Source organism: Xanthobacter sp. AM11 (assembly GCF_047444035.1).
Taxonomy (GTDB): domain Bacteria; phylum Pseudomonadota; class Alphaproteobacteria; order Rhizobiales; family Xanthobacteraceae; genus Xanthobacter.
In genome coordinates, this window is the sequence record NZ_JBLAOA010000001.1 from 1,329,453 (window position 1) to 1,385,565 (window position 56,113).

52 protein-coding genes, 1 tRNA gene and 1 pseudogene (2 of these 54 only partly in view) are annotated in these 56,113 nt (G+C 67.9%); 27 read left to right on the top strand and 27 right to left on the bottom strand.

Features of this window, described 5'->3' with window-relative positions; translation table 11 throughout:
- From ACI7BZ_RS06225 to ACI7BZ_RS06235, 3 genes are all read left to right on the top strand, one after another.
- On the top strand, positions 1–839 hold the 3' portion of the coding sequence (locus ACI7BZ_RS06225; RefSeq protein WP_414116318.1) for a putative bifunctional lysylphosphatidylglycerol flippase/synthetase. Its footprint begins 331 nt before the window's first position; only the last 839 of its 1,170 coding nucleotides appear in the window; its start codon lies off the left edge, out of view; it ends in the stop codon at positions 837–839.
- A 179-nt stretch (positions 840–1,018) separates the two neighbouring features.
- A complete protein-coding gene (locus tag ACI7BZ_RS06230) occupies positions 1,019–2,251 on the top strand; it encodes an acyl-CoA dehydrogenase family protein (RefSeq protein WP_414116319.1) in 1,233 nt (410 codons plus the stop codon).
- Positions 2,248–3,270: a phosphotransferase family protein gene (locus tag ACI7BZ_RS06235; protein WP_414116320.1), complete on the top strand. Its 1,023-nt coding sequence runs from the start codon at positions 2,248–2,250 to the stop codon at positions 3,268–3,270. Before ACI7BZ_RS06230 ends, ACI7BZ_RS06235 begins: the two co-directional genes overlap by 4 nt.
- On the opposite strand, the gene ACI7BZ_RS06240 is transcribed toward ACI7BZ_RS06235, so the two are convergent.
- The 4 genes from ACI7BZ_RS06240 to ACI7BZ_RS06255 form a co-directional block, all read right to left on the bottom strand.
- Complete coding sequence (locus ACI7BZ_RS06240; protein WP_414116321.1) at positions 3,260–4,000, bottom strand: TetR/AcrR family transcriptional regulator; 741 nt, start codon at positions 3,998–4,000, stop codon at positions 3,260–3,262. The genes ACI7BZ_RS06235 and ACI7BZ_RS06240 overlap by 11 nt on opposite strands.
- Positions 4,001–4,256: 256 nt before the next feature.
- Entirely contained in the window at positions 4,257–4,475 is a 219-nt protein-coding gene (locus ACI7BZ_RS06245; RefSeq protein WP_414116322.1) for a hypothetical protein, read from the bottom strand.
- An 86-nt stretch (positions 4,476–4,561) separates the two neighbouring features.
- Entirely contained in the window at positions 4,562–5,032 is a 471-nt protein-coding gene (locus tag ACI7BZ_RS06250; protein WP_414116323.1) for an SRPBCC family protein, read from the bottom strand.
- A gap of 73 nt (positions 5,033–5,105) precedes the next feature.
- A complete protein-coding gene (locus tag ACI7BZ_RS06255) occupies positions 5,106–5,561 on the bottom strand; it encodes a hypothetical protein (protein WP_414116324.1) in 456 nt (151 codons plus the stop codon).
- 71 nt (positions 5,562–5,632) lie between these two features.
- Here ACI7BZ_RS06255 and ACI7BZ_RS06260 point away from each other — a divergent pair, with 71 nt between their 5' ends.
- The gene (locus ACI7BZ_RS06260; RefSeq protein ID WP_414116325.1) at positions 5,633–5,971 is read left to right on the top strand and encodes a hypothetical protein; all 339 of its coding nucleotides are present in this window, start codon (positions 5,633–5,635) and stop codon (positions 5,969–5,971) included.
- 14 nt (positions 5,972–5,985) lie between these two features.
- On the opposite strand, the gene ACI7BZ_RS06265 is transcribed toward ACI7BZ_RS06260, so the two are convergent.
- Together ACI7BZ_RS06265 and ACI7BZ_RS06270 are read right to left on the bottom strand one after the other, a co-directional pair.
- Complete coding sequence (locus tag ACI7BZ_RS06265; RefSeq protein ID WP_414116326.1) at positions 5,986–6,219, bottom strand: type II toxin-antitoxin system HicB family antitoxin; 234 nt, start codon at positions 6,217–6,219, stop codon at positions 5,986–5,988.
- Positions 6,216–6,458, bottom strand: a complete 243-nt coding sequence (locus ACI7BZ_RS06270) for a hypothetical protein (protein ID WP_414116327.1) — start codon at positions 6,456–6,458, stop codon at positions 6,216–6,218. The genes ACI7BZ_RS06265 and ACI7BZ_RS06270 overlap by 4 nt, the downstream gene beginning before the upstream one ends.
- A 172-nt stretch (positions 6,459–6,630) precedes the next feature.
- Between ACI7BZ_RS06270 and ACI7BZ_RS06275 the strand changes: the two genes are divergently transcribed.
- Both ACI7BZ_RS06275 and ACI7BZ_RS06280 read left to right on the top strand, forming a co-directional pair.
- On the top strand, positions 6,631–7,785 hold the full coding sequence (locus ACI7BZ_RS06275; RefSeq protein ID WP_414116328.1) for a type I restriction endonuclease: 1,155 nt from the start codon (positions 6,631–6,633) through the stop codon (positions 7,783–7,785).
- 96 nt (positions 7,786–7,881) lie between these two features.
- Positions 7,882–8,703: an exodeoxyribonuclease III gene (locus ACI7BZ_RS06280; RefSeq protein WP_414116329.1), complete on the top strand. Its 822-nt coding sequence runs from the start codon at positions 7,882–7,884 to the stop codon at positions 8,701–8,703.
- Positions 8,704–8,730: 27 nt separating this feature from the next.
- On the opposite strand, the gene ACI7BZ_RS06285 is transcribed toward ACI7BZ_RS06280, so the two are convergent.
- Positions 8,731–9,438, bottom strand: coding sequence for a hypothetical protein (locus ACI7BZ_RS06285; protein ID WP_414116330.1), 708 nt, complete (start codon positions 9,436–9,438; stop codon positions 8,731–8,733).
- Between the two features lie 208 nt (positions 9,439–9,646).
- Between ACI7BZ_RS06285 and ACI7BZ_RS06290 the strand changes: the two genes are divergently transcribed.
- The 7 genes from ACI7BZ_RS06290 (at position 9,647) to phoB (ending at position 16,708) form a co-directional block, all read left to right on the top strand.
- The gene (locus ACI7BZ_RS06290) at positions 9,647–11,122 is read left to right on the top strand and encodes an ATP-binding protein (RefSeq protein ID WP_414116331.1); all 1,476 of its coding nucleotides are present in this window, start codon (positions 9,647–9,649) and stop codon (positions 11,120–11,122) included.
- Between the two features lie 141 nt (positions 11,123–11,263).
- Positions 11,264–12,304: a phosphate ABC transporter substrate-binding protein PstS gene (gene pstS / locus ACI7BZ_RS06295; protein WP_414116332.1), complete on the top strand. Its 1,041-nt coding sequence runs from the start codon at positions 11,264–11,266 to the stop codon at positions 12,302–12,304.
- 204 nt (positions 12,305–12,508) lie between these two features.
- The gene (gene pstC / locus ACI7BZ_RS06300) at positions 12,509–13,465 is read left to right on the top strand and encodes a phosphate ABC transporter permease subunit PstC (RefSeq protein ID WP_414116333.1); all 957 of its coding nucleotides are present in this window, start codon (positions 12,509–12,511) and stop codon (positions 13,463–13,465) included.
- Positions 13,466–13,483: 18 nt separating this feature from the next.
- A complete protein-coding gene (gene pstA, locus ACI7BZ_RS06305; RefSeq protein WP_414116335.1) occupies positions 13,484–14,317 on the top strand; it encodes a phosphate ABC transporter permease PstA in 834 nt (277 codons plus the stop codon).
- A gap of 78 nt (positions 14,318–14,395) precedes the next feature.
- Positions 14,396–15,220 (top strand): phosphate ABC transporter ATP-binding protein PstB, encoded by an 825-nt coding sequence (gene pstB, locus ACI7BZ_RS06310; protein WP_414116336.1) that lies wholly within the window; start codon positions 14,396–14,398, stop codon positions 15,218–15,220.
- A 19-nt stretch (positions 15,221–15,239) separates the two neighbouring features.
- Positions 15,240–15,968, top strand: a complete 729-nt coding sequence (gene phoU, locus ACI7BZ_RS06315) for a phosphate signaling complex protein PhoU (protein ID WP_414116337.1) — start codon at positions 15,240–15,242, stop codon at positions 15,966–15,968.
- 38 nt (positions 15,969–16,006) lie between these two features.
- Entirely contained in the window at positions 16,007–16,708 is a 702-nt protein-coding gene (gene phoB / locus ACI7BZ_RS06320; RefSeq protein ID WP_203194853.1) for a phosphate regulon transcriptional regulator PhoB, read from the top strand.
- 50 nt (positions 16,709–16,758) lie between these two features.
- On the opposite strand, the gene ACI7BZ_RS06325 is transcribed toward phoB, so the two are convergent.
- Together ACI7BZ_RS06325 and ACI7BZ_RS06330 are read right to left on the bottom strand one after the other, a co-directional pair.
- Positions 16,759–18,159, bottom strand: coding sequence for a flavin monoamine oxidase family protein (locus ACI7BZ_RS06325; RefSeq protein ID WP_414116338.1), 1,401 nt, complete (start codon positions 18,157–18,159; stop codon positions 16,759–16,761).
- Between the two features lie 43 nt (positions 18,160–18,202).
- Positions 18,203–19,129, bottom strand: coding sequence for a polyprenyl synthetase family protein (locus tag ACI7BZ_RS06330; protein ID WP_414116339.1), 927 nt, complete (start codon positions 19,127–19,129; stop codon positions 18,203–18,205).
- A gap of 141 nt (positions 19,130–19,270) precedes the next feature.
- Between ACI7BZ_RS06330 and ACI7BZ_RS06335 the strand changes: the two genes are divergently transcribed.
- From ACI7BZ_RS06335 to ACI7BZ_RS06345, 3 genes are all read left to right on the top strand, one after another.
- A complete protein-coding gene (locus ACI7BZ_RS06335; RefSeq protein WP_414116340.1) occupies positions 19,271–19,960 on the top strand; it encodes a biosynthetic peptidoglycan transglycosylase in 690 nt (229 codons plus the stop codon).
- Positions 19,961–20,045: 85 nt separating this feature from the next.
- Positions 20,046–20,627 (top strand): septation protein A, encoded by a 582-nt coding sequence (locus ACI7BZ_RS06340; RefSeq protein WP_414116341.1) that lies wholly within the window; start codon positions 20,046–20,048, stop codon positions 20,625–20,627.
- Between the two features lie 43 nt (positions 20,628–20,670).
- Complete coding sequence (locus tag ACI7BZ_RS06345; RefSeq protein ID WP_414116342.1) at positions 20,671–21,117, top strand: RrF2 family transcriptional regulator; 447 nt, start codon at positions 20,671–20,673, stop codon at positions 21,115–21,117.
- 19 nt (positions 21,118–21,136) lie between these two features.
- On the opposite strand, the gene ACI7BZ_RS06350 is transcribed toward ACI7BZ_RS06345, so the two are convergent.
- The 4 genes from ACI7BZ_RS06350 to ACI7BZ_RS06365 all read right to left on the bottom strand — a co-directional run bounded on the left by ACI7BZ_RS06350 (position 21,137) and on the right by ACI7BZ_RS06365 (position 26,660).
- Positions 21,137–22,312, bottom strand: a complete 1,176-nt coding sequence (locus tag ACI7BZ_RS06350; protein ID WP_414116343.1) for an ABC transporter permease — start codon at positions 22,310–22,312, stop codon at positions 21,137–21,139.
- Position 22,313: 1 nt separating this feature from the next.
- The gene (gene rbbA / locus ACI7BZ_RS06355) at positions 22,314–25,037 is read right to left on the bottom strand and encodes a ribosome-associated ATPase/putative transporter RbbA (RefSeq protein ID WP_414119101.1); all 2,724 of its coding nucleotides are present in this window, start codon (positions 25,035–25,037) and stop codon (positions 22,314–22,316) included.
- 2 nt (positions 25,038–25,039) lie between these two features.
- The gene (locus ACI7BZ_RS06360) at positions 25,040–26,035 is read right to left on the bottom strand and encodes an HlyD family secretion protein (protein ID WP_414116344.1); all 996 of its coding nucleotides are present in this window, start codon (positions 26,033–26,035) and stop codon (positions 25,040–25,042) included.
- 163 nt (positions 26,036–26,198) lie between these two features.
- Positions 26,199–26,660 (bottom strand): Lrp/AsnC family transcriptional regulator, encoded by a 462-nt coding sequence (locus ACI7BZ_RS06365; RefSeq protein ID WP_414116345.1) that lies wholly within the window; start codon positions 26,658–26,660, stop codon positions 26,199–26,201.
- A gap of 237 nt (positions 26,661–26,897) precedes the next feature.
- Here ACI7BZ_RS06365 and ACI7BZ_RS06370 point away from each other — a divergent pair, with 237 nt between their 5' ends.
- A complete protein-coding gene (locus ACI7BZ_RS06370; protein ID WP_414116346.1) occupies positions 26,898–29,342 on the top strand; it encodes a thiamine pyrophosphate-binding protein in 2,445 nt (814 codons plus the stop codon).
- A gap of 254 nt (positions 29,343–29,596) precedes the next feature.
- A tRNA-Ser gene (locus tag ACI7BZ_RS06375) sits at positions 29,597–29,686 on the top strand.
- 282 nt (positions 29,687–29,968) lie between these two features.
- Here ACI7BZ_RS06375 and ACI7BZ_RS06380 read toward each other — a convergent pair.
- From ACI7BZ_RS06380 to ACI7BZ_RS06390, 3 genes are read right to left on the bottom strand one after another with little or no spacing between them, the layout of a single operon-like run.
- Entirely contained in the window at positions 29,969–31,687 is a 1,719-nt protein-coding gene (locus ACI7BZ_RS06380) for a recombinase family protein (RefSeq protein WP_414116347.1), read from the bottom strand.
- A 43-nt stretch (positions 31,688–31,730) separates the two neighbouring features.
- Positions 31,731–32,300, bottom strand: coding sequence for a DUF2924 domain-containing protein (locus ACI7BZ_RS06385; RefSeq protein WP_414116348.1), 570 nt, complete (start codon positions 32,298–32,300; stop codon positions 31,731–31,733).
- A gap of 3 nt (positions 32,301–32,303) precedes the next feature.
- A complete protein-coding gene (locus ACI7BZ_RS06390) occupies positions 32,304–32,672 on the bottom strand; it encodes a DUF3489 domain-containing protein (protein WP_414116349.1) in 369 nt (122 codons plus the stop codon).
- Positions 32,673–32,968: 296 nt separating this feature from the next.
- Between ACI7BZ_RS06390 and ACI7BZ_RS06395 the strand changes: the two genes are divergently transcribed.
- Complete coding sequence (locus tag ACI7BZ_RS06395; RefSeq protein WP_414116350.1) at positions 32,969–34,345, top strand: transposase; 1,377 nt, start codon at positions 32,969–32,971, stop codon at positions 34,343–34,345.
- 544 nt (positions 34,346–34,889) lie between these two features.
- Here ACI7BZ_RS06395 and ACI7BZ_RS06400 read toward each other — a convergent pair.
- Positions 34,890–35,552 carry a hypothetical protein gene (locus ACI7BZ_RS06400; RefSeq protein WP_414116351.1) on the bottom strand — a complete coding sequence of 221 codons (663 nt, stop codon included), beginning with the start codon at positions 35,550–35,552 and terminating at the stop codon, positions 34,890–34,892.
- Between the two features lie 256 nt (positions 35,553–35,808).
- On the opposite strand from ACI7BZ_RS06400, the gene ACI7BZ_RS06405 reads away from it, so the two are divergent.
- Positions 35,809–36,222 carry a recombinase family protein gene (locus ACI7BZ_RS06405; protein ID WP_414116352.1) on the top strand — a complete coding sequence of 138 codons (414 nt, stop codon included), beginning with the start codon at positions 35,809–35,811 and terminating at the stop codon, positions 36,220–36,222.
- A gap of 63 nt (positions 36,223–36,285) precedes the next feature.
- Positions 36,286–37,421, top strand: a protein-coding gene (locus ACI7BZ_RS06410; protein WP_414116353.1) for an IS3 family transposase whose coding sequence is annotated in 2 segments (ribosomal slippage) — positions 36,286–36,541 and positions 36,541–37,421 — 1,137 coding nt in all. Because the reading frame shifts where the segments join, the coding sequence is not laid out codon by codon here.
- 1,439 nt (positions 37,422–38,860) lie between these two features.
- Here ACI7BZ_RS06410 and ACI7BZ_RS06415 read toward each other — a convergent pair.
- From ACI7BZ_RS06415 to ACI7BZ_RS06440, 6 genes and pseudogenes are all read right to left on the bottom strand, one after another.
- Positions 38,861–39,564: pseudogene (locus ACI7BZ_RS06415) on the bottom strand (IS630 family transposase); the annotation flags it as partial.
- Between the two features lie 160 nt (positions 39,565–39,724).
- Positions 39,725–41,323, bottom strand: coding sequence for an ATP-binding protein (locus ACI7BZ_RS06420; RefSeq protein WP_414119102.1), 1,599 nt, complete (start codon positions 41,321–41,323; stop codon positions 39,725–39,727).
- A gap of 264 nt (positions 41,324–41,587) precedes the next feature.
- A complete protein-coding gene (gene cydX / locus ACI7BZ_RS06425; RefSeq protein WP_414116354.1) occupies positions 41,588–41,725 on the bottom strand; it encodes a cytochrome bd-I oxidase subunit CydX in 138 nt (45 codons plus the stop codon).
- Positions 41,726–41,737: 12 nt separating this feature from the next.
- Positions 41,738–42,892, bottom strand: coding sequence for a cytochrome d ubiquinol oxidase subunit II (gene cydB, locus ACI7BZ_RS06430; RefSeq protein WP_414116355.1), 1,155 nt, complete (start codon positions 42,890–42,892; stop codon positions 41,738–41,740).
- A gap of 6 nt (positions 42,893–42,898) precedes the next feature.
- A complete protein-coding gene (locus ACI7BZ_RS06435) occupies positions 42,899–44,473 on the bottom strand; it encodes a cytochrome ubiquinol oxidase subunit I (RefSeq protein WP_414116356.1) in 1,575 nt (524 codons plus the stop codon).
- A gap of 119 nt (positions 44,474–44,592) precedes the next feature.
- Entirely contained in the window at positions 44,593–45,171 is a 579-nt protein-coding gene (locus ACI7BZ_RS06440) for a GbsR/MarR family transcriptional regulator (protein ID WP_414116357.1), read from the bottom strand.
- 447 nt (positions 45,172–45,618) lie between these two features.
- Here ACI7BZ_RS06440 and ACI7BZ_RS06445 point away from each other — a divergent pair, with 447 nt between their 5' ends.
- From ACI7BZ_RS06445 to pbfA, 6 genes are all read left to right on the top strand, one after another.
- Positions 45,619–46,638: a putative 2-aminoethylphosphonate ABC transporter substrate-binding protein gene (locus tag ACI7BZ_RS06445; RefSeq protein WP_414119103.1), complete on the top strand. Its 1,020-nt coding sequence runs from the start codon at positions 45,619–45,621 to the stop codon at positions 46,636–46,638.
- A 196-nt stretch (positions 46,639–46,834) separates the two neighbouring features.
- Positions 46,835–48,040: a putative 2-aminoethylphosphonate ABC transporter ATP-binding protein gene (locus ACI7BZ_RS06450; protein ID WP_414116358.1), complete on the top strand. Its 1,206-nt coding sequence runs from the start codon at positions 46,835–46,837 to the stop codon at positions 48,038–48,040.
- Positions 48,033–50,045: a putative 2-aminoethylphosphonate ABC transporter permease subunit gene (locus ACI7BZ_RS06455; RefSeq protein ID WP_414116359.1), complete on the top strand. Its 2,013-nt coding sequence runs from the start codon at positions 48,033–48,035 to the stop codon at positions 50,043–50,045. The genes ACI7BZ_RS06450 and ACI7BZ_RS06455 overlap by 8 nt, the downstream gene beginning before the upstream one ends.
- On the top strand, positions 50,042–51,181 hold the full coding sequence (locus tag ACI7BZ_RS06460) for a TIGR03364 family FAD-dependent oxidoreductase (RefSeq protein ID WP_414116360.1): 1,140 nt from the start codon (positions 50,042–50,044) through the stop codon (positions 51,179–51,181). Before ACI7BZ_RS06455 ends, ACI7BZ_RS06460 begins: the two co-directional genes overlap by 4 nt.
- Positions 51,178–51,987, top strand: coding sequence for a phosphonoacetaldehyde hydrolase (phnX, locus tag ACI7BZ_RS06465; protein WP_414116361.1), 810 nt, complete (start codon positions 51,178–51,180; stop codon positions 51,985–51,987). The genes ACI7BZ_RS06460 and phnX overlap by 4 nt, the downstream gene beginning before the upstream one ends.
- Positions 51,984–53,369, top strand: coding sequence for a (R)-1-hydroxy-2-aminoethylphosphonate ammonia-lyase (gene pbfA / locus ACI7BZ_RS06470; RefSeq protein ID WP_414116362.1), 1,386 nt, complete (start codon positions 51,984–51,986; stop codon positions 53,367–53,369). The genes phnX and pbfA overlap by 4 nt, the downstream gene beginning before the upstream one ends.
- A gap of 163 nt (positions 53,370–53,532) precedes the next feature.
- Here the strand turns inward: pbfA and ACI7BZ_RS06475 are convergent, their stop codons facing one another.
- From ACI7BZ_RS06475 to ACI7BZ_RS06490, 4 genes are all read right to left on the bottom strand, one after another.
- On the bottom strand, positions 53,533–54,807 hold the full coding sequence (locus ACI7BZ_RS06475) for an FCSD flavin-binding domain-containing protein (RefSeq protein ID WP_414116363.1): 1,275 nt from the start codon (positions 54,805–54,807) through the stop codon (positions 53,533–53,535).
- A 34-nt stretch (positions 54,808–54,841) separates the two neighbouring features.
- Positions 54,842–55,348 carry a DsrE family protein gene (locus tag ACI7BZ_RS06480; protein ID WP_414116364.1) on the bottom strand — a complete coding sequence of 169 codons (507 nt, stop codon included), beginning with the start codon at positions 55,346–55,348 and terminating at the stop codon, positions 54,842–54,844.
- An 85-nt stretch (positions 55,349–55,433) separates the two neighbouring features.
- Positions 55,434–55,772, bottom strand: a complete 339-nt coding sequence (locus tag ACI7BZ_RS06485; protein ID WP_414116365.1) for a c-type cytochrome — start codon at positions 55,770–55,772, stop codon at positions 55,434–55,436.
- Positions 55,769–56,113 carry the end of a c-type cytochrome gene (locus tag ACI7BZ_RS06490; protein ID WP_414116366.1) on the bottom strand. The gene runs 396 nt beyond the window's last position, so 345 of the gene's 741 nt are visible here — the last part of the coding sequence; the start codon falls outside the window, past its right edge — the gene reads right to left on this strand; its stop codon occupies positions 55,769–55,771. The genes ACI7BZ_RS06485 and ACI7BZ_RS06490 overlap by 4 nt, the downstream gene beginning before the upstream one ends.

Below are 56,113 nucleotides of genomic sequence, written 5' to 3' on the forward strand. Positions count from 1 at the left end.
GCTTCACGGTCTTTACCGGCGGTTCGGTGCGCTACCGCATCTATTCCGCATGGGGCCTGGGCGCCATCGACGTGGCCAAGATCTGCTTCGTGGCGGGCCTCACCTTCTGGCTCGGCAACATTGCGGTGCTGGGCCTCGGCATCACGCTGCATCCCGAGGCGGCAACGGCGGTGGACCAGCTTCCGCCGGCGGTGAACCGCATCATCGGCATTCTCGCCCTGTGCGTTCTGGCCGGCTATATCGCCTGGGTTTCGGCGGCGCCGCGGACCATCGGGCGGTCGTCCTGGTTCGTCCATCTGCCGCGGGGGCGCTCCACCCTGGTACAGGTGGGCATCGGCATTCTCGATCTCAGCCTGTGCGCCGCAGCCATGTACATGCTGATGCCGGCCTCGCCTTATATCGATCCGGTTTCGCTGGCGGTGATCTTCGTCACCGCCACCCTGCTCGGCTTCGCCAGCCATGCGCCCGGCGGGCTCGGCGTGTTCGACGCGGCGCTCCTGGTGGCGCTGCCGCAGTTCGATACCGGCGAGATGGTGGGCGCGCTGCTGCTGTTCCGGCTGTTCTATTACATCATCCCCTTTGCCCTCTCGCTCACCCTCCTGGGCGCGCGGGAACTGGGCCTGCGCGCGGGGCGCTTCAAGGGCGTGCCGCCGCCGGCAGGGGCGGATGCCGCGGAGCCGCCGGTGTCCGGCGTGAGTGCCGGCCGCCATGCCGCCGGCATGCACCCGGCGGCCAAGCATTCCGCCGCGGCCTCCGCCGCCAAGCCGGGCACTGGCCAGGGCGCCAAGCTGTCCGCCAAACCGGCGGCCAAGCCGGCGGCAAAGCGGGCGGCGGAATAGCCGGCGCCGCCCGCGCATCCTTCCAGCCCTTGAGCTGAGCTGAGCGCCGCTGACGGTGTGTCCCGGTTCGTGACCGTGCGCCGGGCGCGGGCCCGATCGGGTGCGCCTTGATGCCTGCTGCCGGATCATATAAAAAGCGAGCGCTCGCTCGTATCATCCCTCCCAGCCGCGAGGCCGCCATGGATTTCACCATCTCCCCCCAATTGGAGAACCTGCGGCGCCGCATTGCGGATTTCGTCGCCCGCGAGGTGATCCCCCACGAATCCGACCCCGCCGCCTATGACGCCCATGAGAATATCGCCGCCCCCCTCCTCGCCCGGCTGCGTGAGAAGGCGCGGGCGGAAGGGCTCTGGTGCCTGCAGCTCAAGCCGGAGAATGGCGGCCTCGGGGTCGGCCGGGTCGGCATGGCGGTCTGCTACGGCGAGATGAACCGCTCGATCTTCGGCCCGGCGGTGTTCAATTCCGCTGCGCCGGACGACGGCAACATGATGGTGCTGGAAGCCGTGGGCACGGCGGACCAGAAGGCCCGCTGGCTCGCCCCGGTGGCGCGCGGCGATGTGCGCTCCGCCTTCGTCATGACCGAGCCGCACCCCGGCGGCGGTTCCGATCCCGCAATGATGCTGACCCGGGCGGAGAAGCAGCCCAGCGGCAGCTATCGCATCTACGGCCGCAAATGGTTCATCACCGGCGCGGAGGAGGCGGCCCATTTCATCCTCATCGCCCGCACCTCGGATGATCCGCGCACCGGCCTGTCGGCCTTCGCCTTCCACCACGATGCCCCCGGCTGGCGCATCGTGCGGCGCATCCCCATCATGGGGCCGGAGGAGCATGGCGGGCATTGCGAGCTGGAGTTCGACGGGCTGGAAATCCCGCCCCAGGACGTGCTGCTGGCGGAAGGCGCGGGCCTGAAGGTCACCCAGATCCGCCTTGGCCCGGCGCGCCTGACCCATTGCATGCGCTGGCTGGGCCTTGCCATGCGGTGCGTGTCCATCGCCCGCGACTATGCCGCCGTGCGCGAGGGCTTCGGTGTGCGCCTGGCCGACCGCGAAAGCGTGCAGACCATGCTCGGGCGCATCGCCATGGAGATCGAGATCGGCCGCCTTCTCACCATGAAGGCGGCATGGGAGCTTGATCGCGGCGGGCTTGCCCGCAAGGAGGTGTCCATGGCGAAGGTGAAGGCCGCCAACACGCTGCACCTCGCCGCCGACACTGCCATCCAGATCAACGGCGCCCGCGGCTATTCCAAGGACACGGTGCTGGAATGGATCTACCGCTATGCCCGTCAGGCCCGCATCGTGGACGGGGCCGACGCGGTGCATGAAATGGTGCTGAACCGTTTCCTGGAGAAGGAGGCCGACGGCTTCTGGTCCTGGCCGGTGGCCGACGGAGCGGCCGGGGAGCCGCGCGCGTGAACGGCCGGGAGGACACGGCGCTCCCGTTCGATGCCGCCCGGCTCGATGCCTGGCTGAAGGCGCGGATGGACGGCCTTGCCGGGGCGCCGCACATCGTCCCCATCTCGGGCGGGCAGTCCAACCCCACCTTCTTCGTCACCTATGACGCGCGCGCCCTGGTGCTGCGCAAGCAGCCGCCGGGCGATCTCCTGCCCTCGGCCCATGCGGTGGACCGCGAATACCGCATCCTGCGGGCCCTGGCCGGCAGCGGCGTGCCGGTGCCCCCGGCGCTGCTCCTGTGCGAGGACCGCTCGGTCATCGGCACGCTCTTTTATGTCATGGAGCGGGTGGAAGGGCGCGTGTTCCACGACTGCACCCTGCCGGGCGTTCCCCCCGCGGAGCGCCGGCAGATGTACGCCGCCATGGCGACGACCCTGGCGGCTCTGCACAATGTGGACGTGACGGCGGCGGGGCTCTCGGATTTCGGGCGGCCCGGCAATTTCTACGGGCGGCAGATCGCCCGCTGGACGCGCCAGTGGGAGCTTTCCCGGACACGGGCGGACGCGAACATCGACCACCTCGTGCGCTGGCTGCCGGCGCACATTCCCGATGACGACACCACCGGCATCGTCCATGGCGACTATCGCATCGGCAATCTCATGTTCCACCCCACCCGGCCGCAGGTGGTGGCGGTGCTGGACTGGGAATTGTCCACCCTGGGCCACCCGCTGGCGGACCTCGCCCATTGCGCCATGGCGTGGGTGTCGCGACCGCAGGAATATGGCGGCATCGACGGGCTGGACCTCGACGCCATGGGCATTCCGGCCCGCGAGACCTTCGTTGCGGACTATGCGGCGGCGGCGCACCACGGCCTGGCCCTGGCCGATTTCCACATGGCCTTCGCCCTGTTCCGCTGGGCGGTGATCTTCGAGGGCATCGCCGCGCGCGCCCTCGCGGGCAATGCGGCGGCGGAAGGGGCGGCGCAGACCGGGCAGCTTGCCGAGGCCTTCGCCCGCCGCGCGGCCGCCTTCACGGCATGAGGCGGGGGCGGGGCGGATCGCGCATCAGCGCCGCCTCCACGAAAGCGGTGACGCCGGCGGCATAGGCGGCGGCATCCAGCCCGCGCTTGCGGTGCTTGCCGCGCTTCACATACCAGTCCTGGAGCAGGGGCTTGATGAGGCTGGCGACGAATGCGGGGTCCGGCGTGGAGAAGCAGCCGCGCGCCACGCCCTGCGCCAGCACCTCGGCGAAGATGCGCTCGGTGGCGAGCTCGCTTTCCACCGCCCGCCGCCGGCCGTCCGCCGGGAAGGCCTTGGCCTCCATATAGGCGAACACGAACCAGGGCTGCATGGCCTCCGACAGCGCCACATGGCGGGCGATGAGCCAGCGCAGATGGCGCGCCGGGTCCGCCCGCACGTCGGCAGGGGCGCAGCCGAGCGCTTCCTCCACGGCGGCGGAAACCTCCTCCAGGATCATCAGGAGCAGGGTGTCCTTGCCGTCGAAATAGGAATAGAGCCCGCCCATGCTGAGGCCGGAGGCCTGCGCCAGCTGGCGCAGGGTCATGGCATGGAAGCCGTGGCGGTTGGACAAGGTGAGGGCCGCCTCCACGATGCGGGCGAGGTTGGCCACCGCCACGTGGGGCTTCTGGACCCGGATGGTGTCACGGTGGCGGGCATGGATGCGCGCGCACAGGGCGGGCAGGGAATAATCCGCAGTCGTGCCGTCCTGCGGAACTGGTGCTTGCGCGCTCCCGCCCGATGGTGTCTTCACCCGTTTCCGCCTTCAGCCCGCGCCCGGCGCGTTCGCTTGTGCCAAATGTGGCGGCCCGCCGATCCGATGGAGTCCCGCGGCTCGGCGCCCGCTCTGCTGAAGCACAACGACCGAAGGGCGGAAAGTCAAGCGAGCGCTCGTTTGGGTCGCGTCGTCCTGAAGGCCGGGTGCAAGGTGAAATGTGCAGGGCGAAGTGTGCGTGCACGCATGCGCAACTCCCGGGGCGGGCACCCCGTTTTCACCGCGTCCTGCTGCGCTACACCATGGCGCAAAGGGCTTCCATGCGGGCGCAGAAGTCTCCGAGGGATGGCTGCTGCTCCCCCGGCGGCAGGGTGAGCAGCAGGTCGGCGAGGTCGCCGGCCTCTTGGCTCCGCAGGAAGCGGACCACGTCGTCGATGCTGGAGGCGCGAGTCTCCGCTTCGCCGATGACGATGCGCAGGCTGAACGGGTCGTCCGGGGGAAGGCTTCGGCCCATGTTGCTCTCCAATCCTGTCGCGCCGCGGCGCGACATCATGACCGGAAAATCAACGCGGGCGCGGCCGCCGGGTTCCCCCGCGGGCCTCAGGCGCCGTGCTGGATGAGGTCCGGCAGGCGGCGGGTGAGGGTGCGCAGCACGCTCTGCGACCCCTTGGTCATCACGTCGAACACGCCGTCGGAGGCCGCGTCGGTGCTGAAGCCGTCGTGCTGGAAGCGCAGGCGGGTGCCGCCGCCGGGCAGCTCGGTCAGGGTCCAGGTCACCACCGTGTCGATATAATGGCCGAAGCCCTTCAGCTCCTCGTGCCCGCCCTTCCAGCTGAAGGACAGCTCGCGCGGGGCGATGGCGGTCTTCACCTGGCACTGGAATTCGCCGTCCCAGCGCTCGATGGGCCGGCCCCAGATGGTGAAGCGGTGTCCCTCCAGCGGTTGGATGTCGTTGGGGAAGAACCACACGGCCAGCCATTCGGAATCGGTCATGGCGCGCCAGACGATATCCACGGGATGCTCGAAATCGGCTTCGCTGACAATGGAGCGGGTCTCGGTAACCTCGGTCATGGGGCAACTCCTGAAGGGACGATCCAAGAAAAAACCAACGATGGCGCCGGCGCGGCCGGGGCGCAATCCCGCCTCATGCGGGGGGCTGCCCGGCCAGCAGCGTCTGGAAATGCAAGCCGAAGGCCGCGCGGGCGCCGGCGTCGGGAAACAGGATGTCGGCGCTCCATTCGGTGCTGCGGGTGCCGTCCGCCCAGTCGCGGCCGCACTGGTGCCAGGCCAGCCGGGGCCAATGGGGATTGCGGATGGCCGGCGCCGCGCCCGCGCGGGTGCCGGGGCGGCCGAGGCGGGCGGCGAGCCAGTCCATGACCTGCGGCCGGAAGGCGAGGGCGAAGGCGAGGCCGTGGCGGATCTGCCGCGGCGGCGGGCGCAGCAGTGCCTGGTCGATCACCGCGAAGGCGCTCGGCCCGTCGCCCGATGCCAGTTCGCGCATCACCAGCACGCGGAAGCCGGCGGCAAGCTGCAGCGCCGGTACCGTGTGGACTGCCGTCGGCTCGGCATGCCCGCAGGGGCTGTCCCCCTCGGCGCTCACCGCCGCAGGCCCGCTGGCCCGCTTCCTGCTTTTCCCGCCGCGGACGGACGACGGGGAGGCGAGGGCGGACGGTGGTGGACTATATTCCCGAGTTGAGCGAAGTGCGCATGGTGCGACGGGCGCCGGAGGGGCCGTTCGTGCTGGAGGGCGAGGACCGGGCCTATGTGGAGGCAAGCCTGCGCGCCGTGGAGGCGGCGTTCGGGCTTACGGCCTTTCCCGGTGTCCCGTTCGGCCGCATTCCGGGGCGCGCGCTGATCGCACGCTTCATCGCGTGGTGGCGCAGCCTTGTGCCGGCTGACGCGGCGCAGCGCGACGCCCATGGCCAGCTGCCGGGCGCCATCCGGCTGCTGGATACCGTGTCCGCCTTCATGGAGGAGCGGGCCGGGCGCGACGGGGCGCCTCTGCGCTGAGCCGCGCACCGCGCTCACCCCTTGGCCGAGCCGGGCTCGGGCGGCACGCGATCGGACGCCTTCAGCGCGTCGATGCACGCGAACAGGGCCTGAAGCCCGTCGGCGCGGGCTTCCTCCTCGCTCGCGCCCACGCCGAGGCAGCCGGGGATATCGGAAAAGCGCGCCACATAGCCGCCCCCGTCCTCCGGCGGCAGCGGCGCGACGGTGCAGGGATAGGCGGCAAGGTCGATGGGGGTGGGGGCGTTCATCGGTCGAGCGCGTCCATGCGGTCCACCATGGCGACGAACGCCTTCACGTGGACGGGAAGGATCTTCTTCTTCAGCGGCACCGCCACGCAATCCGGCACGGAGGGGTGGGTGAACACCACATGGGTGCCGGTGACCTTACGGAATTTCATGGCGTATTGGGACGCGGTGATTTCGAGATCCGCTGGGATCCAGCCCTTGCCGGGATCGGCGCGCAAGGCTTCGAGCCGCTTATTGTGCATCAGAGTATCCGCAGAATGAAAACGTGAGCCTGGAAAGCCTTCAGTGTAGGAGCCGCGCGCCACGCATCAAGCGGAAATGCTGGGCAGATTGGGTGGAGGTATAAAACGGAGTGCTCGACTCAGGGTTGAGGATATCGGTAAATGGGGGGACAAGAAAACTGGGGGGCAGGAAATGGACGCGGGGCTACTTCCGGAATTTCGCGCCAGGTTTGTCGAGTTCGCCAAGCGCGCGGTGAACGCTGCGCCGCGCTGCGCGAATGAAGAGTCAACAAAGATGTTTCTTGTGGTTCCCATGATTTCGTTTCTGGGATACGACCACCTGGACCCCTCGGAAGTGTTTCCAGAGCACCATTGCGATTTTTCGGAGAAGTATAAAAATCGAGTCGATTTTGCGATATTCAAGGCCAATGAGCCGGTGATTGCGATCGAGTCCAAACCGGTGGGCGCCGCCAACCTGCGCGATGATCGAGGACAATTGCGCAGCTATTTCAATGCGGCGAAGACGGTCAAGATGGGCATTCTCACGGATGGCCTGATCTGGGAATTCTATGCGGATTCCGACGAGCCCAACATGATGGATGCCAACCCCTTCCTTCGCTTCGACCTGCGGGATGTCGCCAAGGGCAAGGTGGACGATTCGGCGCTGGAAGGTCTGCACAGTCTCGGCAAGAGCGTATTTGATCCCGAAAACATCGGCGCCGAAGCGAAGCGCAAGCACATCTACAATTCCGTGTTGGCGCAGGTGGCGACCATATTTTCGGACCCGCCGGAGGAGTTCGCTCGCCCGTTGCTGAAGCGCGCCGGGATCGGGCACCTTTCCCAGAAGGCCCTTGAAGAATATCGGCCAGTGATTCAGGGGGCGTTCCGTGAATTCATCAACCGCCAGATTCTTCACCGTCTCGACCTGCCAAAGCCGGAGCCGGTGATACCGGGCGGCGCGGGTGTGGCGGAACCCGCGCCGCCCCCAGGTCCTGATCCCATCGTGACGACCGAACGCGAGATCGAGGTGTTCAACTGGACATTGAAGCGCCTCGCCTTCCTGGTGCGGGACGATAGCCTGTTCTCTGAAATTTCGTCCATTGATTACAAGGACTACCAGGGAAAGTTCGTGGTCTTCTACAAGATGGAGCGCAAGGGCCGGCTGTTCGAATTCATGGAGGGCAAGGCCGGCAACGGCTACCGCTTCATCTTCCCTGAGGAAAGCGGTCTCACCCCAGCGGATGTGACCGTCAAGACCCTCGCGGACATTGACGCGCCCCTTTTGGCGACATTCCGGGCGCGGGTTGCGGCCATTGTCCGGTCGCCCGTGCCGCCAGATCCCGCCTGACACGACGGGTGGGGCAAGGGCACCCCCGCCGCTTGCCTGCGGCCCCTGCGGGGGTGTAAGGCTTGAGAAGTCTTTCCTTTTCAGCCTGCCATTGCCTTGCCCCTCACCATCTGCACCTGGAACATCAATTCCGTCCGCATCCGTCTCGACATCGTCCGTGCGGCGGTGGAGCGGCTGCGGCCCGACATCCTGTGCCTCCAGGAAACCAAGTGCCAGGACGACAAGTTTCCGCTCAACGCCATCCGCGACATGGGCTTTCCCCACATCGCCCTCAACGGGCAGAAGGGCTGGCACGGGGTGGCCACCTTCTCGCGCCATCCGTTCGTGCAGGTGCAGCGCGGCGAGTTCTGCGGCAAGGGCGACGCGCGCCATGTGGCGGTGACCCTCGCGCCCGAGGTGGCGCTGGGCAAGCCGCTGACGGTGCATAATTTCTATGTTCCCGCCGGCGGCGACGTGCCGGATGTGGAGCTGAACCCCAAGTTCGCCCACAAGCTCGCCTTCCTGGATGAGATGACGGCCTGGGAGCCCCTCTGCGCCGCCGGGGCCGATCCCGATCGCCATGCGGTGGTGGTGGGCGACCTCAACATCGCCCCGCTGGAGGCCGATGTCTGGAACCACAAGCAACTCCTCGGCGTGGTCAGCCACACTCCGGTGGAGGTGGAGCGGCTGAACCGGCTGCAGGCGGCCGGCCCCTGGGTGGATGTGATGCGCGCCTTCGTGCCGCCGCAGGAAAAGCTGTTCACCTGGTGGAGCTACCGCTCGCCCGACTACACCGTGAATGATCGCGGCCGCCGGCTCGACCATGTGTGGGCCAGCCGCAGCCTTGCCCCCGCGGCGCGGGCGATGACGGTGCTGAAGGAAGCGCGCGGCTGGGAAAAGCCCTCGGACCACGTGCCGGTGGCCCTCACCTTCGGGTGATCTTTGCGGGTGACGCTTTCGGGCGCGTCAGGGCTTGGGTGCGGGAGATGGCGGGGCGCCGGCGGGGGGCGGCCCCTCGGCGGGTGCGCCGCCGAAGCCCTGCAGGCCCAGCGCGGCGCCGATCTTGCCCTTGGGCACCTTCACCACCTGAACCCCGGGCGGCAGCTGGAACAGTTTGGGGTCCTGCGGCCCGCGGGTGAGCTGGGATGCCTCGAACAGCACCTGCTTCTTGCCCTTGATGTCCACCTCGGTGCGCAGGGCGATGCCGTCCGGCGTGATGCAGGCCACCGTGGCGCCCATGGCGATGCTGGCCTGGGCGGGGGTGGGGCCGTCCATCTTCCACAGGTCGCAGGCCTCGCCGGCAACCTGCGATTCCCCCACGCGCAGCCCGTTGCCGGAGAGCGCCCCGAGGGCGTATTCCGGCGGAAGCTCGATCTCTACCGCCATGTTGGGCAGGTTCGGCGTGCGCACCACCATGCGGCGCGCCTTCAGGTCGATGATGCCGATCATGCTGCCGGGCACGTTCGGCCGCGTCATCTCCACCCGCATCTTGCCCTGGCTGTGGGCGAGGTCCAGGGAGCCGCCGCGGCGCAGGCCGGCCTTCAGCGCGAAGTCCACCGACGGCAGCGGAATGGGGTCCGCCCTGGCCGCCTGGGGTGCGAGCGCCTGACAGGCGAGTGCCGCCACGAACAGGGGGCAGGCGCCAATGGTCACGCGCCTGTGGGACTGTCGCATGGTCACCTCCTCCTCGCCTCACTCTTAGCAGATGTGGCGGCCGGGCTGGCAAGGGTGCCGCGGGCCCGGGCTTGGAAACGCCGAACGCAGGCGCGCGCGGCGCACTTTTTGCGTTGCGATGTCGTAAAGTCTTCGTGCTGGCACGCCAGCATCGACAGAATGCGGGGGCAACCCGCGATTCGCGAAGAGCGGGAGGGAGGGACGGCGGATGGCGATGCCCGGGTTGGACCAGGGGTCGATCGCGCGGCCGCGCGAACTCCGCTCGCCGGAGGCCGGGACACCCGGAACGCCCGCGCAGCCGGCACCCGGCCTTCCGGCCGTAGCCGCCGCGGACGCCCGCCCCGGCGCCGCCCCGGCGGACGTGCCGCGCGCGCCCGTCGCCGCTGCGCTTCCCGCCGGCGGGCGCCGGCGGCTCATTCTCTGCCTGTGCGCCCTCGCCCTGGCCTGCGGCGTCGGCATGGCCTTCGAGGCGCTGCATCCGGTGCTCGGGGGGGTGATGCTGGCGTTGCTCCTGGCTGCCTATCTGGGCGTGCCGGCGGACCGCGCGGTGGAAGCCCTGCCCTCGGCGGCCCCGCCGGAGCCGGCCCTGGCCCCGCGGCCGGACCGCCGCGACGCCCAGGCGGCTGCCGTGGTGGCGGCGCTGCCCGAGCCGGCGCTGCTGCTGTCGCCCTCGGGCGAAATCGTGACCGCCAACGAGCGCGTCGCCCTCGCCATCGGCCCGACGCGGGTGGGCGACCCCCTGTCCTTCGTGGTGCGGGTGCCCGAGGTGCTGGATGCGGTGCGGGCCGCCGCCGCCGACGGCATTCCCCGCCGGGTGGAGTTTGCCGAGCGCGTGCCCCTGGACCGCTGGCTCGAAGCCCATGTGGTGCCGCTGCGGCTCGATGCCCCCGCCGGCGGGGGCCGCATGGCCGGCGAGGCGGCGCCCGATGCCGTGCTGCTGACGTTTCGCGATCTCACCCAGCAGCGCCGGGTGGAGCAGATGCGGGCCGACTTCGTGGCCAATGCCAGCCACGAGCTGCGCACACCTCTGGCCTCGCTTTCCGGCTTCATCGAGACCCTGCAGGGGCCGGCGCGCAACGATGCCCCGGCCCGCGAGCGCTTCCTGTCCATCATGGCGTCGCAGGCCAAGCGCATGTCGCGGCTGATCGACGACCTGCTCTCCCTGTCGCGCATCGAGCTCAACGCCCATGTCCGGCCGCAGACCAAGGTGGACCTGGGGGCCATCGTCGCCCATGTGTGCGACACCCTCTCGCCGCTGGCCCGCGATCGCGGCGTCACCATCGAGCAGGTGCGGGAGGCGGGGCGGCTGGAGGTGCTCGGCGACCGCGACGAGCTCATCCGCCTGTTCGAGAATTTGGTGGAGAATGCGCTGAAATATGCCGCCGTGGGCAAGACCATACGGGTCAGCGTGGTGCGCGAGGCGGGCAATGTGGACAGCGCGGTGGTGACGGTGCGCGACTTTGGCCCGGGGATCGCGCCGGAGCACCTGCCGCGCCTCACCGAGCGCTTCTACCGGGTGGACGTGGCGGCGAGCCGCGACCAGGGCGGTACGGGACTGGGCCTCGCCATTGTGAAGCACATCGTGGCCCGCCATCGCGGCCGGATGGCCATCGACAGCGTGCTGGGCGAGGGCGCGACCTTCGCCGTGCGCCTTGATGCCGTCCTGGAAGACAAAAAAAGCTGAATAAGCCAGCGGCCTGCGAAGTCATCTCAGTGTCATGTCCGCGTCATAGAACCTTGGCGCGCGGAGGCTATGAGTCCCGGGCCCAATGTCGTTCCGGCCCCAGGCTGTGGAGCGGCTCCGAAATTGGCAAGGAGAGATACCGTGAAGCTCACCACCGCACTCGGCGCAATCGCCGTGGCCGGCTCGCTGTTCGCTGGCAGCGCTCAAGCCGTTGATTTCACTGGTGCCGGGGCGTCTTTCCCCGCCCCCGTCTACCAGGCCTGGGGTGCGAAGTTCAAAGAAAAGACCGGCTCGACCCTGAACTACCAGTCCATCGGTTCGGGCGGCGGTCAGAACCAGATCATCAACCGCACGGTTGATTTCGGCGCCTCCGACGCCACCGTTCCCGGCGAGAAGCTCGCCGCCAACAAGCTGCTCCAGTTCCCGACCGTGATCGGCTCGGTGGTCGCCACCGTGAACCTGGAAGGCATCGCCACCAACCAGCTCAAGCTGACCGGCCCGGTGCTCGCCGACATCTATCTCGGCAAGATCACGAAGTGGGACGACAAGGCCATTGCCGAGCTGAACCCCGGCGTGAAGCTGCCGTCGCAGGCGATCGTTCCCGTGTATCGCTCGGACTCCTCGGGCACGACCTCCATCTTCACCTCCTACCTCAGCGCCGTGAGCCCTGAGTGGAAGTCCAAGGTCGGCTCCGCCACCTCGGTCCAGTGGCCGGCTGGCGCCGGCGCCAAGGGCAACGAGGGTGTCACCGGCACCGTGAAGAACACCAAGGGTGGCCTCGGCTACGTGGAGTTCATCTACGCCGCCGCCAACAATCTGGTGGTGACCCAGCTGAAGAACAAGGCCGGCCACTTCGTGAGCCCCGAGGTCAAGGGCTTCCAGGCTGCCGCCGCCTCCGCCGACTGGGCGGGCGCCAAGGACTTCGCCGCGTCCATGATCGACGCCCCCGCCGCCGAGGCGTGGCCGATCGTGAGCCCCACCTACATCCTTCTCCCGAAGGACCCGAAGAACATCGAGGCTTCTCGCGAGACCATGAAGTTCTTCTCCTGGGCCTACACCAAGGAAGGCGCCGAGATCGCCGAGAAGATGCACTACATCCCGCTTCCCGCGTCGGTCGTGAAGCAGGTTGAGGAAGCCTTCAAGAAGGAAGTTCTGGGTCCGGACGGCAAGCCCGTCCTCTGATCCTGGATTGCTACGCATCGCCCTCCCTACGGAGGGCGATGCTCTTCCGGGTGGAGCCGCCTCATTCCTGGAGGGGGTTGCGGCTCCAGCCGAAAGGGTGAACATCTCGCGCGGCGTCGATCCGCTGTGCGCAACGTCTTGCAGATCACGCCGCCTGTGCGGCTCGCGGGGGACAAGCATCCGATGGACGCTACGGTGGAGAGCATGCGGTCTGGCACGGTCCAGCCCATCAGCAAGGCGAAGGGAACCGGCGCGGTTTCCGACCCCATCTTCGTGGGCCTGCTCTGGGCCAGCGGCATCTTCGTTCTCGTGCTTCTCGGCCTCATCATCGCCGAGCTGTTCCAGGGCGGCCTGCCGGCCCTGCAGCATTTCGGCCTCGATTTCATCTGGACCGCCACGTGGAACCCGGTGACCGAGAATTTCGGCGCCCTCGTGATGATCTACGGCACGCTGTTCAGCGCCATCATCGCGGTGGTGGTGGCCCTGCCCTTGTCCTTCGGCATCGCCTTCTTCCTCACCGAGATCGCTCCGCCGCCGCTGAAGCGGCCCATCGGCGTGGCCATCCAGCTTCTCGCCGCCGTGCCGTCCATCATCTACGGCATGTGGGGCTTCTTCGTCATCGTCCCGCTCATGGCGGCCTATGTGCAGCCCCCGCTGATCGACACGCTGGGCAACCTGCCGATCATCGGCCTGCTCTTCGCCGGTCCGCCCCTGGGCTCGGGCATGCTCACCGCCGGCCTCATCCTGGCGGTGATGATCCTGCCCTTCATCACGGCCATGTTCGTGGAGACGCTGGAATCGGTGCCTCCCATGCTCAAGGAATCCGCCTACGGCGTCGGCGGCACCACCTATGAGGTCTACAAGAACGTCTCCATCCCCTACGGCCGCACGGCCATGGTGGGTGCGGTGATGCTGGGCCTCGGCCGCGCGCTGGGCGAGACCATGGCGGTGACCTTCGTGATCGGCAATGCCACGCGCCTTTCGGCCTCTTTGTTCGCGCCGGGCGCCACCATCGCCTCCACCATCGCCAACGAATTCCCCGAGGCGCCCATCGGCTCGCTGAAGCTGACCTCGCTGCTGCAGCTCGGCTTCATTCTCTTCGTCATCTCGTTCATCGTGCTGGCCCTGTCCCGGGCGCTCGTGCGCTCGCGCCTCGACTGATCCGGGGGGAAGGAAACCATGGCTTCTCTCGCTGCCCGCCGCGCCAAGGACACCACCATCAAGGCGGTTTCCGTCGGCTTCGCCGTCCTGGCCATCTTCCTGCTCGGCTGGATCCTGTGGACGCTCCTGTCCCGCGGGCTTCCGGCCCTGGGGCTCAATGTCTTCACCGAGGTCACCAAGCCGCCGGGCCAGAATGGCGGCCTGTTGAACGCCATCGTCGGCTCGCTGATCCAGATCGCCATCGCCATGGCCATCGGCGGTCCCATCGGCATCTTCTGCGGCACCTTCCTGGCCGAGAACGGCAAGGGTACGAAGATCGGCGCGGCCGCGCGCTTCGTGAACGACATCCTCTTGTCGGCGCCGTCCATCCTGGTGGGCCTGTTCATCTACACCCTGCTGGTGGTGCCGCTGGGCGGCTTCTCCGGCTGGGCGGGCTCCCTGGCGCTGGCGATCCTGGTGATCCCGGTGGTGGTGCGCACCACCGAGGACATGCTGAACCTGGTGCCGGTGGGCCTGCGCGAGGCGGCTTTCGCCCTCGGCGCCCCCCAGTGGAAGGTGGTGATGTTCATCACCTGGCGCGCCGCCCGGGCCGGCATCGTCACCGGCATCCTCTTGGCCATCGCCCGCGCGGCCGGCGAGACGGCGCCCCTGCTGTTCACCTCGCTCGGCAACAACGCCTTCTCGGTTGACCTGTCGAAGCCGATGGCGAGCCTGCCCATCGCCATCTACCAGTTCGCCGGAAGCCCGTTCGACGACTGGGTTTCCCTTGCCTGGGCCGGCGCGCTGCTCATCACCGTGGGCGTGCTTGTGCTCAACGTCGCCTCCCGCCTCTTCCTGGCGCGTAGCAACTAGGCGTTCCGACTGAATAAACCGCCGCCGGCGCGCCCGGCGGCCAACGCCCCGGAACTCAACCTCCCAAGTGAGGCTCAGATGACTTCAGCCGTCGATCCCACCTTCAACATCGCCTCGTCCGTGGCCGCGAAGCCGGATGCGGTGCAGGCTCCGTCCAAGATCAAGGTGGACAACCTCCAGTTCTATTACGGCACCAACCACGCGCTCCGGAACATCAATTTCGATATTCCGGAGAAGCGGGTCACCGCCATGATCGGCCCGTCGGGCTGCGGCAAGTCCACGCTGCTGCGCGTGTTCAACCGCATGTACGACCTCTACCCGGGCCAGCGCGCGGAAGGCGCGGTGCTGTTCGACGGCGTGAACATCGTCGGCAAGGAGCTGGACCCCACCATCGTGCGCACGCGCATCGGCATGGTGTTTCAGAAGCCCACCCCCTTCCCCATGACCATCTATGACAACATCGCCTTCGGCGTGAAGCTGCACGAGCGGCTTTCCAAGGCGCAGATGGACGAGCGGGTGGAATGGTGCCTGCGCAAGGCCGCCATCTGGGACGAGACCAAGGACCGCCTGCACACCTCCGCCCTCGGCATGTCCGGCGGCCAGCAGCAGCGCCTGTGCATCGCCCGCACCATCGCGGTGAAGCCGGAAGTGATCCTGCTGGACGAGCCCACCTCGGCCCTCGATCCCATCTCCACCTCGAAGATCGAAGACCTGATCGACGAGCTGAAGCAGGAATTCACCATCGTCATCGTGACCCACAACATGCAGCAGGCAGCACGCTGCGCCGACATCACCGCCTTCTTCTATCTGGGCGAGCTGATCGAAGTGGCCCCCTCGGACGTGATCTTCACCAATCCGAAGGAGATCAAGACCCGCGATTACATCACCGGCCGCTTCGGCTGAGCCCTGGAAGGATCCTGAGATGCCGGAGCATACCGTATCGTCCTTCGATGTGGAGCTGAAGGAAATCGGCCGCAAGGTGGTCGAAATGGGCGGCCAGGCCGAGCGCCTGGTCAGCGACTCGGTGACCGCCCTCATCCGCCGCGACGGCGCCCTTGCCCAGAAGGTGGTCCTTCTGGACGCCACCGTGGACCAGGCGCAGCGCGACATCGAGGAGCGCGCCATCCTCGTCATCGCCAAGCGCCAGCCGGTGGCCAACGACCTGCGCGAGATCGTGGCCGCCATCCGCGTGGCCAACGATTTGGAGCGCATCGGCGACCTCGCCAAGAATGTCGGCAAGCGGGTCATCGCCATCGAGGGCGAATACCACCCCCACAAGCTGGTGCGCGGCGTGGAGCATATCGCCGAGCTGGTGCTCGAGCAGATGAAGGAAGTGCTGGACGCCTATGCCGCCCGCAACGAGGCGAAGGCGCTGGAAGTGTGGGGGCGCGACGGCGCCATCGACACCATGTACACGTCCCTGTTCCGCGAGCTCCTCACCTACATGATGGAGGACCCGCGCAACATCTCCGTGTGCACGCACCTGCTGTTCTGTGCCAAGAACATCGAACGCATCGGCGACCACGCGACCAACATTGCGGAGATCGTCTATTACATGGTCACGGGTCAGGTGTTGCCGGAGAGCCGCCCCAAGGCGGATGCCTCCAGCGAGACCACCCTGGCATTTCCTGGGCGTACCGTTCAGGGCTGAGGCCCTGGCGGACAGCAGGCGAAAGCGGGTGAGGGACTGTGCCGGCGCGTATTCTGATCGTCGAGGATGAGGAGCCGCTCACCCTTCTGCTCCGTTACAATCTGGAGTCGGAAGGCTACGGCGTCGAAAGCGTCGGCCGCGGGGACGAGGCCGAGACCCGGTTGCGCGAAAGCGTGCCGGATCTCGTGATCCTCGACTGGATGCTGCCGGGCCTTTCAGGCATCGAGCTGTGCCGGCGCCTGCGCACACGCCCGGAGACCGAGCGCCTGCCGGTCATCATGCTCACCGCCCGTGGCGAGGAGACGGAGCGGGTGCGCGGTCTCGCCACCGGCGCGGACGATTATGTGGTGAAGCCCTTCTCCGTGCCCGAGCTGCTCGCCCGGGTGCGGGCCCTGCTGCGTCGGGCCAAGCCGGAGCATGTGGCCACCCTGCTGCGGGCCGGCGACATCGAGCTGGACCGCGAGACCCACCGCGTGCACCGCGCCGGCCGCGAGGTGCATCTGGGTCCCACCGAATTCCGCCTCCTGGAATTCCTCATGCAGAGCCCTGGCCGCGTCTTCTCCCGGGAACAGCTGCTGGACGGCGTGTGGGGCCAGGACGTCTATATCGACGAGCGCACCGTGGATGTGCATGTGGGCCGCCTGCGCAAGGCCATCAATCGCGGCCGCCAGTCCGATCCCATCCGCACCGTGCGCGGTGCCGGCTATTCCTTCAACGAGATGTTCGCCCGCGCCCATTGAGCGGGCGCGCCCGGGCGGCGTCGCCCGGTGGCGGGCTCCGGCGCGGCCGATCAGCCCGAGCGGCCGGCGAGGATGCCCAGCGCCTGCCGCGCCGCCCGCTCTCCGGCCACCCAGGCGCCGCCCACTGTTCCCCAGAGGGTTTCGTGGGCATGTTCGCCGGCGAACAGAAGCCGGCCACTCACCACCTCCGTGAACGCCCGGCGCATGTTGCCGAACCCCGGCAAAGCGCAGGAGAAGGCGCCCAGCGCGAACGGCTCCCGGGTCCAGCGAGTGGCGTGCACCCGGCCGATCCGGGCCGCCATGTCCGCCCCGAACTCGCGGGTCAGCGCTTCCTTGAGGAAGGCGGTTGCCGCCTCGGCCGGCGCTTCGGCAAGGCCTGCCGCCGTGTCGCCTGCCACTTCGAGCATATGCAGGTCGCCGCCGCCGATGCGCGCCCGCAGGGCATAGGCGTTGGTTCCCTCCAGCTTGAAATAGATCATTTCGTCCGGCGAAAGCCCGAGCGGGTTGCGCGGCAGCTGGAAGGCGATGTGATCATAGGCGCCGAGGGTGATCTTCTCGATGGCCGTGCGGTAGCGCTGGGGCAGGCCGGGGAGCACGCGCAGCTTGCCGGCCGCCAGCAGGCTCGGCGGCACGGCGAGGATGACCACCCGGCCCAGCACGGTGCCCCGGTTGGTCTGCACCGCCACCAGCCGTCCGCCCAGATCCACCGAGCGGGCCACCGTCTCCAGCCGGACGGTGAGGGGCCGGGCCAGCCGGGTCACCAGCGTTCCCACGCCCTGCCGGCACACCTCCTCGCCGTCGCGCTCCTCCGCCCGGGAGGCATCCACAGTGGACACCTGGCCGAGCCCCTTGGCGCAGGCGAGCGGACCCACCACGAAGCGCGCGCTCGCCGACCATGGTCCAAGATCCGGCAGCACCCGGGAGGCGGGCAGGTCCCGTCCCGCATCCCCGGCGGCGCCGATGGCCCGCTCCGCCCGGCGGACGGTGGCGATGAAGTCCTCATAGTCGCTGTCGCTGGCCTCTCGCCCGCTTTGATAGAGCCTGCCGCCCTGGGGCGCCCGATGAATGTCGAGCCCATCGGCCCGCCCGAACGCCGCCATGGGCCGCGCCGCCGGCAGGTAAAGGCGCGTGGCGCCCATGTCGAATGGAACGCCAAACACCGCGGTGTCGGTGACCGTGCGCCCGCCCACATGGGCGGAGGCTTCAAGCAGGGCATAGCTGCGCCCGGCCTCCGCCACCCGCCGCGCCGCGGAGATGCCCGCCGTTCCGGCGCCGATGATGATGACGTCGGCCTCGCTCTGCTGCCCCAGCGCAGCGGCGGCGCCGAAGGGCAGGGTGGCGAGGGCCGCGCCGCGCGCGAGCAGGCGGCGGCGGGTGAGGGGGGTATGGCGCGGGTCGGTCACGGGGGAACGGTAGTGCGGGATCGGCTCCGGCTCAATCGTCCGGGCCATGAATCCGCCCGTGCTGCACCGGGCCTGCGCCGCCGGCCGCCGTTCAGCTTCGCCGGTCCGCCACGAACCGGGCCGCCTGCGCCAGCAGGGCGCCGCGCGTGCCGAAGGGGGTGAGGGCGGCGGCGGCATCGTCCACCAGGCTCGCCAGGAGGGCCCGCGCGGCGTCGAGGCCCAGGCGGGACACCAGGGTCGCCTTGCCCGCCGCGGCGTCCTTCCCCACCTTCTTGCCCACCTCCTCGGCGGTGCCCTCCACGTCGAGGATGTCGTCGGCGATCTGGAAAGCGGCACCCAGCGCCCGGCCATAGGCGAAAAGCGCGGCCCGCGCCTGCGCGTCCGCGCCGCCGAGGATGGCGCCGGCCTCCACCGAAACGCTGAGCAGGGCGCCGGTCTTCATGGCCTGCAGGTCGCGGATGGCGGCCTCCCCCAGGGCCAGCGGGGCGCCGCCCGAAAACCGCCCTTCGGCGGCGAGGTCCAGCATCTGCCCGCCCACCATGCCGCCGATGCCCGCCGCGCGGGCCAGGGCCCGCACCAGGGCGATGCGCGCCGCCGGGTCCGCATGGGCATCGCTGCCGGCCAGGAGATCGAAGGCGAGGGTCAATAGCCCGTCCCCGGCCAGGATGGCGGTGGCCTCGTCGAACGCCTTGTGCACGGTGGGCCGGCCGCGGCGCAGGTCGTCATCGTCCATGGCCGGCAGGTCGTCATGGATCAGCGAATAGCAATGGATGCATTCAACGGCGGCGGCGGCCGTCACCGCGGCCTCGGGGGCGACGGCAAACAGCGCCGCGCTCTCCAGTACCAGGAAGGGCCGCAGCCGCTTGCCGCCGCCCAGGGCGCCGTGGCGCATGGCGGCCATGAGCCGTTCCGGCCGCAGCCGCTCGCCGGGGAGGGGGGCATCGGCGAGGGCGAGGGCGAGGCGGGCCTCAGTGGCGGTCGCTGCGGCGTCGAGACGGGCAGCCAGGGAAAGCGTCACCTTCGCACCTCGGGCGGCAGGAGAAGAGAACGCAACGGCGCGGGCGCGCTGCCGTTGACGGGGCCATTGCGGTGCCTCAACCAGGGTGGAAGGTCAAGCCGCCGGGTGCCGGGCTCGTGCGGCTGCAGGGGAGGGCAGGGGATGGTTCGTGTGGTGCTGCGCATCGTGCTCGTGCTGGCGGTGATCCCGCTGCTCCTGTCCCTTGCCTATAATGTGGTGAACCCCGTCTCCACCCTGATGCTGGCCCGCTGGATCACCGGCGCGCGGGTGGAGCGCGTGTGGACCCCCATCGAGGCCATGTCGCCGGCGCTGGTGCGCACCGTCATCGCCTCCGAGGATGCACGCTTCTGCTTTCATCCCGGCGTGGACATTGCGGAGATGCGCGCCGCCATCGAGACGGCGGACGACATCGAGGAAACCCGCGGCGCCTCCACCATTCCCATGCAGATCGCCAAGAATCTCTTCCTGTGGCCGGGCCGGGAGCTGATCCGCAAGGCCATCGAGATCCCGCTGGCGCTGTGGCTCGACCTGGTGGTCAGCAAGCGGCGGCTCATCGAGATCTATCTCAACATCGCCGAATGGGGCCCGGACGGCGAGTTCGGGGTGGCGGCCGGGGCCCGCCGCGCCTTCGACCTCCCGCCGTCGCGGGTGGATGCGCGGCAGGCGGCGCTGCTGGCGGTGATGCTGCCCAATCCGCACCGGCGCGACGCGGGCAACCCGTCCGTGGGGGTGCAGCGGCTCGCCTCCCGGCTCCAGGCGCGGGTGCCGCGGGAGGGGCCGGAGCTCACCTCCTGCCTCGGTCCGCTGCGGGGAGACGGAGCAAGGCCTTGATTGTGCCGCGGAACGGCGCCACATGAACGAAAGCCCCCTTGCCCGCGCGGCCGGGACCCGATCCTTCCTCCCACCGGCCCGAGAGATGAGCGACACCACTGTTCCCGCCCGCCCGAAGATGAGCCCCTGGCTGAAGATCGGCCTTGAGCTCGGCCCGCTGGTGCTGTTCTTCGCCGCCAATGCCTATGGCGGCATCTATGTGGCCACCGGGGCGTTCATGGTGGCCACCCTCGCCTCCCTCGCGGCCATGTGGGTGCTGGCCCGGCGCATTGCGGTGATGCCGCTGGTTTCGGCGCTGGTGGTGATGGTGTTCGGCTCCCTCACCTTGTGGCTGCAGGATGATCATTTCATCAAGCTGAAGCCCACCATGGTGAATGCCCTGTTCGGCGCGCTGCTGCTGGGCGGGCTCGTCTTCCGCAAGCCGCTGCTGCCCTATGTCTTTGACGGAATGGTGCAACTCACCGACGAAGGATGGCGGGTGCTGACCATCCGCTGGGGGGTGTTCTTCCTGGTGATGGCGGTGGTGAACGAACTGGTGTGGCGCTCCTTCTCCACCGACACCTGGGTGGCCTTCAAGACCTTCGGCTACCTTCCGCTCACCTTCGCCTTCGCCATGCTTCAGGCGCCCCTCATGGCGCGCCACGAGCTGAAGGGCGAAGACAGTTGACGCCGACCCGGGCGATCCGCATAAGCCGGTCAGAGGGTGCGGAATGCTGACGAAAAAGGGAAAGTACGGCCTCAAGGCGGCGGTCCATCTGGCGCGCCTGCCGCCGGGCGGCTCCACGCAGGTGGCGGATATCGCCGAGGCCGAGCAGATCCCGAAGAAGTTCCTGGACGTCATCCTGGGCGAGCTGCGCAACGCCGGCTTCCTCTCGTCCAAGAAGGGCAAGCTCGGCGGCTACCGCCTCGCCAAGGCGCCGGAAGACATCGTGGTGGGCGAGATGATCCGCGCCCTGGACGGCCCCCTCGCCCCCTTCCCCTGCGCCAGCCGCAACGCCTATGAGCCGTGCGAGGATTGCGACGTGGCCACCTGCGAGGTGCGCCTGCTGATGGTGCAGGTGCGCGACGCCATCGGCACCGTGCTCGACACCTACACCCTCGCCCAGATGCGGGACCTCTCCCGCGAGGCCCTGTCCTCCTTCGTGGACTATATCTGATCCCCGCGCCCGGCCCGCCCTATTGCTGGGCGGCGAGGAAGGTGCGGAAGCGCGCCAGCGCCACGGCGAAGAACAGCATTCCCATGCCGAAGGTGGCGGCAAAGCGCGGCCAGACCGTCTCGATCCCCGCCCCGCGATACAGGATGGCCTGGGCGAAGGCCACGAACTGGGTGGAGGGCGAGGCCTGCATCGCCGTCTGCAGCCAGCGCGGCATGCTCTCCAGGGGCGTGAAGCCGCCGGACAGCATGTTCATGGGCAGCACCACCAGGAAGAACAGCAGCCCGAACTGGGGCATGGAGCCGGACAGGGTGCCGAGGAAGATGCCGAGCGAGGCGGTGAAGAACAGGTAGAGCGCGGTGCCGGCCAGGAACAGGGGCACCGAGCCGGCGATTCCCATTCCCATCCCCCATTTCAGCACCACCACGATGCTGAAGGCCGCGCCCACCAGGATCACCGCGCCATTGGCCAGGATCTTGGCCAGCATGATCTCGGACGGGCGCACCGGCAGCACCAGCAGGTGTTCCAGCGTGCCGTGCTCCCGCTCGCGGATGAGGGCGGCACCGGCCAGCAGCACCGAAAGCATGGTGATGTTGGTGATGAGCCCCATGGTGCCGGTGAACCAGGAGGATTCGAGCCCCTGATTGAAGGCGATCCGCACCTGCAGTTCCACCGGCGTGGCCACGCCCTCCCCGTGCCGCAGCACGAAGCGGTTCACCTCCTGCTGGAAGATGGCGGCGATGTCGTTGGCGCCGACGCCGGCCTGCATCAAAGCGGTGGCGTCGATGAGCAACTGCACCGAGGGGTCGCGCCCGGCCAGCACGTCCGCCTGGAAGTTGGGCGGAATATCGAGCACGAAGGTGTAGCGGGCCGCGTCCATGGCCGGGTCCACCTCCTGCGGGGCGAGGGGCACCGGCTCTTGGAAGCGCGGCGGCAGCAGGGCGTCCAGGAGGGCGTTGGAAAGGGCGGAATTGTCCTCGTCCACCACGCCCACCGTGGCGCGGTTGAGGTCGTGCTTGATGCCCGTCGCCTGCAGCACGATGGCGATGGTGAAGGCGTAGACCACCAGCACCAGAAGGGACCGGTCGCGCCACAGGCTGATGAGCTCCTTGCCCATGAGGTGGCGCACATTGGCGAACCTGGAGCGTCGCCGGGGCGGGGAGGGGGGCGCCGTCACCGGTGGCGGGTCGATGGCCATCTCAGCGCTCCTGCTTGCCCAGCATGAGCCAGGCGATGGCGAGCAGCGCCGGCCAGAAGGCGGCGGTGGCGAGGATGAAGGGCGCCAGTTCGGAGAAGTCCAGCCCCTTGGTGAAGGCGCCCACGCTGATGCGCATGAAATAGGTGGTGGGAAAGAAGGTGCCCAACATCCAGGCCCCGCCTTCCAGCGTCGCCACCGGCTGGAGCATGCCGGAAAACTGGGTGGCCGGCATCATGGTGCCGATGGCGGTTCCGAACAGGGCGGCCACCTGGGTGTTGGTGAGGGTGGAGGAGACGAGGCCGATGGCAGTGGAGGCGAGCACATAAGCGAAGGCGCCCAGCGCCAGGCCGGCGAAGGAGCCCTTCAGCGGCACCCCGAACAGGAACAGCGCCATCAGCACCAGGACGAAGAAATTGAAGAAGGCCACCGCCACATAGGGCGCCTGCTTGCCCAGCAGGAACTCCAGCTTGGTGACGGGGGTGACATAGAGATTGGTGATGGAGCCCAGTTCCTTCTCCGTCACCACGCCCAAAGCGGTGAGGATGGCGGGAATGAAGATGAGCATGAGCGCGATATTGGCCGGCACCATGGCATCGACGCTGCGGAACGACTGGTTGTAGCGGTAGCGCATTTCCAGGCTGGCGAGGGTGGTGATGGCCTGCCCGGCGGCCTGCGCCGCATCCTCCAGGAACAACAGGTGCACCGCCTGCACATAGCCCTTGATGGTTTCGGCGCGGAACGGCATGGCGCCGTCGATGGTCACCAGCACCTCGGTGGCCTTGCCCTCCCGCAGGTCCGCGCCGAATTTCGGCGGCAGCTCGATGGCGAAGGCGATGGCGTTGGATTTCAGCCGCCGGTCGAGGTCGGCCGGATCGGAGAGGGCGGGCTCCACGACGAAATAGGGGGAGTGGGCGAAGCCGTCCACATAGGCGCGGCTCTCCGGCGACTGGTCGCGGTCGAGCACGGCAAAGCGCAGGTTGTCCACGTCGAGGGTGATGCCGTAGCCGAAGATCACCATGAGCAGCGCCGTGCCCAGCAAGGCGAAGGCGAGGCGTACCGGATCGCGCCGCAGCTCCAGCGCCTCGCGCCAGGCATAGGCGCCGAGGCGGCGGGGGGAGAAGGCGGCCGGCCGCACCGGCGCCGCCGCGGCCGGGGGCACGTGGGCGTCGGTCTCGGCGGCGCGCCCGCCCATCTCCATATAGGCGATGAAGGCTTCTTCGAGGGAGGGCGCCCCCTTGGCCGCCTGCAGCTGCGCCGGCGTGCCGGTGGCGATGACGCGCCCGGCGTGCATGAAGGAGATGCGATCGCAGCGCTCCGCCTCGCCCATGAAATGGGTGGAGACGAAGATGGTGACGCCCTCCTCCCGCGAGAGGCGCTGCAGGTGGTCCCAGAAGCCGTCCCGCGCCACCGGGTCCACCCCCGAGGTGGGCTCGTCGAGGATCAGCAGCTCCGGCTCGTGCAGGATGGCCACCGCCAGCGACAGGCGCTGGCGAACGCCCAGCGGCAGGCCCTCGGACAGATCGTCGAGGTGGGGTGAAAGGTCGAACTGCGCCACCAGCATTGCGATGCGCGCCGCCGCCGCCGCGGGCTCCAGGGAGAACAGGCGGGCGTGCAGCTCCAGATTCTGCCGCACGGTCAGTTCACCGTAGAGGGAGAAGGCCTGGCTCATATAGCCGACGCGCCGGCGGGTCTCGATGTCGGCGGGGTCCACCGGCACGCCGAACAGCAGCGCCTCCCCCGAGCTGGCCGGCAGCAGGCCGGTGAGCATCTTCATGGTGGTGGACTTGCCGCAGCCGTTGGAGCCGAGGAAGCCGAAGATCTCGCCGCGGCGGATTTCGAAGCTCACCTGGTCCACCGCCACGAAATCGCCGAAGCGCCGGGTGAGGGCGCGGGCGGCGATGGCCACCGGCGCGTCCGCCGCCAGCGGGGCGGGCGCCGCGCTGCCGTCGCCGTCGCCCCGCCGGTCCGCGGGCAGAAGCGAGATGAAGGCGCGCTCCAGGTTCGGCTGGCCGGTACGCGCCAGAAGCTCCGCCGGGCTGCCGTCGGCGAGGATGCGCCCCTCGTCCATCATCACCACGCGGCCGAAGCGCGCGGCCTCCTCCATGTCGGCGGTGGCCACCAGTAGGGTCAGGCGCGGCCGCTCGGCGCGGATGGATTCGACAAAATCCCAGAACTGGCGGCGGGACAGGGGATCGACGCCGGTGGTGGGCTCGTCCAGCAGCAGCAGGTCGGGGTCGTGCACCAGGGCGCAGCACAGCCCCAGCTTCTGCTTCATGCCGCCGGAGAGCTTGCGCATGAGCCGGTCGGCGAAGGGGTCGAGCCCCGTGGCGGCGAGCAGCGGGGCGACGCGGGCGCCCTTGGCCGCGGCATCCTCCCCGAACAGCCGGGCGAAGAAGGCGATGTTCTCGGCCACCGAGAGGTTGGGATAGAGGTTGCGGCCCAGCCCCTGGGGCATGAAGGCGATGCGCGGCTGCACCGCTTCGCGGGCGCGGCGGTTGGACAGGTCCGCGCCCAGCACCTCCACGGTGCCGGCCTGGATGCGCTTGGCGCCGGAGATGAGGCCGAGCAGGGTGGACTTGCCCACCCCGTCCGGCCCCACCAGCGCCACCGAGGCGCCTTCCGCAATGGCGAGGTCGAGACCCTCCACCGCGGCCACGCGGCCGTAGCGGTGGCGGATGCCGGCAAGGCGGATGGCGTCCGGGCGCGCGTCCTTGGCCGGCGCCATGGTCACTGCGCCGCCTCGCGCACCAGGTCGGACTGGAGCCAGGACGGCCATTGCGCCTGGGGATCAAGCCGCACATAGCCCACGCCGGTGACGCCGGTCTTCACCTGCTCCAGGTATTTTTCCACCAGCGGGCGGGCGACGCGCAGCTTCACGCGGAACATCATGCGGTCGCGCTCGCGCTGGGTCTCCACCTGCTTGGGGGTGAATTGCGCCCGGGCCGAGACGAAGGAGACCGCGGCCGGCACGGCGCGGTCGGGCAAGGGCTCCAGCAGCAGCCGGGCCTCGGCCCCCAGCGCCAGGGCGCCGGCCTCCGATGCCGGCAGGAAGATGGTCATGTACACGTCGGACAGGTCGATGAGGGTGAGCACCTTGCCGCCCGCGCCCAGCACTTCGCCCGGCTCGGCGAGGCGGTAGATGACGCGGCCGGACTTGGGCGCCACCAGCGTGCCGTCGGCCACCATGCGGGTCAGCCGGTCCACCTCCGCCTCGGCGGCGCGGATGGCGGATTCGCTGGCGGCGAGGCTGCTTTCCGCCGCCGCCAGCGCGGCCTGGGCGGTGAGCTTGGTGGTGCGGTATTGATCCACCTTCTGCTCGGTGGCGAAGCCCTTGGCGACCAGGGTCTCCTGCCGTTCCAGCTCCTTGGCGGCGAGGTCCAGCTCGCCCTTGCGCTGCTCCACCACATGGGTGGCGGTATCGCGCGACTGGCGGGCCTGGCTGGCCTGCGCCTGCGCCGTGCGCAGGGCGGCGGCGGTCTCCTCCACGTCCATATGGGCCACCACCTGGCCCTGGCGGACGAAATCGCCTTCCTCCGCCAGTACGTCGAGCACGCGGCCGGCGGCCTTGGTGGCCACATCCACCTCGGTGGCCTCGATGCGGCCGTTGCCGGAGGCGAAGCCCGGCGGCAGGGCGCGGCTGCGGGAGGCGAGATACCAGGCGCCCGCCCCGCCCGCCGCCGCCACGGCCACGATGAGGGCGATGATGACCAGCGTGCGCTTCATGGGCAGGACCCCTTTCGAGGGCAGGGCATGCCCGCGCGGCAGCCGGCCATGGCCGCTCTCCCGCGGGGCGTCGGGAACACTCCCGTTGGTCGCATAGCTAGGTGCGGTGCCGCAATAGGGCGTTGATCGAGGTCAAGGGCGGAGGCAGAGGCCGGGCCGGACCCTACGGCAGGGGCAGGACGTGGGAATATTTCACCTGCTCCAGGGCGAACGAGCTTTCGATGGAGGCGATGCCGTCGAGGCGCGTCAGCTTCTGCTTCAGGAAGCGCTCATAGGCATCGAGGTCGGCCGCCACCACCCGCAGCAGATAATCCCGCGGGCCGGTCATGAGATAGCATTCCAGCACTTCCGGCCAGTTGCGGATGGCGGCGGAAAAGCCGTCCAGCGCTTCCTCCCGCTGGCGCTCCAGCTTGATGGAGACGAACACGCTCACCGGCAGGCCCGCCCTGCGCTGGTCCAGCACCGCCACATAGCGGGAGATGAGGCCGGCGTCCTCCAGCGCCCGCACCCGCCGCAGGCAGGGGGAGGGGGAAAGCCCCACCTCCTGCGCCAGATCGGCGATGCTCATGCGCCCGTCGCGCTGCAGGGCGGCGAGGATCTTCCGGTCTATGGTGTCGAGGCGCATGTTTCCACTCTTTCCTGCCGCTCCTCTGGCAGAATAAGCCCCAAACGCTCCGACGGTAAGGTCGAATTGAGCGAACCTGCCCCGGCAGCGACGCTATGCTGATGCCGCAAGCCCCTGCGGGCTGAGCGCAAGCCCCTGCGGGCCGCGCCGAAAGCCCCTGCGGGCGATGGCCGGCCTGCGGCCCGGACGGGCGGTGAACGCCCGCAGATGCCCCGTGGACACGCCGAGGAAACCGCCATGCCCCCCGTTGCCCCGCCCTCCTCCCCGCGTGCCGCCTCCCCCGGCGCGGCGGATCTCGCCCTGCTCGCGGAGCTGGAGCGCAAGGTGTTGTGGCTCGCCAGCTGGACCATCCACAACGCCAACCATGTCCGCCCCAATTCCGACGGGCTGAAGGTGGGCGGCCACCAGGCCTCCTGCGCCTCTCTCGCCACCATCATGTGCGCGCTCTATTTCCATGTGCTGCGGCCGCAGGACCGGGTGGCGGTGAAGCCCCATGCCAGCCCGGTGTTCCATGCCATCCAGTATCTGCTCGGCCGGCAGACGCGGCAGCGCCTGGAGGATTTTCGCGGCTTCGACGGCGCCCAGTCCTACCCCTCCCGCACCAAGGATGTGGACGATGTGGACTTCTCCACCGGCTCCGTGGGCCTGGGCGTGGCGCAGACCCTGTTCGCCAGCCTGGCGCAGGATTATGTGCACGCCCACGGCCTCGCCGGGGACCGGCCCAAGGGGCGCATGATCGCCCTGGTGGGCGATGCGGAGCTGGACGAGGGCAATGTCTTCGAGGCCCTGCTGGAGGGCTGGAAGCACGAGGTGCGCAACACCTGGTGGATCATCGACTACAACCGCCAGAGCCTCGACGGGGTGGTGCGCGAGGGGCTCTACGAGCGCTTCACCGGCATTTTCGAGGCCATGGGCTGGCAGGTGGTGGTGCTGAAATACGGCGCCCTCCAGCAGGCCGCCTTCGCCGAGCCCGGCGGCGCCGCGCTGAAGCGCTGGATCGACACCTGCCCCAATGCCGAATATTCCGCCCTCGCCTTCCAGGGCGGCGCCTCCAGCGGCGGGGCGGCCTGGCGCAAGCGCCTGATGGACGACCTGGGCGACCAGGGGGAGGTTTGCGCCCTCATCGCCCGGCGCACCGACGCCGAGCTTTCAGCGCTCATGACCAACCTGGGCGGCCACGATTTGGGCGCCCTCATTGCCGCCTTCGACGCCATCGACCACGACCGGCCGGTGGCCTTCCTCTGCTACACGGTGAAGGGCTTCGGCCTGCCGCTCGCCGGCCACAAGGACAACCACGCCGGCCTGATGACCCCGGGGCAGATGGAGACGCTGCGCGCCGCCATGAAGGTGGGCGAGGGGCGCGAGTGGGAGCCCTTCGAGGGCCTGGCGCGCCCGGCCGCGGAGCTTGAGGCCTTTCTGGCCCGCGTGCCGTTCGCGCAGGGCGGAGCGCGCCGTTTCGCCGCGCCGGCGCTGGGGGTGCCGGCGCTGGCGCCCCCGCCCAATCCGGCCTTGTCCACCCAGGCCGGCTTCGGCCTCATCCTGCAGGACCTGGCCAAGGGCGACAGCGCCCTGGCCGACCGCATCGTCACCACCTCGCCGGATGTCACCGTCTCCACCAATCTCGGGCCGTGGGTGAACCGGCGCGGGCTGTTCGCCCATGAGGCGCTGGCCGACGTGTTCCGGCGCGAGCGCATTCCCTCCACCTTCACGTGGGAGTTCTCGCCCAAGGGCCAGCATGTGGAGCTGGGCATCGCCGAGATGAACCTGTTCCTCACCCTTTCCGCCTTCGGGCTCAGCCATTCTTTGTTCGGCGCGCGCCTCGTGCCGGTGGGCACGCTCTACGACCCCTTCATCTGCCGCGGGCTCGATGCCCTGAACTATGCCTGCTACCAGGACGCCCGCTTCATTCTGGTGGCCACCCCGTCCGGCATCACCCTGGCGCCGGAGGGCGGGGCGCACCAGTCCATCTCCACCCCGCTCATCGGCATGGCGCAGGATGGGCTGGCCGCCTTCGAGCCGGCCTTCGTGGACGAACTGGCGGTGCTGATGGAATTCGCCTTCGATTATGTGCAGCGGGACGAGGAGGGCGCCGCCAACGAGCGCAACTGGCTGCGGGACGAGACCGGCGGCTCGGTCTATTTCCGCCTGTCCACCCGGCCACTGGAGCAGCCGCGGCGCAGCTTTTCCGCGGCCCAGCGCAGCGCCATGGTGGATGGCGCCTATTGGCTGCGCTCCCCTGGGCCCAATTGCGAGGTGGTGGTGGCGGTGCAGGGCGCGGTGACGCCGGAAGCCATTGCCGCCGTGGCCCTCATTGCCGAGGACCGGCGCGACGTGGGCCTTCTGGCGGTGACTTCCGCCGACCGGCTGAATGCCGGCTGGACCGCCGCCGCCCGCGCCCGCGAGCGCGGCATCACCGGCGCGCGCAGCCTTGTGGAGCGGCTTCTGGAGCCGCTGCCGCGCCACTGCGGGCTGGTGACCGTGATCGACGCTCACCCGGCGACCCTGGGCTGGCTCGGCTCGGTGGCGGGCCACCGGGTGCGGGCCCTGGGGGTGGAGCATTTCGGCCGCACCGGCACGCTGGCGGAGCTTTACGCTTATTACGGGCTGGACACCGCGGCCATCGTCGCCGCGGCGCAGGCGATTTCGCCCGGCCGGCCGCTGCGGCACCTGAAGGCGGTGTAGGGGACGGGCGCAAGCCGGCCGATGGGCTGCAGCCACGGCTTGTGGCCCGGGCTTGCGGCTCGGACTTGCGGCTCGGGCTTGCGGCTCGGGCTTGCAGTCTGCGGCCCGGTCTCGCTCGACCGTCCCGGCCGGCAGCCTGCGGTGGGCCGCCGGGGCAGAAGGGCCGCGGCGCATCACGTGACGTCTTGTCGTCGGCCCTGCTCTCCGCTAGAAGCGCAAAACCACACGCCCCGGCGCCCCGCGCCGTGCTCTGCGGAGAGGTGGCAGAGTGGTCGAATGCACCGCACTCGAAATGCGGCATAGGCGCAAGTCTATCGGGGGTTCGAATCCCTCCCTCTCCGCCATAACTAGTTGATTTTGAAAGATTTTCAAGATTTTTCGCACCCGTCCGAATAGTGCGGGAGGTTCAAAGGCATGTGCCGAGGCCCGTCCCGCAGCAAAGTGGAGAGACGCTGCCGGTACCGGAACCGGCTTGCATCACCCACCAATATCTCCCGAGGCCATTTTGGTGGTACGGTTTGCCCCGCGATGCTCTTCGCAATTCGTCGCCGACCGCCGGACCAGGAACGAAGAGCCCCGCTGGATGGCGGGGCGTGAGCCGATCGGATTCGGGTTGGTCGACGGGATCACCTGAAGCCGAGCGAGCGGCGTTGCTCCGACCAGTCCATCGGCAGGCGGGCCAGTGACAATTGCAGGGCGGAGAGTTCAATGGGCTGGTCCCCATCGAGGATCGCCTTGGTGATTTCAGGTGCGAGGAACCCCAGGCGGACGATGCGCGTGAAGTAGGATGGCGTGACGGCGCTCGCCGCGGCGAGTTCGGTGATGGACGTGCCATCGCCCTCAAGGATCAGATCCCGGAATCTTTGGGCACGGGCGAGGAGCCGCAGGAGGCTGTGATCGGGCTTGCGGTTCTGGTGGGCCTGCGGCGCATCGACGAGATGCCGCATCTCCATCCCCACCCGCTTCAGCGTCGCCGGGACCAATAAATTGAAGGTTTCACCGTCGTCGTGCGGATGGGGATCGGCATCACCACGGGCCAAGGCGAGGATGGCATCGCTGCGGATGGTGATGCTCACCGCGTCCGATATGACCACGATTTCCTTCACCAGCTGATGCAGACTGGCGATCTTCTCCGCCGGAGAAAGGCTCGGCCAGCGATGGGCAAGGTCGATGCTCCGGGCTACGAGCGCTCGACGCTCCTCCACATCCCGCGCCCGTGGCGCGATGAGGGTGTCCATGGCCGACGCATCCCCGAGGAGTTGAGTGATGCGCCTCTCGACGATGGCTTCGAGGTCGGTCGCCGGGATGCGCCGTGCCGAGCTGCGGCGACGCTTCGGTCCGCTGTCCCCATTACCGCCGACATCCTTCCGCCCGGCGATCAGGTCGTGGCTGACATAGTAGCGGTAGCGCCGCCCCTTCTTATTGGCATGGCTGGGAGTGAGCGGGATCCCGTCCTCGTCCCGGACGAGACCTGCGAGCAGGCTGGGAGCAGCAGCATCGGAGCGAACCGCCCGCTCCACCCGGTTCTCTGCGAGCAGCTCCTGCACCTTGTCCCAGAGGTCCTCGTCGATGATGGCTGCGTGCTGGCCGGGATAGATGATGCCCTTATGGCTGATCTCGCCGCGATAGAGCCGATTCTGCAGCAGATGGTAGAGCGCGCCGCGACCCAGCACTCCCCCACCGGTGACATTTCCCGTGGCGGACACATGGCGTTTGGCGGTGATCCCGGCGGCCGCCAGTTCCTCTCCCACCTCTAGGACCGATCCGAGCTGAACGTAGCGCTCGAAGATGTGTTGCACCGTCTGCGCTTCGGCTTCCACGATCTCAAGCTTGCGATCCCGGACCTCGTAGCCCAGCGGTGGTCGCCCACCCATCCACATGCCCTTGGCCTTGGAGGCCGCGATCTTGTCGCGGATGCGCTCACTGGTGACCTCCCGCTCGAACTGGGCGAAGGACAGCAGCATGTTGAGGGTGAGCCGGCCCATGGACGTCGTAGTGTTGAAGGACTGCGTCACCGACACGAAGGAGGCACCGACCGTATCGAACACCTCGACGATCTTGGCGAAGTCCCCGAGTGCACGCGTGAGGCGGTCGACCTTGTAGACGACCACCGTGTCGATGAGCTTGGCCTCCACATCAGCGAGGAGCTGCCGCAGCGCCGGACGCTCCATGGTGCCGCCGGAGAAGCCGCCGTCGTCGTACATCCGGGGCAGAACGATCCAGCCCTCCGCCTTCTGGCTGGCGACATAAGCCTCGCAGGCCTCGCGCTGGGCGTCGAGGGAGTTGAAGCTCTGCTCCAGCCCCTCCTCGGAGGATTTGCGGGTGTAGATGGCGCAGCGGACCAAGGAGGGCTTGGTGGTCGGCGCTCGGACGCCAGATCGCGAATTCCTACGCATCCCCAGTATCCTGCTCACCAGTCATGCGCGGCTTCGCCTTGTTGTGCCCTGTCGCCTTGCCTCCAGCGGCAAGCCCGAAGAAGCGTGGTCCCGACCAGTGGGCTCCAGTGATCCTCCCGGCAATGGCGGAGAGGGAGGTCCAAGTTCTGCCCTTCCAGAGGAACCCTCCATCGGTGACGGTGACCTCATGGGTGACGCCGCCCCATTCCCGCACCAGCCGGGCACCCGGCTTCAGGCGGGGCGCCTTGGCCCGGCGGATGTCGCCTGTGGTGGCGAGCGCTTCGGCCAGATCCCGCAGCTCTGCGGTGATGGCCTTCTTCAGGCCGCCGATGGCTTTCTCCTGAAGCTTCCAGGCGATGCCCAGCTCCAGCAGATCCCGCCGGACGCGGTCCGGCGGGGCCGCCCGGAACTGGCGTCGCCACTCTGCGGCAAGGCCATCGCGCTCCATGGTGCTGAGGGCTGCGAGGCGGGTGGGGAGGTCCGCGCAAAGGTCGACGTGAGCCGGAGACGTTGAGGCGCCTCCGGTCGGCCCTATAGAGAGGCCATCATCAAGGATGGTCAAGGATCAGCCCTCCTTCGCTTCGAGCCGGTAGGCCTTGCGGCCATCAGTGTCAGTGACGAGGGCGATCGGGAAGCCGCGCTGGCGGAGGCGACTGAAGGCGGCGCGGATGGTGTGTGCCTGCCAGCCGGTCGCATCCGCGAGTTCGTCGATGCCGGCGCCAGCAGGGTTGCCGATCCGGCCGAGCAGGGTGCCCAGCTTGCCGGAAGGCACCTTGGGCGTGGTCGGCGACGGGAGTGGCGCGGGCTCAGGCATGGGCCGAGAGGTGGTCTTCGCTTTCGCCTTCACCTTCACTTGGGCCTTGCGGGCAACGGCGACGGTGTTCTGCTGTTCAATCTTGGGTTGGGCAGGAGTGGTGCGGGTCCGGCGAGTCATGTTGGGTCCTCGGTGGGCGAGACGCAGCATGCGTCCGCTTGCACCACCCCGAGCCCCGGACCGCTTAGGTTCCAGGGCTCATCCGCGACCGGGCTCCCCGCCGTCGCAACCCACTACTGCTTCCTTGCGCAGGGAAGTCCAGCCGAAACCGAAGGAAAAGCTGGTTGTCTCCGCGTCGGGCGGAAGAGCGACAAGAATCCCTAACGGGAAGGTCTGACCGATTCCGTTGAAAAAGTCTGTGTTGCTGCGGGCTCGAAGTCCTGATTCAGTTGTCCTCATGGATGGAGGGCAGGCCGATGATGGGCGAGCGAACGGGGGCGCAGGAGGCGCTGTTCTACGAGTTCAGCCTCGAACGCCACGTTCCTGCCGGCCACCTCGTGCGCGCCATCGACGGGTTCGTTGACCTCTCCGGCATCCGGGCGCACCTTAAGCCCTTCTACAGCGAGACCGGCCGGCCCTCGATCGACCCCGAGCTGATGATCCGGATGCTGCTTGTCGGCTATTGCTTCGGCATCCGCTCGGAGCGGCGGCTGTGCGAGGAGGTCCACCTCAACCTGGCCTATCGCTGGTTCTGTCGGCTCGGCCTCGACGGCCGCGTGCCGGACCACTCCACCTTCTCCAAGAACCGGCACGGCCGCTTCCGTGACAGCGACCTGCTGCGGCACCTGTTCGAGACGGTGCTGCAGCGTTGCCTCGCTGAGGGGCTGGTCGGCGGGGAAGGCTTCGCCGTCGATGCCAGCCTGATCAAGGCCGAGGCCAGCCGGCAGAAGGGTGTCGATGGCAAAGCCGGGCTGTCGCCCGAGGCGGCCGGCCGCGCGGTTGAGGAATATCTCGCCGTCCTTGACGATGCGGCCTTCGGCGCGGCCACCGAGGTCACCCCGAAGTTCCTCTCGCCGGCCGATCCGGCCGCCCGCTGGACCGGAGCGCACGGCGGCCAAGCCTTCTTCGCCTATTCCACCAATTATCTGATCGACGTGGACAACGCGATCATCGTCGACGTCGAGGCCACCACCGCGATCCGACAGGCCGAGGTCCTGGCGGCGAAACGCATGATCGAACGGTCGATGGAGCGCTTCGATCTTTATCCGGCACGGCTGATGGGCGACAGCGCCTATGGCTCCGCCGAGATGCTGGCCTGGCTCGTGCACGAGCACGGCATCGAGCCGCACGTCCCGGTGTTCGATAAGTCGGCGCGCCGCGACGGCACATTCAGCCGCGCCGACTTCGCCTACGATCATGTTCGGGATCTCTACACCTGTCCGGGCGGCAAGGAGCTGCGCCGGTATCGCCGCCGCTTCAGCGTGACCCGCGACAGCGTCGATCCACACGGCTTCATGCGCTACCGCGCGGCCAAGTCCGACTGCGGCGTCTGCGTGTTGAAATCGCAGTGTTGCCCAGCCGAACCCCCACGCAAGGTGTTGCGGTCGATCCATGAAGGGGCCCGCGACATGGCGAGGGACATCGCCGCTACCGAGGCCTATGTGACATCACGGCGGCAGAGGAAGAAGGTGGAGATGCTGTTCGCCCACCTCAAACGCATCCTGAAGCTCGACCGGCTCCGCCTGCGGGGCCCGAATGGCGCCCGGGACGAGTTCCACCTTGCCGCAACTGCCCAGAACCTCAGGAAGCTCGCCAAGCTCATGCCGCGTGGAGAACGAGCGGCTGCGGCCTGAGGAGAGAGGCTCGTCTGCGTGCAAAAAAGACTGATCTCGCCACGCCGCCGGCACAGGGTTTTTCAACGGAATCGACCCCATACCGGACGCTCAGGCACGCACTGCTTCTGGCGCTGGGCTGAAATTCCTCGATGCGGCCCATGTGAAGGACCTTCTGGCGGCCCGCACGCGCTTCATCCCGAAGTCTGTTCTTCCGAATTTCGAGCATGTGTCCTGGCCGAAGGCCTGTCCAGAGGATGTAAGGACCGGCGCGGTCCCGAATGTGAGGATCGACGTTGGGGCCCGTTTGCGCGGCATGTGGCAATAGCGGCGGAAGATCCCGCATTCCTGCACAGGGCATCGGATATTGTCGCATCGGGTGACCGCGAAAGTGTGCTCCTGGTGAGCCCGAACTCTCCCTAGGGACTGGGCGCAATGCGTCCGCACCTCGCCGCCGCGCTTGGAAAAGTTCAGGACTGATCATCGTATCGCGCTGAAGTACAACCGGAGGTGTGGGGCGACGCCCCACACCTCCGGATGATCGTCTTAGGCCGTTTGGATGGTGTCATTTAGTGTCGTCATTGACTTGAATATGTTTGACCAGGAACTCAGTTACCCTGCCATCTGCATGAATGCTTTTAGACATTAAGGGAAGCTTCAAGTCTGGACTGAAAATCATAGTCGTAACATTTGTGTGGACGTCCCACATGGTTTTGTTGGCTCGCCTAATCTGAACCGTCGGATATGTACAGCCGTCGACTTGAGTGCTAGATCGCCCCATTATTTCTTGAATAGATGTAAAGATATTCACTAGCGCTCCATCAGACAGTATTGATACCACAAATTGGCCGGAGCTGAGTCCGACATGGTTGCCTGGTTCGTAGGTATAATTAAATACTTTCAAACCTGATTGTGCCTCTTGAATACGCAATCCATTGTCCGCGTAAACGACATCGCCCGTCACGTTTCCGCTTGCGTCATAGCTGATCAGGTGCACCGTGCCATCGGCATTATATGTTGCAGCTTGGTAACGGCCACCCGCCAGATCCAGCCTCAGAGTCGTGCCAGGTCGAGGACCCGCGATGCAGGGCGCTGCCGCCAATTTTTCGCAGCTCAGCGCAATGAGAAAAAAGGCTATTGCCAAAATCGGGGTTGCTATGACCCATTTAGGCCTCGTTTCTTTTATCTCACACATGACAGAAACGCTCCGTTCGGTGTCTGCGGGCATTCTAACCGATTTCGGTCTGTGGAACACGGAAAGCAGACGACGTCCAGGTAATGCCTCGGCAAGACGCGATGATTGTGATTGCTGAATGGACTTGATAAAATTCTCACCTACTCGCTTGATTGCGAGGAGCTTTAAATGATCGATGCGCGCTCCACATGGCCGCATATATCTCGAAATTCAAAATGTCTGAGACGCGCGGCGATGCGAGTGAAATCAATCGCTTGCGTGTCTCGAATTATAATCTCATAATGCATACATGATCATCGGCTATGCGCGCGTATCTACTGACGGACAGACGCTAGACAGCCAGATCGAACACCTCAGGACAGCAAACTGCCAGAAAGTCTTTTCTGAGACAGCGAGCGGCGCGAAGACAGATCGGCGCGAGTTGCGGCGCTGCATCGCCTCGCTCAAGGCCGGCGACGTACTGATTGTCGTGCGCCTCGACCGATTGGCGCGCTCCACGCGCGATCTGCTCAATGTGCTGGCTGAAGTGAGCGAGCGGGGCGCCGCCTTCCGCTCCCTGTCCGATGCATGGGCTGACACCACCACGCCCCACGGAAGGCTCATGCTGACGGTGCTCGGCGGCTTGGCGGAGTTCGAGCGCGAACTGATCAAGACCCGAACCGGAGAAGGCCGTATTCGCGCCAAGGCGCGGGGTGTCAAGTGAGGTGGTCCCCGAAAATCGGACAGGGAGTTAAGCTTGGTTCGGCCTGACGGAAGGACGAGCCCGATGACCGGGAAGAGGAAGCGATATTCAGCTGAGTTCAAGGCGAAGGTGGCCCTGGAGGCGCTTCGCGGGGAGCAGACGGTGGCGCAGCTGGCGGCGAAGCATGGCCTCCACCAGACCATGATCAACGCCTGGAAGAAGCAGGCCGTCGAGGGGATGGCCACGGTGTTCTCCGGCAAGGCGGAAGCCGCCGACGCCGCCCGCGAGGGCGAGATCGACCAGCTCCATGCCAAGATCGGCCAACTGGTGGTGGAACGGGATTTTTTGCGTCGGGCCTCCGGTCGCTGAGCGTGGGGGCGAGACGCGACATGATCGAACCGGATCACCCTCAGTTGCCGATCACGCGCCAGTGCGCCCTGGTCGGCATCAGCCGGTCGGCCTTCTACGGCGGCCCGCGGACCGAAGGCCCCGAGACCCTCGCCGTCATGCGAGAGATCGACGGCCAGTTCCTCGAGACGCCCTGGTACGGCTCGCGGCAGATGGTCCGCCATCTGCGCCGGCAGGGACATGAGGTCGGGCGCAAGCGCGTGCGGCGCCTCATGGCCCGCATGGGGCTGGCCGCCATCTACCAGCGGCCGAAGACCACAGTGCGGCACCCGCAGCACCGCGTGTTCCCCTATCTCCTGCGGAACATGGCGATCGACAGGCCTGACCAGGTCTGGTGCGCCGACATCACCTACATCCCGATGCGGCGTGGCTTCCTGTACCTGGTCGCCATCATGGACTGGCACAGCCGGAGGGTTCTGTCCTGGCGGCTGTCCAACACCATGGAGGCCGACTTCTGCATCGAGGCATTGGAGGAGGCCTTGTCCCGGTTCGGGCGGCCGGGCATCTTCAACACCGACCAGGGCAGTCAGTTCACCAGCCCGCGGTTCACCCAGGTGCTGCTGGACGCCGGCGTGCGGATCTCCATGGATGGCCGCGGCCGGTGGATGGACAACGTGTTCATCGAGCGCCTCTGGCGGTCGCTGAAATACGAGTGCATCTACCTCAACGCCTTCGAGACCGGCTCCGAGGCCCGGGCCGGCATCGGCAGGTGGGTCAGTTACTATAACCGCGCGAGGCCCCACTCGGCCCTCGGCGGCAGAACGCCGGAGGAGGTCCACACGGCCTGCGACGGCATCAACAAGGCGGCGTGACACACACCAGAACCAAGCTTAGCGAAGCCGCCAATCTGTCCGCCAAACCGGGACCACCTCATCTCCAACCCGCGCTACAGCCTGACGGGCAGACCACAATCCCCGATCCCGATCCTCCGACAGCCGCCTCTCGGCTACGTTGAGGTGTCCGTCCGCCTTGTCCAGGCGTTCGATGAGGTCTTCGAGGGGCGGAAGGTCTTGGTCCATGATGCAATAGCGTGAGCGGTCGGGGCACATAGAAAGGCGTGGCCCGCGAGGTAAGTCCAGTCCTTCTTCCTATGCGCGCAACGCGTCTCCGGACGGCGGTAGCGCATCCGAGAGAGCAGATCGGCAATTGTAAGTTCCTGCCATGGAAGCTCGATCTTCAGACCAGATCTACGCGCGGGGCGTACAGGTCCATGTCCTTAGACCACCACCCAATCATACTTCGGAAATATGCATCGGTATCCCGGAAAGGAGTGCTCATGTTGCGACAAACGGTAACTAATTCCCACAAAACGATCGGTCACAATCGGAATACGTCAATCTTGTCCCATTAAACCACAACCGCATCCCGTATGACGACAATCGGATCCCGGTTAATGACAATGCATTTTCCCTGCTATTGAGGCGAGTTCTCCGAGCGGCGCGAGCCAGGATGAACTGGAACATAAGCATATGGCTTTGAAATCAGGCGATATTATCGGAGCATCAGCTCTCGGCTGTTGGCCTGCACCGTTTGCGGTGATTGTTGGTATCAGGGAATTTTGGCGGAGACGGGTTCGTAGCGGACTGCGTCCACCGCCAGTTTATCTAGCTAAACATTTGAAAATGAAACGATATTTTATGTGGCGCTAAATCGTGCCCTAGCATCTGCCCCAGCGCATGCGTCGGCTCGCGGTGGTCCTTGGTGGACACAAGCGGGATTTGCCGGGATCACGCGGGAAGGGGCGGGACGGCAGATTGTGTCGGCCAGCGAGTTAGGGACGGTTGGAGTGGATAGCCAAGTTTGGTGACCTCGTTGCAGCGATTCGAATTTCCTGCATGGCAGTGAAAAGTGTTTCAAACTCGGCTAGTTCCATTGGGTCGTAGCTATGATAGTTTCCGGCGTTTCGCACGAGAACGACGTATAAATCTCCGTCACGTTCTTGTTTGAGGCGGAGCGAAATTGTTACAGCTCCATCACCGATTGTGGTGTCAATTTTTTTGACTATACGACCTGTGAAAACTCGCCTTAAGCCGCGGAAAAAGTTCCACAACATTATTTCTCCTGCTAAGGCTGGTTGCCAAAACAGCATCACACTATCCTGAATGTCGCTTATCTTGCCAGATGGCTTTGGCTGCGAGGTGTCGAGTTACACCAACGGCCCGTATGAATGACCGATGCGCGCCCATTGGCGCCTGCCGATGGATGTGATGGTTTCCGGGTTTTCGGTGAGACTGCGCCAAGCCTCGCAGGCGGCACCGACGCCGCGCGCCGGGCAGATCGCCCCGAACAGCCAGGCATTGTCGTAGCGCTGGTCGGCCGGTTGGCGGGGCCGCGTTCCCCGCCGCGCCCACTGCCGGACGATGCCGTTCTTCTGGCCGATCCGGGCCTCATCCTGAAACCAGACCTCGATGCGGCGCCCCTTCGGCAGGTGCCCGACGTGAGCGTTCAGGGTGCGGGGGAAGTTTTTGTGAAGTCCTCCATGACCTCGGGGTCCTGCCCGGGATGCCGGGGGCGGGCGCTGATGTGCGAGAAGCCGATCTGCTTCAGGATCTTGCCGATGGTTCGCTCGTGGTATGCGACACCGAAGCGGTCCGCGACGACCTTCCTCAGGTCGAGGCGCCGCCACCGGACGACGCGGTGGACCCTGCGATCCGGGCCGGTCTCGACGATCTCGGCGAGTTCGGCCAGCTGCGCCTTCGACAGCCGGGGCGGGCGGCCCTTGGGGCGGATGTCGCGCAGCCCGTCGGGGCCGAGCGCGTTGAAGCGGTGAACCCAATCGCGCAGGGTCTGACGATCCATGCCGCCGATCCGAGCCGCCTCGGCGCGATCCATCCCATCACGGACCGCTGCCAGCGACAGCAGCCGCCGGCTCTGGTTGGCGTGTTTCGAAGCAGCGGCCAACCGCCGCAAATCCGAAGCCGAGTAGTCCGTCCGAAGCTTCACCGCACAGGCCATGGCGCGAATCCTCCCCGCACCATGGAATCAGCGATCGCACTCCACCCAAAGCCCCAGAGAGTCACCCTCAATGGCCGTTGGTATGAGCGCCGATTGCCGCCGGTTTCCCTCCAGGCTTCGCTGCAGCTCACGGCTGATGGGCGTGCTGAAGCTGCCGGTTTCAATCATCGCGCCCTTGACCAACAGCCATGCTCTGGTCGCGGTCCTTGTCGGCGCCGTGGCTTTTGTTGATTGGCGCAACCTCAATCTCCCGCTCGTCGCTCTGCGGGGTGGCGGCGGCGTTGGGGTCGCCGGGCGCGGTTTCCCAGGCCAGTCCGGGAATGGCGACGATGCGGCGGCCGCGGGCGTCCAGCCGGCACACGATCACCTGCCGCTCCTCCATATAGGCCAGGAGCCGCCGCGCCCGGCCGGGGGAACGGCTGCCATAGGCGCGGGCCACGTCCGCGTCGGAGGGGCAGGGGCGCTGGTCGAAGGCGGCGCGGGCCAGGGAAAGGAACACGCCCTGCATGTCCTCCGGCAGCGCGCCGGCCATGGCCAGAACCTCGCCCCAGGGGGAATCCTCCGCCTCCGCCTCGGACAGGTCGATGCCCGCATGGGCCACCGCCAGCCGGCGGCGGAATGCCGAGAGGCTGAGCGCCTCACCGCCGATCCGGCGGATTCGGCAGCGCACCAGAAAATCCTGGTAGAGCACGGAGATGGTGCGGAAGCCGGCGTCGCTCTCGCGCAGGATCTCGCGCAGCGCGGCGTCGATGGCGGCCTGGCGCTCCTCGGGCGAGAGGCTGGGCGGCGGCGGCACGGCGGGCGGCGGCGGGGCCGGCGGCACGCTGCGGGCAAGCTGGGCCAGCACATCCGCCGTGGGCGCCACCGCCGGCGGACGGCGCGGCACCAGCGGGCGCACCTCGTCGGCGCCGGGGGTGAAGATCAGGTCGTGGGCATCCTCGGCCGCGCCGGGCTGCGGCAGGGGCACCAGCTTGGGGCTGGTGGAGCGCGCCGATGTTTCCACCGGGCCGATGCGCACCGGCAGCGGGCGCCGCGCGAGGGCCGGGCCGAGGGCGACGAAATTGCCGCTCTCCAGGTCGCGGAACATCTCGGCCTGCCGCCGCTCCATGCCCAGGAGATCGGCGGCGCGCGCCATGTCGATGTCGAGGAAGGTGCGGCCCATGAGGAAGTTGGAGGCTTCCGCCGCCACGTTCTTGGCGAGCTTGGCCAGGCGCTGGGTGGCGATGACGCCGGCGAGGCCGCGCTTGCGGCCGCGGGACATGAGGTTGGTCATGGCCCCCAGCGACACCTTGCGGGCCTCGTCGGAAACCTCGCCGGCCATGGTGGGGGCGAACAACTGGGCCTCGTCCACCACCACCAGCAGCGGATACCAGACCTCCCGGTCGGCATCGAACAGGCCGCCCAGAAATGCGGCGGCGGCGCGCATCTGCTGCTCGGCGTCGAGCCCCTCCAGGTTGAGCACCACCGACACGCGATGCTGGCGTACCCGGGCGGCGATGCGCTGCAGGTCGGCCTCGCCGCGCTCGGCATCCACCACCACATGGCCGTAGCGATCGGCGAGGGTGACGAAATCCCCCTCCGGGTCGATCACCGCCTGCTGCACCCAGGGCGCGCTCTGCTCCAGCAGGCGCCGCAGCAGGTGCGACTTGCCGGAGCCGGAATTGCCCTGCACCAGCAGGCGGGTGGCCAGCAGTTCCTCCAGGTCCAGCACGGCCGTGCCGCCGCCTGCGCGGGTGCCGAGGTCGATGGACACCTTCATGGCGGCGGTCATCGGGCATTCCCCGTCATTGCGGCGAACGCCCGAGGCTGCGGGGGCGACAGGTCATGGGGCAAGGGATCATGGGCCTGTCATACCAATTCGCGGCGCAGGTTCAACCACGCCGAACCGCGCGCCCCGGTCCGCTCGTCCCTTGAACGCGATCCGATCACGTTGACTCAATTTGCGCGGTGAATCGCCCTCAAAATTTGAGAAAGAGAATGCGTTGTCCCATCAGCTTGCGATGCAAGCTGATGGGCGCGCGCTCTACCCCCGGCGTGCCGGGGCGGCGGCCGGCCGGTCCGGCCGGCGGGGCTGGTCCTCCATCAGCTCGAACCACATGGCGTTGAGCACGGCGAAGGCGGCGGCGAGCGGAAGCCCGAGCATCCAGGCGAAGTACCACATGGCAGGTCTCCCTCAGTAGGCGTGGCCGCCCTCGTTGCGGATCATCTCTTCATCCACCTTGCCCCACAGCACCTTGTAGACCCAGGAGGTGTAGGCAAGGATGAGCGGCAGGAAAATGGCCGTCACCACCAGCATGATGAACAGCGTGAGGTGGCTGGACGAGGCATCCCACACCGTCAGGCTCGATCGCGGGTCCAGCGAGGAGGGCAGGATGAAGGGGAAGAGGGACACCCCCACCGTGGCGATGATGCCGAAGACGGAGGCGGACGAGGCGAGGAAGGCCAGCGCCGCCGAGCGGACCCGCAGCCCCGCCAGCGCCCCCAGCGCGCCGAGGAAGCCCAGGGCCGGGGCGATCAGCATCCAGGGATAAGCGGCATAGTTGGCGAACCATGCGCCGTGCTCCACCGCCACGCTCTTCAGCAGCGGGTTCGACGGACCCACGGGGTCCACCACGCTGGTGATGCGAAAGCCGCTCACGAACAGGAACAGCGCCACCCCGCCGAGGGCGAACAGGGCGATGGAGGCCAGCGCCGCCACGCTGCCGATGGCCCGGGCCCGGGCGGCGATGGCGCCGTCGGTCTTCACCAGCAGCCAGGCGGCGCCGTGGGTGACCAGCATCGCCACCGACATGAGGCCGCACAGGAGGGCGAAGGGGTTGAGCAGGCCGAAGAAGGTGCCCTCGTAGAACACCCGCAGGTCGGCGTCGAAGCGGAACGGCACGCCCTGCAGCACGTTGCCCACCGCCACGCCGAAGATCAGCGACGGCACGAAGCCGCCGATGAACAGCGCCCAGTCCCAGGCGCTGCGCCACACGGCGCTGTCCCGCTTGGAGCGATACTTGAAGCCCACCGGCCGCAGGATGAGGGCGGCGAGGGTGGCGAACATGGCGAGGTAGAAGCCGGAGAAGGACACCGCATAGAGCGGCGGCCAGGCGGCGAAGATGGCGCCGCCGCCGAGGATCAGCCACACCTGGTTGCCTTCCCACACCGGGCCGATGGTGTTGATGACCACCCGGCGCTCGATGTCGGTGCGGCCCACGAACGGCAGCAGCGTCGCCACGCCCAGGTCGAACCCGTCCATGATGGCGAAGGCGATGAGGAGGACGCCCAGGAGCAGCCACCAGATGAGGCGCAGGACGTCGTAGGTGATGAGGTCGCTCAGGATCATGCGAGGTCACTCCGCGGGCGCGAGGCGGGGCGTGGTCAGCCCGGCTTCGGGTTCGGTGTCGGGGGCTGGGCCCTTGGAGATGGCGCGCAGCATCAGCCCCATCTCGATGAGGAACAGCACGGTGTAGATGAGAGCAAAGCCGGCGATGGTGCCGAGCACCGTTCCCGCGCCGAGATCGGAGACCGCCGCCGCCGTGGGCAGCACGCCCTCGATGATCCAGGGCTGGCGGCCGAACTCCGCCACGAACCAGCCGAGCTCCGCCGCGATCCACGGCAGGGGGATGGAGAGGACCGCGAGGCGCAGCAGCACCCGATAGCGATCCAGCATCCGCCGGGCCGACAGCACGAAGAAGGTGGCGGTCAGGGCGATGAAGTAGAAGCCGAGGCCCACCATGATGCGGAACGACCAGAACATGGGCAGCACCTGGGGCACCGTATCCCACGCCGCCTTTTCGATCTGGGCGGGGGAGGCCTTGCGGGGGTCGTCCACATAGCGCTTCAGCAGCAGCGCATAGCCCAGCATCCGGCCGTTCTCCTCGAACGCCTGGCGCACCGGTTCGGCCACCGGCGCGGTGCCGGCGGCGCGCATGGCCTGGAGCGCATCATAGGCAAGGATGCCCTGGGCGATGCGGGTCTTGGCATGGCCCACCAGCTCCTCGATGCCGGGGATGGGCGTGGTGAGCGAGCGGGTGCCGATGAGGCCCATGACCCAGGGGATGCGCACGGCGAAATGGGTCTCGCGCGCCTCCTGGTCGGGAATGCCGAACACGGTGAAGGCGGCGGGGGCGGGCTCGGTCTCCCACATGGCCTCGATGGCCGCGAGCTTCATCTTCTGGTGCTCGGTGTCGAGGTAGCCGCTTTCATCGCCCAGCACCACCACCGAGAGGGCGGAGGCGAGGCCGAAGGAGGCGGCCACGGTCATGGAGCGCCGGGCAAGGTCCAGGTGGCGGCCCTTCAGCATGTACCAGGCGGAGACGCCCAGCACGAACACCGAGGCGGTGACGTAGCCGGCGGACACCGTGTGCACGAACTTCGCCTGCGCCACGGGGTTGAACAGCACGTCGTAGAAGCTCGTCACCTCCATGCGCATGGTCTGCACGTTGAAGGCCGAGCCCACCGGGTTCTGCATCCAGCCGTTGGCGATCAGAATCCACAGGGCGGAGAGGTTGGAGCCCAGCGCCACGGCCCAGGTTGCGGCCAGGTGACCCACCTTGGACATTCTGTCCCAGCCGAAGAAGAACAGGCCGACGAAGGTGGCTTCCAGGAAGAAGGCCATGAGGCCTTCGATGGCGAGCGGCGCGCCGAAGATGTCGCCCACATAGTGGCTGTAATAGCTCCAGTTCATGCCGAACTGGAATTCCATCACGATGCCGGTGGCGACGCCGAGCACGAAGTTGATGCCGAACAGCGTGCCCCAGAACTTGGTCATCTGGCGCCAGATGATCCGCCCGGTCATGACGTAGACGGTTTCCATGATGGCGAGCAGCACGGAAAGGCCAAGGGTCAGCGGCACGAAGAGAAAGTGGTAGAGCGCCGTCATTGCGAACTGAAGGCGCGACAAGGCGACGATATCGAACTCCATGTCCTCTCCCCGCCGGCTGGCCGGCGTCCTCTGCGCGAGGCCGCCGCCGGAAGCCCGGGACGGCGGTCAGATGGGAATGCGGCGCCCCGGCGGGGCGGGCTGTGCGGTGGCGAAACGTGCTATGTCTCGTCCTTGGTGCGCCGGCTGCGGGGCCGGGCCAGGGCGACCACCTTGTCGCCCGCCTCCAGAAGCCGCGTGACCTTCGCCCCCATGGAAAGCAGGGTGGCGAGGCGGGCCGTTTCGAGGCCCTTCACGTCGTCATACCAATTGGTCAACTGCTCGATGAGCCCGTGCATTTCGGCGAGGCGGGCCTGGGCGTGGCGTTCCTGCTCGGTGGCCGGCTTCTGCATGAGAAGCTCGCGCAGCACCGAAAGGGTGGGGTCCACCTCCCGTTTCTTGCGCTCCTCCGCCAGGGTCCGCAGAATCTGCCAGATGTCGCCCGGCGTGGTGAAGAAGTCGCGGCGGTCGTCGGGCCGGTGCTTCAGGATCACCAGGTTCCAGGCCTGCAGTTCGCGCAGGCTGATGGAGACGTTGGAGCGGGAAATGCCCAGCGCCTCGACGATCTCGTCGGCGCACAGGGGCCGCTCGCAGACATAGAGCAGCGCATAGATCTGGCCGACGGTGCGGTTGATGCCCCAGCGGCTGCCCATCTCTCCGAAATGGAGCACGAAGGCCTGGACCATCGACGGGAGATTCATGCGCGTTTCCGTGTTATCGGTCATTTCAGAAAATTCAGAAAATTGAATATAGTCATTTCGCGTCGCACGCAAGGCGCGCCTTGCGCCAGCGCGGCAGCCATGCAGCGGGCGCAGGGGCGTCGGCCGCCGCCCGCCGCGGCGGCACATCCACGGCGCCCGTCGTTCCGCCAAGTGTCGCCCGCCTACACGCGCCGCCCATGGGGAAGAGCGCGAGTTAAACCGCGGCACGCGCTCCGGCAGGAAGGTCAAATGGCGCGCCGGCATGGATGAGCGCCCGGAAATAACATGCCATCACACCGAAGCTCAGGATTTCGCGCGCCAGGCGATCGCGTAAGCGTCACATCTGCGTCGCACCCGGCAGCTTAGAAGGGCCTGCTGGACCTTCCACCGCCGTCCGTAGGCCATTCGGGCGCGCGGCCGCAGGCTTCCATGCGTGACTGGGGGGTGATGATGAAGTCCATGATGCGCCTTGCCGGCGCCGCGGCCCTGTGCCTGCTGGCCGGCACCGTCCTTGCCGACGAACTCACGGTCTACACCGCGCTCGAGGCGGACCTCCTGCCCATCTACAAGAAGAGCTTCGAGGAGAAGAACCCGGGGACGACCATCCGCTGGGTGCGCGATTCCACCGGCATCATCACTGCCAAGCTGCTGGCTGAAAAAGACAACCCCCAGGCGGACGTGGTTCTCGGCACCGCCGCCACCTCGCTGCAGCTGCTCGACACGGAAGGGCTTCTGGCGCCCTACGCGCCGAAGGGCATCGAGAAGATCGACGTGCGCTTCCTCGACAATGAGAAGCCGCCGGCGTGGGTGGGCACCAATGCCTGGGCCGCCGCCCTGTGCGTGAACACCACCGAGATGAAGAAGCGCAACCTGCCCGTTCCGGCGAGCTGGGCCGACCTCACCAAGCCCGAATACAAGGGCCTCATCGTGATGCCGAACCCCGCCTCCTCGGGCACCGGCTTCCTCGACGTCTCCAGCTGGCTGCAGATGTTCGGCGAGGAGAAGGGCTGGGCCTTCATGAACGCCCTGCACCAGAACATCGCCACCTACACCCATTCGGGCTCCAAGCCCTGCACCCTTGCCGCCTCGGGCGAGTATCCCATCGGCATCTCGTTCGAGTTCCGCGCCGCCCGCCTCATCAACCAGGGTGCGCCGCTGGTGGCGGTGATCCCCGCCGAGGGCATCGGCTGGGACATGGAAGCCTCGGGCATCATCAAGGGCACGGGCAATGAGGCCGGCGCCAAGGCGCTGCTCGACTGGGCCGTTTCCGACGACGCCATGAAGATCTACGCCAAGTATTACGCGATCCTGGCCAACCCGGCCATGGAAGAGAAGATTCCGAATATTCCGGCCGATCTCAAGGACAAGCTCATCAAGAACGACTTCGCCTGGGCCGCCAGCCACCGCGCGGCGATCCTTGAGGAGTGGCAGCGCCGGTTCGACAGCAAGTCCGAAGCCAAGAAGTGATCCCGGCCGTCCGCCGGGATCTGTGATGGCTGGCTCCAGCCGGGTCGCGGGGGCGACCCGGCTGCTGCGGGCTGGCGACGCGCGCCACGCCGGGAGGCGCGGCGGTGCCGGAATGGCGCGTGCCGCGGCCGCGGCTGCCCCCCGGGGATGATGTTCGGGCCAGAGACGTTCCGTCGACAGGCTGAGGAGCCGAGCCATGAGCCAGCACACGACCGAGCTTCCGGGCGTCGCGCCCGCGGAGGCGGTGCAGGCCGCGCAGAGCGCGCGGGCGCAGCGCCCGCCCTATCTCGTGGTGAGCAACGTCACCAAGAATTTCAAGGACTTCACCGCGCTCAAGGGAGTGTCCCTGGAGGTGCGTGAGGGGGAGTTCGTCTGCTTCCTCGGCCCGTCGGGCTGCGGCAAGACCACCCTCTTGCGGGCCATTGCCGGCCTCGACATCCAGACCACCGGCACCATCCACCAGGGCGGACGGGACATTTCCGCCCTGCCACCGGAGGCGCGCGACTTCGGCATCGTGTTCCAGTCCTACGCCCTCTTCCCCAACCTCACGGTGCGCCAGAACATCGCCTTCGGCCTTGAAAACCGCGGCATGAAGCGGGCGGACGTGAAGGCGCGGGTGGAAGAACTGCTGACCCTGGTGGACCTGCCCACCCACGGCCACAAATATCCCTCCCAGATCTCGGGCGGCCAGCAGCAGCGCGTGGCCCTCGCCCGCGCCCTCGCCCCGAGCCCGGGGCTGATCCTGCTCGACGAGCCCTTGAGCGCGCTCGACGCGAAGGTGCGCATCCATCTGCGCCAGGAGCTGAAGCAGTTGCAGGAGCGCCTGGGCGTCACCACGGTGATGGTGACCCACGACCAGGAGGAGGCGCTCTCCATCGCCGACCGCATCGTCGTCATGAATGTGGGCGTGGTGGAGCAGGTGGGCACGCCCCAGGAGATCTACGACAATCCGGCGAGCCAGTTCGTGGCCGACTTCATCGGCGCCATGAACTTCTTCGAAGGCGTGGTGGAAAATGCCGAGGACGTGCGCGTCGGCGCCGTCGCCCTCGGCCTGCGCCGGCCGGGGCTCGTCAATGCCAGCCCCATCGTGGTGGCCATCCGCCCCGAGGACGTGCACGTCATCGGCGCCGATCCGCAGGCCGACTGGCACCAGGCGAACCGCATCTCGGCGGAGGTGCAGCACGTGGAATTCCTCGGCTCCCACATCCGCATGACCCTCCACAATCCCGCCTTCTCCGAGCGGCCCATCGTGGCCCAGCTGTCGCAGATGGTGGCCCGGGCGCTGCATGTGGTGCCGGGCAAGCGGCTTGAGGTGAGCCTGCCGCCGGAGCGGCTGCGGGTGTTCCCCCATCTGAAGCTCAAGGCCGTGGCCGGCAGCGCGAGCGGGGCCGCCCATGGCTGATGCCACCGTCGGCGCCCTCGCGGCGCCCGTCATTCGCCCCAAATCGGGCCGCGACGACCGGCTGATGCTCGCCTTCGTGGTGATGATCGGCCTTTATCTCGTGGTCAGCCTGGCGCTGCCCATCCTGTTCATGATCATGAAGTCCACCGAGGTGCGGGCCTTCGCCTACCAGGCGGTGGCCATCGAGGTGGATACGGGGCAGGGGATGAAGCCGCTCGGCACCCTGGCCGAGGCGGCGGGCCGGCTGGGGCTTGATGCGCCGGTGGGCCAGGCCCGCCGCTCCGCCTCGCTCACCGGGGCTCAATTGTTCCCCGGCCGCCAGTTCGAGGGCGCTCAGGTCAAGTCCATCCGGGTCCGCTTCTCCGGCGGCGCCGGCAACGGCACATTGGAGTTCGCCGGCGCCCCGGTGGCCGCCGGCCAGTGGGTGGATGTGGGCGGGCAGGACCTGCGCCGGCTGGTGCTGCGCGCCGGCAGCGAGCGTTCGCTGGACAATTACCTCGCCTATTTCAGCAATCCGGCCCTCACCAATTCCATCACCAACAGCTTCGTGGTGTCGCTCGTCACCACGGCCATCACCGTGCTGCTGGCGTTCGGCTTCGCTTATGCGCTGCACCGCACCTGCATGCCGCTGAAGGGGGTTTTTCGCACCCTGGCGGTGGTGCCCATCCTGGTGCCCTCGCTGCTGGCGGGCCTCTCGCTGGTCTATCTGTTCGGCAACCAGGGCCTGCTGAAGGGGCTCATGTTCGGCGCCAGCATCTATGGCGCGCCGGGCATCGTGGCGGGCTGCGTGTTCTTCACCTTCCCCCACGCCTTCCTCATCATCGCCACGGCCCTGTCCATCTCGGACGCGCGGCTGTTCGAGGCGGCGCGGGTGCTGCGCACCTCGCCCACCCGCACCTTCTTCAACGTTACGCTCCCCGGCGCGCGCTACGGCATCATCTCGGCGGCCTTCGTGGTGTTCACCCTCACCATCACCGAATTCGGCGTGCCGAAGGTGGTGGGCGGCGACTTCAACGTGCTCGCGGTGGACATCTACAAGCAGGTGGTGGGGCAGCAGAATTTCGCCATGGGCGCGGTGGTGTCGGTGATCCTGCTGATCCCGGCCGTGCTCGCCTTCGTGGTGGACCGCATGGTCACCGCGCGGCAGGTGGCGCTGCTCACCGCCCGGGCGGTGCCCTATGTGCCGCAGGTCAACCGGGGGCTCGATGCCCTCGCCTTCCTCTTCTGCTGCGTCGTCGCCGGGCTGCTGCTGGTCATCCTCGGGGTGGCGCAATATGCCTCCCTGGTGAAGTTCTGGCCCTACAACCTCTCTCTCACCTTCACCCATTTCGCCTTCGAGGGCGTGGACGGCGGCGGCTGGGGCTCCTATTTCAACTCCCTGCGCCTGTCCTTCTACACCGCGGTCATCGGCACGGGGGTGGTGTTCGTGGGCGCCTATCTGGTGGAGAAGGGGCGGGGCTTTGCAGCGGCGCGCGGCATGCTGCATTTTCTCGCCATGATGCCTATGGCCATTCCCGGCTTGGTGCTGGGCCTCGCCTACATCTTCTTCTTCAACGACCGGGCCAACCCGCTCAACGTCGTCTACGGCACCATGGCGATCCTGGTGATCTCCACCGTCACCCATTTCTACACGGTGTCGCACCTGACGGCGCTGACCGCGCTGAAGGCCATGGACCGGGAGTTCGAGGCGGTGGCCGCCTCCCTCAAGCAGCCGGTGACGCGCATGTTCACCCGCGTGACCATGCCGGTGTGCCTGCCCACCGGGCTCGACATCGCCGCTTATTACTTCGTGAATGCCATGACCACGGTCTCGGCCGTGGTGTTCCTCTATGCGCCGACGACCACCCTCGCCGCCGTCGCCGCCCTGAACATGGACGATGCCGGGCAGATCCAGTCCGCCGCGGCCATGTGCATGCTCATCTTCTACACCAACCTCGCCGCACGGGGTGTCCACGCCGTGCTGTCCCGCATCCTTGCTCGCACGCAGGCCTGGCGCATCCGATGACCTCCCGTTTCGATCTGGTGGTGGTGGGGGCCGGCATCGTCGGCCTCGCCCATGCGCTCATCGCGGTGCGCCGCGGCCTCTCCGTGGCGGTGGTGGACCGCGAGGCCGAGGCGGTCGGCGCGTCGGTGCGCAATTTCGGCTTCGTCACCGTCACCGGCCAGCAGGCCGGGGCGTGCTGGCGCCGCGCCCGCCGCTCCCAAGAGATCTGGCTGGAGGTGGCGCCCGCGGCCGGCATCCGCGTGGAGCACGAGGGCCTGCTCGTGGTCGCCCAGCGGCCCGAGGCCATGGCCGTGCTGGAGGCCTTCCGCTCCACCCCCATGGGGGAGGACTGCGCCCTGCTCACCGCCGAGGAGACGCGGCGCAGCTACGGCGCCATCCTCAGCGGCCAGCCCATCATGGGGGCGCTCCACAGCCCCCACGAGCGCCGGGTGGAAAGCCGCGAGGCGGTGCCCCGGCTGGCCCGCTGGCTGGAGGCGGCCAAGGGCGTGGTGTTCCACCGCCGCTGCCTGGTGAAGGCGGTGGAGCCGGGCCGGGTCGTCACCACCGGCGGCGACCTTCTGGCCGATCGGGTGGTGGTGTGCCCCGGCGACGACCTGCTCACCTTGTATCCGGAGCGCATCGCCGCCCTCGGCATCACCCGCTGCCGCCTGCAGATGCTGAAGGTGATGCCCGGCGAGGACAGCTTCCGCCTGCCCGCCGCCATCATGTCCGACCTCTCCCTGGTGCGCTACCTCGGCTACAGCGAGCTGCCCGAGGCGCAGGCTTTGAACCGCCGGCTGGAGGCCGAGCAGCCCGAGGCCCTGGCCAACGGCATCCACCTCATCGCCGTGCAGGGCGCCGACGGCGGGCTGGTGGTGGGCGACAGCCACCACAACGCCTTCAGCCCCTCGCCCTTCTCCCCCGAGGCGGTGGACGAGCTGATGCTCGCCGAGCTCCACGCCGTGCTGCGCCTGCCCGGCGCCCGGGTGGTGGAGCGCTGGGTGGGCACCTATGCCACCTTGCCCGACGCCCTCATGGTGCGCGAAGCCCCGGCGCCGGAGATCCGCCTCGTCATCGTCACCAGCGGCACGGGGGCGAGCACCGCCTTCGCCATTGCCGAGGAAACCCTCACCGAACTCTTTGGAGAGCCGGCATGACCTACGCCCACCTGCGCGCAGTCGTTTTCGACTGGGCCGGCACCATGGTCGATCACGGCAGCAAGGCGCCCATGGGCGTGTTCCAGCGCGCCTTCGCCACCTTCGGCGTGGACCTCACCATCGCCGAGGCCCGCGGCCCCATGGGCATGGCCAAGCGCGACCACATCGCCGCCGTCATGGCGCTGCCGCGCATCGCCGCCCAGTGGCAGGAGGCCCACGGCGCCGCCCCCGGGGAAGCGGACATTGACCGCGTCTACGAGGTGTTCGTCCCCATGAACATCGAGGTGGCGGGGGCCCATGCCGACCTCATCGCCGGTGCCGGGGAAACCGCGGCGCGGCTGCGGGCGCGGGGGCTGAAGATCGGCTCCACCACCGGCTATACCCGCGAGATCATGGCGCCGGTGCTCGCCCGCGCGGCGGAGCAGGGCTATGCCCCCGACAATCTGGTGTGCGCCGGCGACCTGCCCGCCGGGCGGCCCACGCCGCTGATGCTCTACAAGACCTTCCTGGACCTCGGCGTTTGGCCGGCCTGGCAGGTGGTGAAGGTGGACGACACCGAGGTCGGGGTGGCCGAGGGGCTGAATGCCGGCTGCTGGAGCATTGGCGTGGCGCTCACCGGCAATGTCTTCGGCCTGGATGCGGACGAGACTGACGCCCTCCCGGCCGACGAATTCGAGGCCCGGCGCAATGCGGCCTACGGCAAGCTCGCCCGGGCTGGCGCCCATTTCGTCATCGACAGCGTGGCCGACCTCGAGGAGGTGCTGGACGAGATCGAAGGCGCCCTGGTGCGGGGAGAACGGCCTTGAGCGCAGGTCAGCCCATGGCCGTCGCGGGTGGCGGCGGGGCGAGCGAGGGCGATGTCAATACCTCGCCCGAGCGCGCCCGCTGGATCGCCGGCCTCGATTCCGGCACCCGCGCCTTGCTGGACGCGGATGCGGACGTGTTCCTGCACCAGTCCCTGTCCACCCCCTGCCTTGATGCGGTGACCGGGGCGGAGGGTGCCTTCCTCATCACCCAGAGCGGGCGGCGCATCTTCGATTTCCACGGCAACAGCGTGCACCAGCTGGGCCATGGCCACCCCGCCGTGGTGGCTGCGCTGAAGGCGCAGCTGGACCGCCTGCCGTTCTGCCCGCGCCGCTTCACCTGCGAGGAGGCGGTGGCCTTCGCCCGCCGGCTGGGCGATCTGGCCCAAGATCCCCTCGGCAAGGTGCTGCTGGTGCCCTCCGGCGCGGCGGCCATCGGCGTCGCACTGAAGCTGGCGCGCTACGCCACCGGTCGCCACAAGACCATCTCCATGTGGGACGCCTTCCACGGCGCCAATCTCGATGCCGTGTCGGTGGGCGGGGAAGCGCTGTTCCGCAAGGATGTGGGCCCGCTCCTTCCGGGCACGGAGCATGTGCCCCCGCCCGGCCTCGCCCGCCGCTTCTTCGGCGATGACGACAAGGCCACCGACCGCCTCGCCGATTACATCGACTATGTGATGGAGGTGCAGGGCGACGTCGCCGCCGTGGTGGCCGAGCCGGTGCGCTGGACCACGGTGGAGCCGCCGCCCCCCGGCTTCTGGGCCAAGGTGAAGGCCAGCTGCGAGCGGCACGGCGCCCTGCTGGTGTTCGACGAGATCCCCTCGGCGCTGGCCCGCTGCGGCAGCTTCTATGTGCATGAGCAGATGGGCTGCGTGCCGGACATGGTGGCGCTGGGCAAGGGCCTGGGCGGGGGCATCGTGCCCCAGGCGGCGCTGGTGGTGCGGCGCGACCTGGACATCGCCCCCCATGTGGCCCTCGGCCACTATACCCACGAGAAAAGCCCCCTCGGCAGCGCCGCCGGGCTCGCGGTCATCGCCGTCATCGAGCGCGAGGGGCTCAATGCCCGGGCGCTGGAGCTGGGCCGGGTGGGGCGGGCGCGGCTGGACGCGCTGGCGGCGGCGCGGCCGGAGATCGCCGCCGTGCGGCACATCGGCGCCTTCTTCGGGGTGGAATTGCGCGACCATGGCGGCCAGCCGGCGGCGGTGCGGGCCGACCGGGTGCTCTATGCGGCCCTCGCCCGCGGCCTCAGCTTCAAGGTGGGGGGCGGGCGGGTGCTCACCCTGTGCCCGCCCCTGACCATCACCGACGCCCAGTTCTCCGACGCCCTCGACATATTGGAGGCGGCGCTGGCGGCGGCGGATGAGGGACGTCCCGGCCCCGCCTGACGGCGCTGGGCCGATGGCCCTGTCCCACCGGCCCCGATCCTCGACCGGTGCCGGCGGGCTCGCGCCAACGCCGCGCGGGTCCGCCCGAGCGCTGCGCGGCTTCGCCCCAGCGTCGCGCGGGCTTGACCGTCGGCCCATGGGCAACGCTCCCGGGCCGGTGGTCTCAGCCGAAGATGTCGGCGGTGATGCCGGCATACCAGCCCAGATTCTCCTCCTGGGTCTTGCGCCGCAGCTCGGCGGTTTCCCCGGTCTGGGAGATGAAGCCCTCCACTTCCTTGATCTTGCCGTCGGCCGGCGCATAGCGCCCGCCCACCTTCACCGCATCGTCGGTGTCGATGAGGCTCCAGCAGGTGTTGGCATAGCGGGCGGGGAAGGCGCGGGCGCCCAGCAGGGCGGCGCGTACCGCCATGGCCGCCACCTTGGCCTGGCTGTTGGCGGCGAAGGCGGATTTGGGCATGTCGCCGGGAATGGCCGCATCGCCCACCACGAAGATGGCGGAATCCATCTGCGAGGCCATGTTGTCGGGGTTTACCGGGCAGTAGCCGCTGGCATTGGCAAGGCCGGCATTGCGGGCGATGGCCCCGGCCATCTGGGCGGGGATGACGTTCACCAGCGCGGCGTTGCGATAGGTCTCGAAGCCGGTCACCACGGTTCCGGTGTTCGGGTCCACCGATTTCAGCCCCTCGCTGATGGAGGGGGCCATCCATTCCACCATGCCGGGATAGTGGCGCTCCCATCCCTCCTGGAATAGGCCCTGCTTGGAGAACTTTTCCTTGGGGTCGAGGATGATGATCTTCGCCTTGCCGCGCCCCGTGGTCTTCAGCACATGCGCCATCATGGAGGCGCGCTCATAGGGGCCGGGCGGGCAGCGGAAGGGATTGGGGGGCGCGATCATCACGACCAGGCCGCCGTCCGGCACCGCGTCCAGCCGGGCCTTGAGCAGGCGGGTCTGCGGCCCGGCCTTCCAGGCGTGGGGCATGATCTCCTCGGCCTCCTTCCCCCAGCCGGGCACGCTGTCATATTTCAGGTCGATGCCGGGGGAGAGGACGAGGCGGTCATAGGGCAGGCGGGAGCCGTCGGCGAGGATCACCTCCTTCTTGTCCCGGTCGATGGCGGTGGCCGCCTGGTGGTTCAGCGTCACCCCGGCGCGGGCGAGGCCGTCATAGGACTGCACCAGGCTTTCGAACGACTTGAAGCCGCCGAGAAAGAGGTTGGAGTGGAAGCAGGTGACATAGGTGCGCGCCGGCTCCACCAGCGTCACGTCGATGGCGCCGGCACTGTCCTTCGCCACATAGCGGGCGACGGTGGCGCCGCCGGCGCCGCCGCCCACCACCACGAGGCGCGGCTTGCCCTGCCCGAGCACCGGCGGCGCGGCGAGCACCGTGGCGACGGCGAGCGCCCCCGCCCCGCCCACGAATTGTCTGCGCGAGATGGTCATCCTGGTTCCCTCCTCATGTCGGCCCGTTGTTGGTTCAGCCGATCTTGATGTAGGCGAAGCCCTTGTTCTGCAGCGCCCCGACGGTGGCGACCCCCGAGGGGACGAAGGCGATGTACGGCACCTGGCGCACCGCGGCCCTGTCCAGCTTCAGCCGCTCGAAGGTGATGGAGCACAGGTAGATCTTCAGGCCGTTCCTGGCCACCGCTGCCACCTTCTCGAAGATGGCCGGCACCATCACTTCGTCGCGCCAAGTGGTGCCCTCCAGCGTCTCCAGGAAGAACTTCACCCCCGGGCCATGGGCGACGATGGCCAGTTGCAGGGCGAAGGGATCGGCGCCATAGGCCGCATAATGGTTGGAGATGTTGGTGAGCATCTGCACGAAGCGCGGCGGATCGCCGAAGTCGCAGTGATAGAGGCAGGCATTGTCCGCCTCCTTGGAGATGTCCTTCAGTTCGAGGCTCTGCGCCGCATGCGCCGCCACCGGCAGCGTGCCGGCGAGGGCGAGGGTGCCGAGGAATGCGCGGCGATCGAAATTCGGCATGATGTCCTCCCGTCATCCGGGCGCTTTTGCGCCTCGTTCCCGCTCCCGCGCCCTCTCGTGTTGAACAGAGACGGATTGGCCGCCCCTAATGCGCGGGCTTCAGATCTGCGAAATAGGCGGCGAGCGCCGCGATCTCCTCATCGGTCAGGCCGGCGGCCAGGGTGCGCATCACCTCGCTGTCGCGCTCGTGGCGCCGGTAGGACATCATCACCGCGATGAACTGGTCTTGCGGCCAGCCGGTGATGACCGGCACGCCGCCGGCGGCCTTGCCCGACGGCTGGTGGCAGGTGACGCAGGGCGCCGAAAGATAGGCGCCGAACTCCCGGTCGCCGGAGGCCTGCGCCGGCGCGCAGGCCAGCACCGCCACCGCCGCCGCAAGGCGGGCGCCAAAGGCCGTGACCTGCTGCGCCGGACGGTATTTCATTCCAGGTTGCCTTTCGGCGCCTCGCCATCGGGGGTGACGTCGAGAATGCGGGCGCGGCTGATCACCTTCACCTCCCCCGAGCAGTTCTTCATGCAGGGGTTGGTGTTCCAGAAGGCTTTCTCGGCGGTCTCGCGGTCATCGTCGAAGAAGTTGGGATTGTTGGGCAGCTCCACCTTCGGAAAATTCTCCCGCGAGAGAACGTAAGTCTCCGGCACCAGGTCGTTGAGGTTGAGCAGGTAGGCGACGATGGCATAGGTGTCGTTCGCGCTCAGCGACTGGCCGTTGCCGAAGGGCATGGCCCGGTGGACATAATCATAGGCGGTGGAGGCATAGGGCCAGAA

Coding starts and splice junctions, on each gene's coding strand:
- ACI7BZ_RS06230 (WP_414116319.1), top strand. CDS start 1,019: ATGGATTTCACCATCTCCCCCCAATTGGAGAACCTGCGGCGCCGCATT.
- ACI7BZ_RS06245 (WP_414116322.1), bottom strand. CDS start 4,475: ATGGGCCGAAGCCTTCCCCCGGACGACCCGTTCAGCCTGCGCATCGTC.
- ACI7BZ_RS06250 (WP_414116323.1), bottom strand. CDS start 5,032: ATGACCGAGGTTACCGAGACCCGCTCCATTGTCAGCGAAGCCGATTTC.
- ACI7BZ_RS06265 (WP_414116326.1), bottom strand. CDS start 6,219: ATGAACGCCCCCACCCCCATCGACCTTGCCGCCTATCCCTGCACCGTC.
- ACI7BZ_RS06270 (WP_414116327.1), bottom strand. CDS start 6,458: ATGCACAATAAGCGGCTCGAAGCCTTGCGCGCCGATCCCGGCAAGGGC.
- ACI7BZ_RS06275 (WP_414116328.1), top strand. CDS start 6,631: ATGGACGCGGGGCTACTTCCGGAATTTCGCGCCAGGTTTGTCGAGTTC.
- ACI7BZ_RS06285 (WP_414116330.1), bottom strand. CDS start 9,438: ATGCGACAGTCCCACAGGCGCGTGACCATTGGCGCCTGCCCCCTGTTC.
- ACI7BZ_RS06290 (WP_414116331.1), top strand. CDS start 9,647: ATGGCGATGCCCGGGTTGGACCAGGGGTCGATCGCGCGGCCGCGCGAA.
- pstC (WP_414116333.1), top strand. CDS start 12,509: ATGCGGTCTGGCACGGTCCAGCCCATCAGCAAGGCGAAGGGAACCGGC.
- pstA (WP_414116335.1), top strand. CDS start 13,484: ATGGCTTCTCTCGCTGCCCGCCGCGCCAAGGACACCACCATCAAGGCG.
- pstB (WP_414116336.1), top strand. CDS start 14,396: ATGACTTCAGCCGTCGATCCCACCTTCAACATCGCCTCGTCCGTGGCC.
- phoU (WP_414116337.1), top strand. CDS start 15,240: ATGCCGGAGCATACCGTATCGTCCTTCGATGTGGAGCTGAAGGAAATC.
- ACI7BZ_RS06325 (WP_414116338.1), bottom strand. CDS start 18,159: ATGGCCCGGACGATTGAGCCGGAGCCGATCCCGCACTACCGTTCCCCC.
- ACI7BZ_RS06335 (WP_414116340.1), top strand. CDS start 19,271: ATGGTTCGTGTGGTGCTGCGCATCGTGCTCGTGCTGGCGGTGATCCCG.
- ACI7BZ_RS06340 (WP_414116341.1), top strand. CDS start 20,046: ATGAGCGACACCACTGTTCCCGCCCGCCCGAAGATGAGCCCCTGGCTG.
- ACI7BZ_RS06345 (WP_414116342.1), top strand. CDS start 20,671: ATGCTGACGAAAAAGGGAAAGTACGGCCTCAAGGCGGCGGTCCATCTG.
- ACI7BZ_RS06350 (WP_414116343.1), bottom strand. CDS start 22,312: ATGGCCATCGACCCGCCACCGGTGACGGCGCCCCCCTCCCCGCCCCGG.
- rbbA (WP_414119101.1), bottom strand. CDS start 25,037: ATGGCGCCGGCCAAGGACGCGCGCCCGGACGCCATCCGCCTTGCCGGC.
- ACI7BZ_RS06360 (WP_414116344.1), bottom strand. CDS start 26,035: ATGAAGCGCACGCTGGTCATCATCGCCCTCATCGTGGCCGTGGCGGCG.
- ACI7BZ_RS06365 (WP_414116345.1), bottom strand. CDS start 26,660: ATGCGCCTCGACACCATAGACCGGAAGATCCTCGCCGCCCTGCAGCGC.
- ACI7BZ_RS06370 (WP_414116346.1), top strand. CDS start 26,898: ATGCCCCCCGTTGCCCCGCCCTCCTCCCCGCGTGCCGCCTCCCCCGGC.
- ACI7BZ_RS06390 (WP_414116349.1), bottom strand. CDS start 32,672: ATGACTCGCCGGACCCGCACCACTCCTGCCCAACCCAAGATTGAACAG.
- ACI7BZ_RS06395 (WP_414116350.1), top strand. CDS start 32,969: ATGATGGGCGAGCGAACGGGGGCGCAGGAGGCGCTGTTCTACGAGTTC.
- ACI7BZ_RS06400 (WP_414116351.1), bottom strand. CDS start 35,552: ATGCCCGCAGACACCGAACGGAGCGTTTCTGTCATGTGTGAGATAAAA.
- ACI7BZ_RS06405 (WP_414116352.1), top strand. CDS start 35,809: ATGATCATCGGCTATGCGCGCGTATCTACTGACGGACAGACGCTAGAC.
- ACI7BZ_RS06420 (WP_414119102.1), bottom strand. CDS start 41,323: ATGAAGGTGTCCATCGACCTCGGCACCCGCGCAGGCGGCGGCACGGCC.
- cydX (WP_414116354.1), bottom strand. CDS start 41,725: ATGTGGTACTTCGCCTGGATGCTCGGGCTTCCGCTCGCCGCCGCCTTC.
- cydB (WP_414116355.1), bottom strand. CDS start 42,892: ATGATCCTGAGCGACCTCATCACCTACGACGTCCTGCGCCTCATCTGG.
- ACI7BZ_RS06435 (WP_414116356.1), bottom strand. CDS start 44,473: ATGGAGTTCGATATCGTCGCCTTGTCGCGCCTTCAGTTCGCAATGACG.
- ACI7BZ_RS06440 (WP_414116357.1), bottom strand. CDS start 45,171: ATGAATCTCCCGTCGATGGTCCAGGCCTTCGTGCTCCATTTCGGAGAG.
- ACI7BZ_RS06445 (WP_414119103.1), top strand. CDS start 45,619: ATGATGAAGTCCATGATGCGCCTTGCCGGCGCCGCGGCCCTGTGCCTG.
- ACI7BZ_RS06450 (WP_414116358.1), top strand. CDS start 46,835: ATGAGCCAGCACACGACCGAGCTTCCGGGCGTCGCGCCCGCGGAGGCG.
- ACI7BZ_RS06455 (WP_414116359.1), top strand. CDS start 48,033: ATGGCTGATGCCACCGTCGGCGCCCTCGCGGCGCCCGTCATTCGCCCC.
- ACI7BZ_RS06460 (WP_414116360.1), top strand. CDS start 50,042: ATGACCTCCCGTTTCGATCTGGTGGTGGTGGGGGCCGGCATCGTCGGC.
- phnX (WP_414116361.1), top strand. CDS start 51,178: ATGACCTACGCCCACCTGCGCGCAGTCGTTTTCGACTGGGCCGGCACC.
- ACI7BZ_RS06475 (WP_414116363.1), bottom strand. CDS start 54,807: ATGACCATCTCGCGCAGACAATTCGTGGGCGGGGCGGGGGCGCTCGCC.
- ACI7BZ_RS06480 (WP_414116364.1), bottom strand. CDS start 55,348: ATGCCGAATTTCGATCGCCGCGCATTCCTCGGCACCCTCGCCCTCGCC.
- ACI7BZ_RS06485 (WP_414116365.1), bottom strand. CDS start 55,772: ATGAAATACCGTCCGGCGCAGCAGGTCACGGCCTTTGGCGCCCGCCTT.